The sequence below is a fragment of the Kitasatospora sp. NPDC098663 genome, assembly GCF_044760075.1.
Taxonomy (GTDB): Bacteria; Actinomycetota; Actinomycetes; order Streptomycetales; family Streptomycetaceae; genus Kitasatospora.
In genome coordinates, this window is record NZ_JBIWAP010000020.1 from 57,672 (window position 1) to 115,342 (window position 57,671).

Genomic DNA, 57,671 nt, shown 5'->3' on the forward strand with positions numbered 1-57,671 from the left:
GACGCCCTCCCGCGCGACCTCGCCCTCGCCGGGCGCGGCGTGCGCCAGCGCACCCTCTACCAGCACACCGTGCGCGCGCACGGCCCGACGCTGGCCTACATCGAGCAGGTCACGGCCCAGGGCGCCCGGATACGCACCCTGAACGAGGTGTTCGACCGGGTGATCATCTGCGACCGCTCCACGGCCTTCGTCCCGGCCGCGGCCGACCGCGAGGCCGCCGCGATGCTCATCCAGTTCCCACCGCTGGTCGAGTACCTGCTCAAGATCTACGAGTTGATGTGGGAACGCGCCGAGCCGGTCACCTACCTGGAGGGCCGCCACCGCCCCCAACTGCTCACCGACCGCACCCGCCAGAACGTCCTGCGCCTGATGGTCAACGGCTACACCGACGAGGCCATCGCCTCCCGCCTCGGCATGAGCACCCGTACGGTCTCCAGCCACATCCAGAAGGCCAGCGAACTCCTCGGCAGCCGCAGCCGCGGCCACCTCGGCTACATCATCGCCCGCGAGGGCGTCCTGGACGAACCCCTCGACGACCTGTGACCGGCACCGGGGGCCGTCGCCGTCGCTCGATGGGACGGCGGCGGCCCCCGGTGCCGGTGCTACTCGTAGCGCAGTTCGCTGGGCCGCATCAGGCGCAGGAGCTGTGGCAGGCCGAGCGCGGTCGTGAGGAGGACGGCGCCGGCGGCGATCGCGGACATGGCCAGCATCGAGCCCCAGTCGAGGGCGAAGGGCAGGCCCGCCGCGTACTGGAGGACGGCTCCCATCAGCAGGCCGCCGACGGCGGCCAGCAGCATGCCCAGGGCCATCGGGACGAGGGTCTGCCACAGCACCGACAGGCCCAGGATCCGGCGGCGGGTGCCGACGGCGTTCAGCACGCCGAGGATGCGGCGCTGCTCCCGGAAGCGCTCCAGCTGGCCGACCAGCAGGCTGAGGGCGACCAGCAGCAGGGTGACGGCGGAGCCGGCGGTGAGCAGGCGTTTGACGGCGAGGTAGGTCGGGTCGACGGTGCGGTCGAGCGGGGACCCGGCGAGGCCCTGCGGGTCGATCGCCATGACGTCGGTGGCGAGTTGCTCCTTCGGGTCCGGCAGGCCGGGGGCCATCGCGACCAGGACGGTCGCGGGCTGGCCGCGCAGTGCGGCGGCCGGGGCGGCGCCCGGGGTGAGGAGCAGCAGGCCGGAGCCGAGCCGCCCGTTGGGGTCGGCGCCTTCGACGGGCTCGACGGTGGCCGTCACCGCGGGCAGCGGCCAGGACGGCGGCTCGCCGTCACCGCGGAAGAAGGCGGCGTGGACGCTCGTGCCGGGCTTGGCCGCGGCGGCGGCGTCCTTGCCGGTGTCCGTGCCGCCGCTCGTGCCGGCGTCCGCGCCGGCGATCGTGCCGGCGTCCGGTCGGGTGGTCCGGCCCTGGACGGCGAAGGCGTCACCGTCCTTGCAGTCGGGCAGGGTGGCGAAGCTGCGCAGCACGGCGCAGTCGGCGATCCGGACGGCGGGCAGCTCCCAGAGCTTGGCGGTGGGGGTCTCCAGGGCGAACTCGGTGTAGGCGGCGGTCGCCTGCACCCCGGGGGAGCGCGCCAGCGAGTCGGCGAGCCGGTCGGCCTGCGGGCCGCCGCCCGGGAAGGACACCGACTGCTGGTACGGCCCGACCGCGGCGCGGGGGCCGGGTCGGCCCTCGTAGCTCGCGCTGACACCGAGGAAGAGCGCCTGCAGGGCGATCGCCCCGGCGACGGCGACGACCACGCCGCTGACCGCGGCCGAGGCGGGGCCCGAGCTCAACTGGAGCCTTCGGATGGCGAGTTGCCAGGACACGCCGCCGCCGGAGCGCCGGGTGGCGGCCTCCACCAGCCAGGGCAGCAGGGTGCAGACGCCCACCAGCATCAGCAGCACGCCGACCGCGACCAGCAGTGAACCGCGGCTGTCCTGAACGGAGTTGAAGACGGCGGTGCGCCCCATCCCGGACGGGTTGTACTGCGTGGGCAGCGCCAGCGCGAGCGCCGTCAGGGCGAGGCCGGCCAGCGGCAGCGCCAGCCGCCACCCGATCCGGCGCCGGCCGGGGCCGGACCGGCGGACCACGCCGAGCGGGTCGACGGTGACCCGGCGCATCGCCAGCAGGGTCACGCCGACGCCGAGGAGCGGCACGACCACGGCGATCGCGGCGGCGATGGCGGGGTGCGGCGCGATGTCCTCGGGGTAGAAGCTGAAGCCCGCGAGCCGCAGGTGGCCGGTCAGCCGCCGGCCGAGCAGGAACAGCGCCGCGCCCGCGACCAGGCCCAGCACCGCGCCGACCAGGGACTCCCCGGCGGCGAGCCGGGCGGTCATCCGGCGGTCCGCGCCGACCAGACGCAGCGCGGCGAGCCTGCGGTCGCGCCGTTCGCCGCCGAAGCGGGCGGCGGCGGCGAGGAAGACGCCGACCGGGGCCAGCATCACGGTCAGGCCGACGGCGTTGAGCAGGATCAGCCGGGAGTCCATCGGCTTGGGCGGCGAGAAGTGGCCGTACGAGGTGACGCGGGCGGCTCCGGCGTCCAGCGAGAGCCGGTCGCTGCCGAGCAGGTAGCCGGCCTGGCCGGGGCCGAGCAGGCCGTCCGGGCCGATGCCGCCGACCACCGGGTAGGGGAGGCGGTCGCGCAGCAACTGGTTGGCCGGATCCTTCAGGAGCTCGGCCAGGGCGGGCGAGACGACCATCCGCCCCGGCGGCGGGTATGCGGCCACTCCGGGAGGGAGCGCCGCGTCCGGGCCCTCCGGCTGGACGACCCGCCCACGGATCGCGGTGCCCCGGAACGTGGTGTCGGCGATGGCGATGAGGACCGTCCGGTCGCCGGGCGTGGGCAGGTCCTCGTCGCGGAAGGTGTCGTTCTGCACGTACAGGCGCTCGTTGCGGTGCTGGACGATGCCGGGGAAGGAGGCCGTGAACAGCAGCAGTGCCACCCCCAGGCCGACGCCGCAGGCGGTGAGCAGCAGCCGCCCCCAGCCGTCCCGCCCGTTGGTGAGGGCCAGGCGCACGCCGAGGCCGAGCTGGTCCAGGAACGGCGAGCGGACCCGGTCGGCGGCGGGGGCGCTCGTGGCGGGGCTGCTCGCGCTGGGGCTACCGGTGTCGGGGCGGTTCACGCCGGGGCCGCTCATATGGCGCCCGCCAGGTCGCGGGTGCGGCCGTCGCGGACGACGATCTCGCGGTCGGCGTAGGCAGCGACCCTGACCTCGTGGGTGACCAGGACGACGGCGGCGCCGCTCTCCCGGGCGGCCTGGGTGAGCAGCTTCATCACCCGCTCGCCGTTGAGGGAGTCGAGCGCGCCGGTCGGCTCGTCGGCGAAGACCGCTCTGGGCCCGGTGATCAGGGCCCGCGCGGCGCCGACCCGCTGCCCCTGGCCGCCGGACACCTCGCCGGGGCGCTTGGCGGCCACGTCGTCCACCTCCAGACGCTCCAGCCATTCGCGGGCCCGGGCCTCGGCGGCCCGGCGGCGCAGTCCGTTGAGACGCAGCGGGAGCGCGACGTTCTCCAGGCAGGAGAGTTCCGGGACGAGCTGGCCGAACTGGAACAGGAAGCCGAACTCGGTGCGCCGCAGGGCGCTCAGCTCGGCGTCGGAACAGGCGGTGAGGTCGCGTTCCCGGTAGCGGAGGTGGCCGCTGTCGGGTCGGGTGATCCCGGCGAGGCAGTGCAGCAGGGTGGACTTGCCGGAGCCCGACGGGCCCATCACGGCGACGAGTTCGCCGGCCGCGACGGTGAGCGAGGCCCCGCCGAGCGCCGGGGTGAGCCCGAAGTTCTTGTGCAGGTCGTGGGCGGCGAGCAGGGGTTCGGACATGGTCAACGCTGGGACTCCGTGATGCGGGCGGCGAGTTCGTCCAGGCGGGCGGCGGTGAGCTCCAGCCAGCGCAGGTCGGCTTCCAGGTGGAACAGGGCGTGGTCGCAGATCAGCTGGTCGGTGAGGTCACCGGTGAGCTTGCGGCGGGTCAGCACCCGCATCTCCTTGAGGTGTTCGGCCCGCTGCGCGTCCAGGACGTCGGCGCCGGAGCGGCCGGTCAGGAGGGCGAGCACGACCTTCTGGTAGAGCGTGCTCTGCAGGTACGGCTGCGGGCTCTCCGGCTGCGCGAGCCAGTTGGCGAGGTCGGTGACCCCGGCCTCGGTGATCGCGTACCGCTTCCGCTCCGGGCCGTCGCCGGCCTCGACGCCGTCGACCACCACCAGCCCGTTCTTCAACAGCCGGGAGAGCGTCGCGTACACCTGCCCGTAGTGCAGGCCGCGGTCGCGCCCGAAGTGCTCGTCATGGAGGCGTTTGATGTCGTATCCGTGGCGGGGCTGGGTCTCCAGCAGGCCGAGGAACAGCTGTCCGAGTGACATGCTCCGGGACTATACAGGCCATGTATACACACAGGTGTATAGCGGGCCCCCTCGGGGCCTGGCCGGCGCCGCCGCTACGGCCGCGGCCTCCCCGAGCAGGACTCGGGGAGGCCGGAGAGGTTCGGTGCCCGGGTCAGTTCAGACCGTGGGCCCGGCGGTCAGGACGCCTGGGCGCGCACCAGCCAACGCTGGTTGGCATTGGCGGTGCAGGACCAGACCCCGAGCGCGGTGCCGTTCGCGTCTGCCCAGCCGGGCAGTTCGAGGCACTTGTCGGAGATTGGGTTGTAGAGCGTGCCGTCGTAGCGACGGACCCAGGTCTGCGCGTCGTCGGCGGCGCAGGTCTGGAAGGACACCTGGAATACCGGCCGACCAAGTCCACCGTGTCGATCCCCGGCAGCGAGATCGGCAAGACCGGGCAGGCGACCTACGAGTACGAGACCGTCTACGACCCGATCACCGGTGCCGTGACCACCGAGTACCGGGCCGCCGTCGGCAACCTCGCCTACGAGTCGATCGGCTACAACTACGAGATCTACGGCCTGCTGCACGACCTGGGCGGGGCCGACGACACCTACCTCCGTCAGTCCGACTGGGACGCCTACGGACGCAACATCCGCTCCACCGTCAACCCGTTCGGCTGGCAGATCGTCGCCACCAACACCTACGACGAGTCCACCGGGCGTCCGCTGACGCAGTACGTCGACAAGCAGACCTCCACCGACGGCACGGTCCAGAACACGACCTACGCCTACAACCAGGCCGGCCGGATCACGGCGATCCGGAGCATCCCGAACAACACCCCGGCCGCCACCGACCTGCAGTGCTTCTCCTACGACTACCTGGGCCGCCTCACCACCGCGTGGAGCGACACCGGGCGGCTCGACCAGCCCACCCCGTCCCTGGCAGGCCAGGGGGCGTGCGCCAACTCCACTCCCACCAGCGGGGCTTCGGCGCCTTCGAAGACGACGGTGGGCGGCAACGCCGCCTACTGGCAGGACTACACCTACGACCTGACCGGCAACCGCACCAAGCTCGTCGACCACAACCCGGCCGGTGACCAGTCCAAGGACGTGAAGGTCGACCAGACCTTCCCGACCCCCGGTACCCGCAACACGCCGACCACCGCGGCCGGCACGGGCGGCGGCACGGGCGGCCCGCACGCACTCGCCAGCGGCACGTACACCTACGGCTCGGCCACCGCCCCCCAGGGCACCGACGAGTACGACGCGGCCGGCAACACCACGAAGATCAACAACCCCAACGGCATCAAGATCCTCAACGCCGGGTCCGTCCTCAAAGCCGGTGAGAGCGTGCGCTCCAACAGCGTCCGACTCGCCATGCAGGACGACGGCAACCTGGTGCTCAGCTCGCTGCGCACCGGCCAGGTCCTCTGGTCCACCAACACCCAGAACCACCCGGGAGCCTGGGCCACCATGCAGGACGACGGCAACTTCGTCGTCTACGACTCGCAGCGCGTCGCGCTCTGGTCCTCGCAGACCTGGGCGGGCAACGCCAGCGGCTACTTCGCGACCGTCCAGGACGACGGCAAGTTCATCGTCTACGCGCCCGGTTGGAACTCCAAGTGGGCCACCTCCACCTGGAACGCCGCCGACTCGGCCAATGCCTCCACGCTGACCTGGGACGTCGAGGGCAAGCTCGCCTCGCTCGCCCAGGGTTCGGCCGTCACGACGTACGTCTACGACGCCGACGGCAACCAGCTGATCCGCCGCAACCCCGGCAAGGTCACCGTCAACCTCGGCGGCGGCGACGAACTCACCTACGACACCGGCACCAAGACCAGCAGCGGCACCCGCTACTACAGCATCCCCGGCGGCATCACCCTGGTCCGCGAGAGTCCGACCAAGCTCACCTACCAGTTCGCCGACCACCACGGCACCAACACCCTGTCCATCGGCCGCGACAGCCTCGCCGAGACCCGCCGCCCCACCGACCCCTTCGGCGCCCCGCGCGGCACCACCTCCAGCACCACCGCCTGGGCCGGCGACAAGGGCTACGTGGGAGGCCTCAAGGACGACGCCACCGGCTTCACCAACCTCGGCGCACGCCAGTACCAGCCCACCACCGGCCGCTTCCTCAGCGCGGACCCGCTGCTCCTGCCCAACGACCCGCAGCAGTGGAACGCCTACGTGTACAGCAACAACGACCCAGTCAACAAGACGGACCCCACCGGCATGGCCCTGGAGGAATGCGCCAGCGGGATGGCCAAGTGCTCCAACATGGGCACCAAGGTGGAGGGCGAGGGGCCGAACTACCAGAGGATCGTCGAGGAGAACAAGAAGGTCGACGACAAGTATGATCAGGCCAAGGAGGCTGGCTGGGGTTCGATTCCGAACGGGGCGAAGCGCAAACCTCTCAAGGTGAACCCCGGCGCGGATAACGGCATTATCATGGCCCGCTTCTACATCCACACCAAGCTGGCTCTTATGGACGCGCTGCTCGGCGACAATAGGGGGCCCACCTTGAAGCCGGATGCCAGCTATCGGATGGCTCTTTTCTGGGACACGGAGTCCGGGAATATGACCTTCACCGTATCTGCCTCTCACGAGTCCCCGCCGTCTAATTACCAGATTGCAAGGGGGCTGGCCAGGCCTGGGATTAAGTTGAAACCTGCGATGGATATCGTGGAAGCCGAACCAGACGTTTGGCACAGTTTGAAGTGGCAGAACGCCATTCACGTCGAGGGAACAAAGTCGGGTGCGAAGGTGAAGATCCACGGGATCAACAGCGAGCTCCCAATTTTCGCCGTTGACGATGAATTGGACATCGACTTCAGGGGTAGCGGTGACGTTTCCGTGCGGCGGCGCGGCGATTCGTACCCCGACATGGAAGTGGTCCAGTATAAGCGCGGGCAGCATGCGTCGATGCTCGCCTTTGACCCAATGTCATCGGAGACGGGTCTCCCCGCGGCTCCATTCTGGCCCAAGATGGACAGCACTTGGGTCTCCGGAAAGTGCACGGAAGGTTGCTAGCTATGACTGAGGCAAACTGTCGATCGGTTAGCGGGTCCACCTTCCGGTGGATTTCTACCTGCGCCGTTCGCTATGCCGTGGTCTTCATGGTTGGCTGGATGGCGATATCGCTGACGGCTCCCAGGATGTCGGACCGGGCTGGAGGTTACGGTGCCCGGAAGACTTTGTGGGGATCTTTTCTGGGATACATGGAAGGGGCTCCAGGGATGTTCCTGATGATCGGAGTCCCATCCCTGATATTGCTGGCGCTGATTTCCAGGAGAAGAGGAACCTCTGCGCCTGATGAGTTCAGGGCATTTGTCGCGGCGCTCCTTGTCATCCCTGCGCTGGTGCTCTTCCTGGTCGGCACATGGGTGATGGTCGCCATCCAGGTGGCGGTGCAGATCCTCTTTGCAGCGATCATCATGCCGGTTGCCAGGGAAAAGGAAAGCTTCTAGGATCGTTGAAGCACGTGGCCGGTTAAATTAGGTCACGATCAGTTTATGTGGGCGCTCGGCTGGATTTCCCAGCCGAGCGCCTCGCAGAATCCAGCGCTTGTTGGGCCGAAGGGATCGTCTGAGGCGGCAGTGAATGTGGATGCTTCGGGGGCGCAACTCAAATAAGTGGTTCTCTGCGAGGCGAGGAGGTGTGTTGCCTCGGACGGCTTCGCCCGCCCGGGTGACTTCGAGTAGTGCGCGTTGAGACGTTTAGAACGCAGGTATCGGGTGATCGAGACTCTGGGGTCAGGCTGGGAACGAGCCCAGGGCCTATTGCGTGTCCTTGCTGTCTCCCTGACTGGCATCTTGCCGCTGGCGGCTTCGTGCGCGGTGGCGAAGGAGGCTGTCCCAGCTGTTATCGGGTCCTGGAAGGCGCCCGTCGCTTCGATCCAGTTCCTGGAGGGCGGCAAGCTTGGCGAGGTAAGCCTGCTCCCCGCCATGTGTCGTGGAAAGAAGTCCCCGACTGCGGTGAAGTTCACCGGTACCTGGAAGTACGGGGCGCGTTCCGATGCTGGACCTGGCGCGGTCGCCCAATTGGTCTCCGTCGACGGCGATCTGAGGTGCGAGCGGTTCTTCCAGTACGGCAAGGACCAAGGTGAGGAGTGGTTGCAACTGACCGATGCGGACGACGGCGGCGTGCCGTTCGCCGCGTTCCTTCGGCAGTAGGTCCGTTTCGGGAGCCGCCCCATCCGATGTGTCGGATGGGGCGGCTCCCGTAATGGAGGATGGGCGACGCGGGGTCGGGGGTCTTCGTGGTGCTGCGGGGCTGCTACTCCGGGGGTGACTGGGAGATCTATCTACGGGAGGAGCGGAGAGGAGCGGTGGCCAGGCTGGGCGGACAGTCGCCGGGGGAGCGCGCAGCGGGGCTTCTCCGGGGTGCAGGGACTCGGAGAGCGATGGCTTCAGCGCCGGGTTGCAATTCAAAGTGGGGCGCCTCCACCTGGAGCGCCGCCGACTCGGCCAACGCCTCCACGCTGACCTGGGACGTCGAGGGCAAGCTCGCCTCACTCGCCCAGGGTTCGGCCGTCACGACGTACGTCTACGACGCCGACGGCAACCAGCTGATCCGCCGCAACCCCGGCAAGGTCACCGTCAACCTCGGTGGCGGCGACGAACTCACCTACGACACCGGCACCAAGACCAGTACCGGCACCCGCTACTACAGCATCCCCGGCGGCATCACCCTGGTCCGCGAGAGCCCGACCAAGCTCACCTACCAGTTCGCCGACCACCACGGCACCAACACCCTGTCCATCGGCCGCGACAGCCTCGCCGAGACCCGCCGCCCCACCGACCCCTTCGGCGCCCCGCGCGGCACCACCTCCAGCACCACTGCCTGGGCCGGCGACAAGGGCTACGTGGGAGGCCTCAAGGACGACGCCACCGGCTTCACCAACCTCGGCGCACGCCAGTACCAGCCCACCACCGGCCGCTTCCTCAGCGCGGACCCGCTGCTCCTGCCTGCGGACCCGCAGCAGTGGAACGCGTACGTGTACAGCAACAATGACCCGGTCAACAAGACGGACCCCACCGGCATGGCCCTGGAGGAGTGCGCCAGCGGGATGGCCAAGTGCTCCAACATGGGCACCAAGATCGAGGGCGAGGGCGAGAACTACCAGAAGATCGTCGCGCAGATCCAGGCGCAGGCTGGCGCACGGCGGGATGGGTACGAGCGCTTTCTGCAGCACCAGTCGATGGCAAAGACTTCGAAGTGGGTTGGCGCGGCGCCCAGCACGGAGGAGATGGAGAAAAGCATGCGGCAGATGCGGCGTGCTACGGGACTGGAGCTGGAGAAGGACTACCTTGCGAAGTCGCCCTACCCGACCTCGCTGCAGGAAGGACAGTCCACGATCAAGATTGGCAAAGTCAACACCGCCGAGGTGGATGTCTGCGCTGCCCTCAACGCCATCACTTGCCTCGACGCCTGGGGCATCAAGGATTGGTCAGAGGAGATGGTGGCTAAGGAGTATCCGGGAATCGGGGATAGGGACGACCGTGTCAACTCCTTTCGGCACCTCATGTGGCAGGCGCGACTCTCCTACGAGCAAGGTGCGGAGAATGCCGAACACTGGGCAATCGCACATGAGGCCTTTGGGCCCCAACCGGACCTGTCCGACTACAACTACCGCGACCATCTCTCGGACCTGGTGAACAATGCCCGCGGCCGGAACATCGGCGTCGAGGCCAGCAGGTACGGGAATGGGCATAGTCGAGACCAGGCCATGCAGTACATCCTTGAAGCTGTCAGGGCGGATATCAGGAACGGGCTCTATGCCCGAAGAGATGACTTCCTGCCGCAGTAGGACTCAATACCGCAAGCAAGTAAGCGAGACCGGGCTGGTATAGCGTCAGCCCGGTCTCGCACCACCTGTGAAAGGCTGGAGAGCTGTGGCTGGTCGATGGAAGCACTTGAAGTCCCGGGAGGGCGTTGTCCTGCTCGTGGGTGTTCTGCTGATCGCGGGTCTGGCAGGGTATCTGAAGGTCCGGTCGGGCGGGCCGGATCCGAAGGACTACGTGGGGCGTTGGGCGTCGCGGGACGAGGTGATCGAGTTGCGGGAGGGGGGCCGGCTCGGTGAGGTGCGGCTCGACGGGTACTTCTGCGCGAAGGATCCCGTCGGGCAGGGGGCGGCGTTGGGGGAGTACCAGGGGAGTTGGCGGACGGGGAGTGTGGACGACGCGGGGTCGGGAGTCTTTGTGGTGCTGCGGGACTACTACTCCGGGGGTGACTGCGAGATCTATCTGCAGGAGGAACGAAAAGGTGCGGTGGCCAGTCTGGGCGGTCAGCCGCGGGGGAGCGCGGAGCGGGTCTTCTCCAGGGTGTAAAGGCTCGAAGAACGATGGCTCCAGCACTGGGTGTCAGGGGGTGTCGGGATTCCGGCGGCGATTGTTGGATGTTGTCAGGGTGGGTGTCGACATCTTCCGCCGCCTGATGCGCCTGGTGTCACTGTGGTTACCGCGATGCGTCGACCGGGGTGCCGCCGTGCGGCGGGCCGGCGGTGCCGGCGGTGCCAGCTCTGGACGCGGCGCTGGTGGTCGACTTCGCGCTGGTCGGCAAGGTCGGGGTGGATACAGGACCGTCCTGTTTGCGCTCCGGTTGCGTCACTCTTCCTCCCTCCTTCGGGCTGTACCTACCAGAATGGCGGGTGTGTATCAGGGTGTTGATTGACGGATTGAATCGAGTCGGCCGGTGGTTCGGTCGAGCGCTGCTGAGATATCTTGTGGCGTGCGTGGCTCCCGTGTGCGTTGTCGTGCTCGTTCTTTCAGCATTTGCGCCCGGCGGGCATGATGCGAATGGATTCTCTCGAGCCGACTCCCTGGACAGTCTCAAGCTGCTGGCGCTTATCTCGCTCATAATAACTGTCCCGACACTGTTCTTTCTCTTCCTGGTCTCTTTTTGGGCGGCCAGGGGGAGGAGCGTTCGGGGGATGGCTGCCGTGTTGTTTGCTCTGCCTCCACTGCTCTATCTCTTTGCGGGTGCCTGGCCCTTCCTATCGATGAGCGCACTCGGTGTGATCTACGCAATGGTGGTGATGCCCGCGCCTGCGCCCAGATCCTGATTTTGCGACATTCGGGTCCCAGGACGCGTGATGCGTGTCGGGGGCCCAGATATTTATTCCGGGTACTTGCATTAACTGTCTGTCCAATCCCTGGTGGGGCTCACCGAGGGGAGGTGTTTCCATTCAGGGCCCACCGTTGATCGGATTCAAATCCGACTTCAATTCGAAGGGGGGGGGATTACTTTCACCTCGGAGCAGGATGACTAGGGTCCGGGTGAGTCGATGGATTGTCGTTTCTGACTGGGCGGTGCTACCGTATGCTGTCCTTGTCCTGCGAGATCAGGAGCATTGATGGTCGTTCTTGGCATGCTAATTCCGGTCGTCCTAGGATTGGCTGTGGTCACGAATTTTCGCGGGATTCGTGACTTCTTCGCGTTGTCCGAAAGTGGGGAAACTAAGAAGTCGGCCCCGGTGATCTTGTTGCTCATCAGCTGGTTCTTTATGCTGGTTCCCGGGGCTGCTGTTCTCGACATGGCCATCACGGCACTCCTGCACTGACCTGTTCGGACTGCCGCAGACGGTGGCGCACGACGTCTGTGGCGGCGGGGCGGTCTTCGAGACGGCCCCGCCGCCGGTCGTTTCAGAGATCCTTTGATGGAGGGCGCGTGAAGGGGCGGCGAATCGTCCTGTGGAGTGTGCTCGGTGGGTTGCTGGGCGTCCTCGGGGTGGGCTGGGCCGTGTGGATGATGGTCCGACTTCCGGGCCCTGACGTGCCGGATCCGGTCGGACGGTGGAGCGGTGGAACGGCGACTGTCGAGCTTCTCCCGGAAGGGCGGGTCGGATCGGCACGAGTGCCGGCCCGCGTGTGCGGCGTTGCCTCGGCGGATCGCGAACGGCCGACGGAGATCGAGGGGCGCTGGAAGAAGTCGATCCTCGATGACGTGGGGCCGGGGGTCTACGTGGACGCGACTCGGAAGGACGGGAGCGGTAGTTGTCGGTTCTGGCTGACGGCTGAGGAGAACGGGAAGGACCTGTGGGTCCTGGTCCGCCAGGGGTTCGTCATGAAGAAGGGCTTCTCCGGGGTGTAGGGGCTCGGAGGGTGCCGGCTTCGGTGCCGGGTGTCAGGGGGGCGTCAGGAGTGGGGCGGTGATCGTTGGGATGTCGTCAAGAGTGGTCGAGGTCCGGGGTGGGGTCGGGTGAGGTGGGTGGGTGCCGACTCCTCCGTTGCCTGATGTGCCTGGTCCCACTGGTGGTTACCGCAATGCGCCTACCGGGGTGCCGCCGTACGGCGGGTCGGCGGTGCCGCCGGTGCCGTCGCTGGACGGGACGCTGGTGGTCGACTTCGCGTTGGTGGGCAAGGCCGGGGCGGCTGCGGGCAAGGCGGCCGAGGGCATGGCTGCTGCCTGGACGGCGCTGAGTTCGGCGGCCCTGTTCGGTGCGGCGCCCTGGGGGGATGATCCGGCGCTCGGGCAGGGCTTCGACCAGGTCTTCGCCCAGCCGCGGGACGATCTGCTGAAGGCGGTGCAGGCGTTGCCGGACACCTTGCGCAAGCTGGCCGACGCCCTCGGCGCCACGCGCAGCACGTTCGAGAGGGCCGACGAGCACGCCACGGAACTCGCCTGGACGTTCCCGGGGCCCGGTAGCGGCGGCGCGTGATGGCGGTCGACGCCCCCAACGCCTCGCTGCCGGACGGGTTGCAGAACCTGCTGATGATCCTGGTGGGCAACAAGTGGCCCACCGGGAACGAGAGCGCGCTGCGGGCCGAGGCGGATGCCTGGGCCGAGGCGGCGAAGTCGATCCGTGCCTGCGTCCTGGACCTGACGGACGCCAAGTCCCAGCTCGACCAGGGTCTGAGCGGTGCCACCAGGGACGCGTTCGACGCCTATCTGGCCAGGCTGGCCGTCGCCGACGACGCCGCGCTTCCGCTCATCGCCCAGTGCTGCGACGCCGCCGCCGACGCGCTGCGCAACCTGGCGAACCAGATCGAGACCCTGCGCATCGAGATCATCGGTGCGCTGGTGGTCCTGGCCGTTCAACTGGCCATCGACGCGGCGTTCTTCCTCTTCGGTGGGGCCGAGGCGGCGCCCGTGGAGATCGCCTTCACCAGGGCCCTGGTGTGGGCCTTCCTGCGCAAGGCGCTGATCAGCGCGGTGACCCGGGTCGCCGAGTCGGTGCTGGCCCAGGTGGGCTTCGACCTGCTGGCCCAGGTGATCGAGCTGGGCCAGGGCCACCGCACGTCGATCGACGGCGGCGAGCTGGGCACGGCCGCCATCAACGGGGCGGTGGGCGGCGCGGTCGGTGTCGGTGCCGGGTGGCTCGGCAAGGGGCTGGGCAAGGGTCTGGGAAAGGGGCTCGGGAAGGGCTTCACCTCGCTGACCGGCAAGGAGGCCGGCGCGTTCGCCAAGGGTGCGGCCGGCCTGGTCTGGAACACCGGCTACGGGGCGCTGACCGGGATGGCCGAAGGCGCGGCGCAGGATGCGGTGTTCGGGTTGTCGGGTGACTACGTGTCGGGCGCGGCCAACGGCGCGTTCGCCGGGGCGTGGGGGTGGCGGCACGGGGCGATGAATCCCGGGAACAAGTTCTCCATCTCGCCGGGCGACCACATCGAGGGCTGGCTGAACGGCAGGCTGGAGGGCCCGCGCCCACCGCGCGGCGGCACGACGGGGGACGGTACGGCGGGGGATGGTACGCCAGGGGGCGGCCCGTCGGAGATCGAGCTCGTCCCGGTCGGGAACCTGCCCCATGAGCTGCCGCCGCTGCCGCCGCAGGACACGGACCTCTCGGGCCTGTTCCACGAGATGGGCCACTTCCCGGCCCCCGTCGGCGACTTCAGGTCGACGCACGGCGGCACCCCGGCTCCGCAGCACCCGCGGCCGCGGACTGTCTCCGACGCCATCCTGGAGGAGCTCGATCCGGGCGTGCACCAGCCCTCCTGATGGGGAGTCGGGAGGGCTGGTGTCGGCGCGGGGGGCGGGGTGTTATCGGCTGCCCGCCGGGGCGAGGGGGGCCAGGGTGCCGGGGTAGAGGTATTCCTTCGCCGGGATCGTGGTGCTGTGGGCCCAGGCGTCGAAGAAGCCCTTGAGGTCCTTGCCCGAGACCTTGGCGGCGAGGGCCTCGAACTGGGGGAAGGTGGCGTTGCCGTAGGCGTGGTCGGCGGTCCAGCGCTTGAGGGTGGCGAAGAACGTGTCGTCTCCGACGGTGCGCCGCAGGGCGTGCATCATCAGGGAGCCCTTGAAGTAGAGGGCCGTGGCGAGTTCCTTGCCCTGACCGGGGTCGTACAGCTTGGTGGACCAGTACTCCGGGTTGTTCCTGTTCCCCTCGATGCCGGGGGCGTAGAAGCCGGTGTCGAGGTTGCTGCCCTGGTGCTCGTCCCACAGCTGGTTGGCGTACTGGGCGACGCATTCGGCGATGCAGCCGTCGCGCCAGTCGGTGAACGAGACGCTGTCGCCGAACCACTGGTGGGTGATCTCGTGGACGGCCGCGGAGTCCCAGAAGTAGTTGGTGTAGGTGGGCCGGCTCTGGGTCTCCAGGTCCGGCGCGCCGGTGCCCGTTTCCTTGGTCCAGCTGCGGACGATGGCGCCCGCGGAGGAGAACGGGTACGGGCCGAACTTGGAGGCCAGGAAGGCGATGATCTCGGGCTGCTGGGCCTCGGTCGCCTTGGCCATGTCGTCGATCGGCACGTCCGGGCCGTAGGCGGTGATGACGGGTGTCCCGTCGGGCAGCGCCGAGCGGTGGACGGTGAACTTGTCGATGGCGACGGTGCTGAGGTAGGTCGCCATCGGCTTGTCCTCGCGCCAGCGGAAGGTGGTCGAGCCGTCCTTGCTGGTGGTCTGGCCGGGCCGGCCGTTGCCGATGGCGGTCCAGCCGTCGGGGACGGTCGCGGCGAGCGAGAAGGTGGCCTTGTCGGACGGGTGGTCGTTGGACGGGAACCAGGAGGTCGCCGAGTGCGGCTCGCCCATCGCGTTGACACCGCCGGACACCAGCTGGTGCCAGCCCTCGGGGTCGGGCTTGCCCGCGTACACGACGCGTACGGCGAAGGTGGCGCCGCCGGCGAGTCGGCGGGCGGGCACGATGTCCAGCTTGTGTTCGCCCGAGCGGGAGAACGACTTGGCCGGGGTGCCGTTCACGGTGACGGAGGTGACCTGGAAGCCCTTGAGGTCCAGGGAGAGGCGGTCCAGCGACTGCAGGGCCCGGGCGGTGACGGTCGTGTCGCCGTTCAGCTGGTCGGGGTGCGCCGGGTCGTAGGCGATCCGGACGTCGTAGTTCGACACGTCGTAGCCGACGTTGCCGTCTTCGGGGAAGTACGGGTCCCCGATGCCGGCCGCTCCTGCGGGGGCGGCGGTCAGGGCGACGCCGAGGGCGGTGGCGGCGGCCACCAGGGTGGCGGCCCTGCGGCGGTGGCGGCTCAGTGGTGTGCGCATCTGGGGCTCCTGGGGGCGGGCGGTCAGGACCGGTCGGCGGCGGGGGCGGTGGCCGGGGCGGCGGGCTTGGCGGCTGCGGGCTTGGCGGTGGCGAACTGCCAGACCACGCCGATCATGGCGTTGGTGCTGGTCGCCTGTGTCGCGGGGTCGACGTTGGCGAGGTTGTCGCACGCGCTGTGGAGGCAGTCCGAGACGCCGCTGCTGAAGCCGGACGACGGGATGCCCGCGTCCCCGAACGGCTGGCTGTCGGAGCTGTCCAGCGGGATGTCGAAGGTCGCCAGGCCCCGGTCGGTGAACCACTTCTCGAAGGCCTGGAAGGCCGCGGTCTCGTTGTTCTTCGCGTCCTTCACCAGGAGGTACACCTGGAGGTTCTTGCTGCCCGCCTGGTCGAGGTTGAGGTACAGGTCGATGGCCTTGCGGTCACCGGCGGACAGGTTCTTGACGTAGTCCGCCGAGCCGACCATCCCCAGCTCCTCCGCCCCCCACCAGGCGAAGCGCAGGTGCCGCTCGGGCTTCAGCTTGGCCTTGGCCACCTGGAGGGCGGTGGTCAGGACGGCCGCCGAGCCGGAGCCGTTGTCGTTGATCCCCGGGCCCATCGGGACGCTGTCCAGGTGGGCGCCGGTGAGCAGCACATGGCCGGGGTCGCCGCCCGGCCAGTCGGCGATCAGGTTGTAGCCGTCCTTGCCGTCGTGGGAGAAGCGGCGCAGCTGCGTCTGGAAGCCGGCCCGGTCCAGCGCGTGCTTCACGTACGCCACCGACTCCGCGTACCCCTTGGTGCCGTGCGCGCGGTTGCCGCCGTTGCGGTCCGCGATCCGCTGCAGGGCCTGGAGGTGCGGCATCACCTCGGCCGCCTCGACGGTGGGCGCGGCCGGGGCGGGCCTGTGCTCGGCGGCCGTCGCCGCGGCGGCGGGGACGGTGGACAGCAGCAGGGCGGCCCCGAGGACGTGGGCGGCGAGGGACACCAGGCGGCGGGAGGGCATCACGCGGGAGCCTTTCGGAGGCGGGGCCGGGGGCTTCCCCCGGCGGACTCCGCCCACCCTGGTCCGTCGATGTCAGGAACTTGTCGAGAGGCTGTCGGGAACCGGTAGGGGTGCTTCCGGAGGGCGACTTACGATCATCCTCATGTGCGCACATGTCGTGGTCGCCGAGGACGATCCCAAGCAGGCCGACCTGGCCCGCCTGTACCTGGAGCGGGAAGGGCACCGCGTGGTCGTCGTCCACGACGGCCGGGCCGCGCTGGAGCAGGCCCGGCGCGGCCCGGCGGACCTCCTGGTCCTCGACGTGATGATGCCCGTCATGGACGGGCTCGACGTCTGCCGTGCCCTGCGTGCCGAATCCGCCCTGCCGGTGCTGATGCTGACGGCCCGCACCGCCGAGGAGGACCTGCTGCTCGGCCTCGACCTCGGCGCCGACGACTACCTCACCAAGCCGTACAGTCCGCGCGAGCTCGTGGCCCGGGTCCGGGCCCTGCTGCGCCGCGGGTCCCGGCCGCTGCCCCAGCAGGCGGCGACCCCCGCCGCCGCGCCCCCGGCGGTGCTGACCGCCGGGGCCCTCACCGTGGACCCCCTGCGCCACGAGGTCACCGCCGACGGGCGGCCCGTCAGCTGCACGCCCGGCGAGTTCCGGCTGTTGCAGGTGCTGGCCGCCCAGCCCGGCCGGGTCTTCACCCGGGCCCAGCTGCTGGAGCACCTGCACGGCATCGACCGGTACATCACCACCCGGACCGTCGACACCCACGTGATGAACCTGCGCCGCAAGATCGAGCCCCAACCACGCCGCCCCACCCGCCTGCTGACGGTCTACGGCATCGGCTACAAGCTCGCGGAGGGGCCGCGCGGTGCGTCGTGACGCCCCGCCGCGCCGCAGCCTGCTGCTCCGGCTGCTCGCCCTCTCCGCCCTGGTCTCGCTCTGTTCGATCGCCGCGACGGCCTGGCTGACCGCCCGCACCACGACGGGCGCGATCAGGCAGGAGCAGCGCCAGGTCCTCGCGGACCAGGCCCGGATCTACCACGAACTGCTCGGCTACGCCGCGACCCACCCCGACTGGACGGGGGTGGAGAGCACCGTGCGGCGGCTCGCCGCCGACACCGGGCAGCGCATCCTGCTGACCACGCCGCGCTTCGAGCCCGTCGTCGACTCCGCGGCCGCCGCACCCGGGCCGAGCCAGGCCGCCACCTCCGGGACCCCCGCCACCGCCCCCGGGTCACCGACCCCGGGCGCCGCCGACCGGACGGTGCTGCCCAGGACGCCCACCACCACCGTCGACCCGCTCTCCGTCGACCTCGCCATGCTGCCCGACGCCCCGGCCGACCGGATCGACGCCCGCGCCGTGGGCCCGTTCCGGCTGACGACCGCCGAGCGCGCGGCCATGGAGGAGGCCGCGCGGGACCGGGCCGGCTGCCTGCGGTCGGAACTGGGCGTCGAGGCGACCGTCACCGACGACGCCGCCGGCCGCCCCGTGGTGAGCGTCCCCGGCGGCCGGCCGCCCGGCGTGCGCTGCGCGCCCCCGCTGGTGCTGGACGCCCCGACCCGCACCGAGAGTGCCGCCCTCGCCGACCTCACCGCGCTCGTCAACGCCTGCCTGGAGCGCCAGCGGATCCGGCCCGTGACGCTGTCCCTGGGGCTGCAGTGGGCTCCGGCCCGCGACCGGGAGCAGGAGCAGGTGATCTCCGCCTGCCTCGCCAACTCCCGCCGGCAGCAGCTCGTCCGGTACGTGGCGCCGCCGGTGCTGCTGTTCGTCGGCGCGCCCGCCGGCGCGGCGGACCAGGCCCCCGTGCTGTCCGCCCCGCACCGGGGGCGGGTCGCCGAGGTCGCCGCGCTGGTGCTGGCGGTCACCGTGGCGATCACCACGGTGGTCGGGCTGCGGCTCTCCCGGCCGCTGAACGCGCTCACCCGCGCCGCCCGGCGGATGACCGACGGGGACCTCTCCGCCCGGGTGACCGCGACCGGCCGCGACGAGATCGCCGGACTCGCCGCCGCCTTCAACGCCATGGCGCAGCGCCGGGAGCAGCTGGAGGAGCTACGGCGGGCGATGGTCGGCGACATCGCGCACGAGCTGCGCACCCCGCTCAGCAACATCCGGGGCTGGCTGGAGGCCGTCGAGGACGGCGTCGTCACCGCCGACGGCGCCCTGACGGGTTCGCTGCTGGAGGAGGCCCTGCAACTCCAGCACCTGATCGACGACCTGCGGGACCTCGCCGATGCCGACGCGGGTGAACTGGCCCTGCACCGCGAGCCCGTGGACGTCGAGGACCTGCTGGCCCAGGTCGCCACCGCGCACGGCGCCCGGGCGCAGGCGTCGGGCGTGGCCCTGGTCGTCGAGACCGCCGACGCCCCGGCCGGGTACGAGGTGTTCGCCGATCCGGTGCGCCTGCGCCAGCTGGTGGGCAACCTGGTCGCCAACGCCGTCCGGCACACCCCGGGGGGCGGCACGGTCACCCTGCGGGCCCGGACGGAGTCCGACGCCCTGCTGATCGAGGTCGCCGACACCGGCGGCGGCATCGCCGAGGCGGACCTGCCGTTGGTGTTCGAGCGCTTCTGGCGGGCCGACAAGTCCCGCAACCGGCAGAGCGGCGGCAGCGGTCTGGGCCTCGCCATCGTCCGCAAGCTCGCCGAGCTCCACGGCGGCGGCGTCCACGCGGCCAGCACCCCCGGCGCGGGCTCGGTGTTCACCGTGCGCCTGCCCGCTCCGACGGCCGCCGGGTGCGGGGGTGGAGCGGGCCGATAGCTAAATCATCGACATATGTTTGCCATTGATCTATGCTCACGGCCATGGCTAACCGTCAACTACAGGAGCCGACGCGGCTCGTGCTCACCGCGCTCGCCGATGCCCCGCGGCACGGCTACGCGATCGTCCAGGAAGTCCTGGCCATCTCCGACGGCCGGACCAAGCTGCTCACCGGCACCCTCTACACCGCGTTGGACCGGCTCCTCCAGCAGGGGCTGATCCGGATCGACCACGAGGAGGTCGTCGGTGGCCGGATGCGGCGCACCTTCGCCCTCACCGAGGACGGCCGGGACGTCCTGGGCGCGGAGACGGCACGGCTGCGGGCCGGAGTCGTCGAGGCCGAGCGCAGGCTCGCGCTCGGGCGGGGGCCGCGCCTGGGGGCGCTCCGGCTGAGCGGCGGTGCGGCATGACCGCGCAGCAGGCCGGGGCGCTGCCCGGCAGGCTCCCCCTGATCGGCATCTACCCCGCCGCCTACCGGGCCTCGCACGGCGAGGAGATCGCCGCCGTCTTCGCCGAGTCCGTCGAGGGCGCCGACCGGCGCACCGTGCTGCGCGAGTGGGTCACCCTGGCCGCGCACGCCGCCCGGCTGCGGACCCGGCTCAGCTCCGGCGACCCCGCGGGCCGGGCGCTCGCCGGCGCCGCGCCGTACCTGCTGGCCGGCGGGGCGGCGCTGGCCTTCGTCCAGCTGTTGATGGGTCTCTTCGTGCGGGAGCCGCACTCCGAACTGATGGGCCTGCACACCACGGCCGCGACCGTGGTGGGCGTGGTGCAGACCGTTCCCTGGCTCCTCGCGCTGCTCGGCGCCGGCCTCGGGCACTGGGGCGCCGCGCGCCTCCTGGTGCTGGTCGGCGTCCTCGCCCGGATCGGCGCCGCGGTCGGCTACTCCGTCCACCCGGCCGGGGTGCTCTTCCTGTCCCTCTACCAGCTGCCCCTCTGGCTCCTGCTCGGGGCGCCGCTGCTCATCGCCCCGCCCGACGGCGTCGACCAGCGCGTCCGCGCCCGGGTCGGGACGGTCGTCGCGGCGGCCGTCATCGCGCTGCCGATGAGCGCGCTCGTCCTCGCCTGGCCCTGGCGCGAGTTGGAGGACTACTCCGAGGTCGTCTTCCCGCGCAGCACCCAGATGCTGCTCGACGCGTCGTCGGCCTGGCCCGCCGTGGTGATGGCGACCGCCTTCCTCGTCCACTTCGCCGCCCGCCGGCCCGACCGGCCGCGCGCCGTCGGTGTGGCGCTGGCCGCGCTCCCCTGGGCGGTCATGCTCCCCGCGCCCTACTACTGGGCGCTGCCGCGCGACCTCGCCGACCTCGGGCGCAACCTCGCGGTCGTGGCCGGCCTGCTGGCCGTCGCCGCCGTCCTCGCCGCGCTCGGCCGCACCCTGGCCGCCTCCCGGGACCCGGAGCCGGTCGAGCCGGCCTGACGGCGGAGCCGGCGCCCCGAACCGACCGCCGGTGTCGGGCCGGCCGGTCCGAGGATCCCCGAGTCCCTTCTTCCGGAAGGGGCTCGGGGATCTTTCGCCGATGGTGCGGCGGTCCGGCGCGGTGTGGCGTGGATCACGGCAACGGGTGGCGGCGGCGGGACAGGAGCTGGTGTGGAGAATTCGATACGCGCCCGGGTGCGCGCTGGGGACGCGGCGGCGTTCGGGCTGGTCTTCGAGGACCACGCCCAGGCGGTGTACCGGCACGCCGTGCGGATGACCGGGGACTGGGCCGTCGCCGAGGACGTGGTCTCGCTGACGTTCCTGGAGGCGTGGCGGCTGCGCGCGCGGGTCGATCCCGAGGGGGAGAGCCTGCGGCCGTGGCTGCTGGGGATCGCGGGCAACGTCATCCGCAACACCCGTCGGGCCGCGCGGCGGCACCAGCGGGGGCTGGCCAAACTGCCGCCGCGCGAGGCGGTGCCGGACTTCGCCGGGGAGCTGGCGGGTCGGATCGCCGACGCCGAGGAGCTGGCCGCCGCGAAGGCCGCGCTGGAACGGCTGCGGCCGGCGGAGCGCGAGGTGTTCGCGCTGTGCGTGTGGGAGGGCCTGGACCACGCGGCCGTCGCCGAGGCGCTGGGCCGGCCGGTGGGGACGATCCGCTCGCGGTTGTCGCGGGCCCGGTCCAGGCTGCGGGAGTTGACGGCGAAGGAGCTCACCGCGTCGCGGTCCGCGCGCTCGGGAAGAGGTGCGCAACGCCCGGGCGCCGGCGGACAGGTAGCAGGTGACCGCGACCTCGCGGTCCGGCCGTACAAGGAGACGACCCGATGAACGCCACCCCCCGGGACCGGTCCGAGCAGACCGAGCGGGAGGAACTGGTCCGGCTGCTGCCGGCCCCGGCGGCCCCGGAGCTCCCCCCGGGCCGCCACCTCCTGCTGAAGGAACACCTGATGGACACCGTCACCGACAACTCCCGGCGCACGGCCCGGCGGCGCAGCCTGGCGTTGCGCCTGGCCCTCCCGGCGGGCCTGGCCGCCGCCCTGGTCGGCGCCCTCCTCGCCACGGGCCCCGGCCGCCCCGCCCCGGCCGCCCGGCACCAGGACACCGAGCACTCGGACGCCCAGCACCAGGACGCCCAGCACCCGGCCGACGGCACCGGCCACACGCTGGGCCGCGTCGACAACGCCGCGTACACCCTCGAAGGCGGCGACGACCTCGTCAAACTCACCATCCTGGAGCAGTACAAGCCGGTGGACCCGGACCAACTGCAGCGCGACCTGGACCGGTTCGGGATCCCCGCCCGGGTCTACGCCGGCCAGCCCGGCTGCCGCGCCTCCGAGCCGGAGCCCCTGGACAACCAGGAGGGCCAGGACAGTTGGGACATGCGGACGGAGGGCGCCGGTCCGATCGTCCTCACCGTCCGCCCCCGCGCCGTCCCGGCCGGCCTCAAGCTCTTCATCTACCTGCCCTTCGCCGGGACCGACCCCGCCCACAGCTCGCGCGAGATGCACACCGGCCTCATGCGGAGCCCGGGCCCGGCCTGCATGCCGTCCCAGGTCTACGTCAACCCCCTGGCGAGCCTGATCCCGACCCCGCCGCACTGAGCGGCTGACGGCTGACGGCTGACGGCCGGCGGGTGCGCGGCGGCAGCGGTAGCCGGCGGAGGCAGGCGATGGCAGGGGTGTCCGCCCGGGGCCTGCCGGGGGGGGTGTCGCCGGGCGGGCCGGCGGGTGCGGGGCGGCGGTCCGGTTTGCGCCGGCGCGGTGCGCCGTAGGACGCACGGGGCGCGGGGGCCGAGGCTGGGGAAGCGCTGTGCACCGCTTGACCGGGGGGCGCCGGGGAGGGCGAGGGGCGCCGGGGAAGGGGCGCCGGGGGCGCCCTGGGAGAGGGGCGCCGGGGAAGGCGGGGCGGATCAGGTGGTCGAGCCTCTTCGGAGGTGCTGGAGGCAGTCGGCGATCTCGGCGGGGGTGGAGGGTCCGAGGGCGTCGGCGAGGCGGCCGTGGTGGAGGAAGACGACGCTGTCCGCGCAGGCGGCGGCTTCCGGGTCGGTGGTGACGAGGACCGCCGTGAGGTCGAGGGCGCGGACCGCGCGGCGGAGTGAGGCGCCGATGGCGCGGGCGAGTTCGGGCGAGTCGTCGTGGCCGGGGGTGTCGACCAGCAGCAGGCGCGGGGAGCCGGCCAGCAGCCGGGCCAGCATGGCGTTGTGCTGCTGGACCCGGCCCAGCCTCCGCAGCGGCCGCCGCCAGAGCCACAGTCGGGTGACCCGACTGATCTGCCAGGCCTGGCGGCGGCCGAGTGCGGAAACGCCCGGATCGACGAATTCACGAACCGTCACATTCGGGTGGACGGGCTCGTGTTGGCCCCAGAGTGCACCGACGGAACCCCGTTCACCGTCGGCCCAGTGGACCGTTCCGGTGGACGGGGTGGTGACGCCGGCCATGCACTCCAGGAGTGCCGTGGTGCTGGCGCGTTCGTCTCCCATGACGGCGCAGAAGCGGCCTTTTCGTACGCCGAGTGAGAACTCGCGCAGGACCGCTGTGGGACCGTTCGTGCCCGGGTGGATTTTCGACACGTTTTCCAGCGTGACGGCACAGTCTGGGGCGGCTTCCCGCTCAGCTGGTCCACCTCCCATCATGAATCCGCTCCCGGGCTTCCGTAAATGATGCGTGCGGCGACAAGGCATCGTGCTTGCATGCCCAGAACCTACTCGGTCGTAATGGGTTTAGGCCATGCTGCCCGCATCCGTATGTATGGTGCACTTTCCTAGACCATCCGTGTCAGATCCAGATCACTCCTCGGGGCGTGTTGCGGGTTCGTTACTTCGGGAATCGTCGGTATAGGGCGAATTGTCAGACCAGCGGATCCCCGCGAAGAAGAGCCCCGCCCAGGGGGGTCAGGGTGTGGTGCACTTTGTTGAGCGAGCGCAGGGTGGTGATAAGTCCGGCCGCCCGTAGGACGGCGGTGTGCTGGCTCGCGGCGGCGGTGGAGATACCCACCAGCTCGCCGACCTCGGTGGTGGTGCAGGTGGTCGTCAACACCTGGAGGACGGCCGCCCGGGTGCGCCCCAGCAGGGCGCCCAGGGCCTGGTCGCCGTCGGGCGCCGGGTCCCACAGGTTCTCCCGGTCACGCGGGACGGGGATCGGGTAGAGCAGCAGCAGGGGCCGGTCGCCCTGCTGTTCGACCAGGATCGGCGACCGGGAGAACAGGAACAGCGACGGCGCTATCTCCAGGCCGGTCGACTCCAGTTTGATGTCGTGCCCCGTCCCGGGGACCTCCAGCACCGGGGGGCGCCAGCGGATCGCCGGGTGCAGGGTGCTGAGCAACTGGTCGACGCCGCCGCTCATCATGATCTGGGCCCGGGCGTTCCGGTCGACTTCGAGCAGGGTCGACACCTGGCCCCAGTACGGTTCCACGGCGATCCGGTGGAACGTCTCCAGATCACGCAGGACCCGCGGTCGGAATTCGTTCCCGGAGCCGGCCGCGGAGGAGTTTTCGAGAATTCGGTAGAGATCCGGAAAAGGTCGTACGGTGCGGGCGAGTTCGGCCAGCGCCCGGCCGTCCCGTTCCCCCGCGACCCGTCGTCGCCAGGAATGGAAGACGGGGCCTCCGCCGCCCGTCGCGAAGGTTTCGAGGGCGCACAGCGCCTCTCTCATCGGATCCAGATGGGCGGCCGACGATACTTTGGCCAGGCTCGCCGGACTGAAGAATATGCGTCGCATTGCTGTTTTCCCCCTTGAAGTTCCGATGCTGTCGCGATCGGAGGTCATCGGTCTCAGGCCGGCATCGCTGCCGCTTCGATCACGCCCTCGGTCGCACAGTTCGGTCCGTCGGGGAGAATGATGGGGTAGAAGAGCGTCGGTCCGTCGGCAATGGTGTGGTCGTCCACCAGGACCGGGGAATCGGGTGCCAGGAAGTAGGACGGCGCGATGGTCAGCCCGACCTCCTCCAGTTGCACGTCCTCGTTCTGTCCGGGTATCTCCAGCGAGCAGGTGGAGAGCCGGACGGTCGGGTGAAGGGTGCTCAGCAGGCTGCGCGCGCCGCAGTCCTGGAGGATTTCCAGTCGCTTCTTCCGGTCGCTCTGGACGGTGAGGGAGATCACGTCCCAGTGCGGGGCGACCATGATGCGGTAGAAGGACTCCAGGTCCCGGAGCAGGCGCAGGTCGGCGCCGTTCCCGGAGTGCCGGGCGCGCCGGACCATGGTGTCCAGGTCGGGGAACGGGCGGATGGTCCGGGCGAGTTCGACGAGCCGCTGGGTGGACCCGAGCCGGTGGGTGGGACCCAGTCGGCGGGCCGGCCCCACGGGGCGGGTCTTATGCCATCGGAGCCGGCGTTTCGCCTGGCGGTGCCGGGAAGCGAGCAGGTCCAGGGCGAAGAGTGATTCGCTGACCCAGTCCGGGGTCGGCATGATACGCGTTCTCAACAGGCTTGCCGACGTGAAGTGCAGACGTGGCACGAGTCCCCCATGAATGCCGTTGATGTAGGCGGGTCGGGAGCCGGGATCCACGGTGAGGTGGATGGTCGATCGTGCGTGACCGCACGTTCGACATGGCCATGCCCGTTCCCGTACCGACTACGCTACGTGGCGCTTCAGGGGGGTGACAGTCGAGTCTTCGCCAGTTCGAAGGTGCAGTTCTCTGCACCTGATCCGGATAGCGGACTCGACTCGGTTCGACCGCCCTCTGACAGGTCGTGTAACCCTTGGGGCGGGTGGGATAAGAGGGATCTGTGGGGCCGGAGTCGCGCCGGACGTGGGTCCGCGCTCTCGGCCTACCTGCCAAGAGCGCGGAAGTTCCTCAGGCGCGGATTCGATCTGCTCGTCAGATCGTGATAAGCACGTTGATCAGAACACCAACGGCGACCACCGCGAGGACGACCCAGGGCCACATCGGACGTTCCTTAGTGGGCTTCCAGCCACTCGAATCGGGCATGACTGCTCCTGGCTTGTATTGGTACGGGGAGATTTACGGCCGGGCCCCCCGGAAGACGGGGGACCCAACGAGGGGCCCGGCCAAGGGAATCGGTGGGGGAACTGTTAGTGCCCTGTTCACCGATTCCGGTCTGTGGTCACCGTGCGCTCTCTGGGAGCCTCAACGGTGACGCTGGTTCGGAAGCCCAGTCATCACGGGTAGTCGTGGTGGTCGAGGCAGGTCTGGCGCAGTTCCTTGATGCGGTCGTTCTGCTCACCGATGTAACCGACCACGGTGCGCACCGCACCCTTCTCGCGGATGTCGGCGTTGCGCATCTTGTCGGCGGTCGACTGGATCGCATTGCGGAGCTTGTCGTCCCCGGCCTGCTTGGCCAGCCCGTCGAGCTCGTCGGCCCGGTCGCGCATCTTCTTGCGGGCCTCCTCCACGTTGTCCGGGAACGGATCGGTGAAGGTCTTGCCGAAGATCTTCGCGCACAGCTCGATCCGGTCGGCGGCCTTGGTACTGACCTGGCAGGCGGACGTTCCGGCGCCGACCAGGAGGACGGCGGCCAGGGTCAGCACGACCGTCCTGCTCCGCCGGTGTCCGGGTTCGGCCCCGTGGCTCCTGCGCATCGGGTACATGCTTCCTCCCTGGGTCCCGTGGGATCCGATGATCTGCTGCCCGTCGTCCCGGCGTTGCTTCCGCCTTCGATGACTCCATCCTGAACCCGGGCGCCGACGATTTCATGGGGGCTTACTTCCGATCCGAGGTGCAGTTCTCTGCACCTTTCTTCGTGCACGTGATCGCCTGTGCTGGGCGTTTTCGCACCGGCTTAAAGACGTGGTGGGCGGTGGGTGGCGCCATGGAGGCTGAGGTCCGTACGGCCGGACGGCATGCGGTGGCCGGGGTTCCGCCCCAGGGCCGTAGCGCACGGACAGCGCAGGGGAGAGAGGGACGACGATGGGCCCAGCACGGACACTCGCGGAGAAGCTGTGGGAGCGCCACGTCGTGGCGTCCCGGCCCGGCGGACCGGACCTCCTCTACATCGACCTCCACCTCACCCACGAGGCCACCTCCCCGCAGGCCTTCGACGGGCTGCGGCTGGCCGGCCGCAGTGTCCGGCGGCCGGGGCTGACCCTGGCGCTGGAGGACCACAACGTCGCCACCACGGCGACCGCGGTGCTCGACCCGGTCAGCCTGGTCCAGCTGGACACGCTGCGCCGCAACTGCGCCGAGCAGGGCGTCGAGCTCTACTCGGTCGGCCACCGGCGGCAGGGGATCGTGCACGTCGTCGGGCCCGAACTCGGCCTGGTGCAGCCCGGCATGACGATCGTCTGCGGGGACAGCCACACCGCCACGCACGGCGCGTTCGGCGCGCTCGCCTTCGGCATCGGCACCAGCGACGTGGAGCACGTCCTGGCCACCCAGTGCCTGGAGATCGGCCGGCCGCGCACCCTGGCCGTCGAGTTCACCGGCCAACTCCCCCCGGAGGTCGGGGCGAAGGAGATGATCCTCGCGCTGATCGCCCGGATCGGGGCCAACGGGGCGCAGGGCCACCTCATCGAGTACCGGGGCGACGCGGTGCGCGGGCTCTCCATGGAGGCCCGGATGACGCTCTGCAACATGAGCATCGAGGCCGGCGCCCGGGCCGGGATCGTCGCCCCCGACGAGACCACCCTGGAGTACCTGCGCGGCCGCCCGCACGCCCCCGCCGGGGCGGACTGGGACGCCGCCGTCGCCGACTGGTCCACCCTGGCCACCGACCCCGGCGCCGTGTTCGACCGGACGGTCGTGCTCGACGTGGACGGGCTCACCCCGCTCGTCACCTGGGGCACCAACCCCGCCCAGACCGTGCCGCTCGCCGCCGCCGTGCCCGACCCGCAGACCTTCACCGACCCGCTCGAACGCGCCTCGGCGCAGAAGGCGCTGACCTACATGGGCCTGCGGCCCGGGACGTCGATGCGGGACCTCGCGATCGACGTCGTCTTCGTCGGCTCCTGCACCAACGGCCGGATCGAGGACCTCCGTTCCGCGGCCGGGGTGCTGCGCGGGCGCACCGTCGCCGGCGGCACCCGGATGCTGGTCGTCCCCGGCTCGATGCAGGTGCGGGCCGAGGCCGAGGCGGAGGGGCTGCACGAGGTCTTCCTGGCCGCCGGCGCCGAGTGGCGGCTGCCCGGCTGCTCGATGTGCCTGGGGATGAACACCGACCGTCTCGAGGGTGTCGAGCGCTGCGCCTCCACCTCGAACCGTAACTTCGAAGGCCGCCAGGGGGCGCGGGCCCGCACCCACCTGGTGTCGCCCGCGGTCGCCGCCGCGACGGCGGTGGCCGGGCGGCTCGCGGCCCCGGCCGACCTGGCCTGACAGCGCCGGCCCGGCCGGAGAGAGGACAGCTGAGTATGGAACCCTTCGTCGAACACCACGGTCGCGCGGTCGCCCTGCGCCGCGACGACGTCGACACCGACCAGATCCTGCCCGCGGAGTACTGCAAGCGGGTCACCAAGAGCGGCTACGAGGACGCGCTGTTCGCCCGCTGGCGCGCCGAGGACGGCTTCGTCCTGGAGCAGCCGCGCCACGCGGGCGCGACGGTCCTGCTGGCCGGCCGGGACTTCGGCATCGGCAGCTCCCGCGAGCACGCCGTCTGGGCGCTGCGCGACTGGGGGTTCCGCGCCGTCGTCGCCACCGGCTTCGGCGACATCTTCCGCCGCAACGCCCTCAACAACGGCCTCGTCCCGGTCGACCTGCCGACTCCCGTGGTCGAGGAGCTGATGGACCTCGCGGAGTCCGCCGAGGGCCTGCGGCTCACCGTGGACCTGCGGGCCGGCCTGCTGCGCCGGCCGGGCGGCGAGCACCCGTTCACGGTCGACGCGCGGGCCCGGGCCCGGCTGCTCGAAGGACAGGACGTGATCGCGGAGACCCTGCTCAGGAGCGGGGACATCGAGGCGTACGAGGCGGGCCGCCCGTCCTGGCTGCCCGAGATCCCGCGCGGCGCGTTCGACCGGGCCGAACAGCGGCTCCAGGACGAAGCGCCGCTCCAGACCGAACAGCGGCTGCGGACCGACGCCGCGGGAGTGAGCCGATGAGCGCCACCACGCACCATGACACCCCGGCCCGCCGCGCCCTGGGCGCCGAGCGGGTCGCCGGACTGCCCGGCGGGGGGCTGGCCGCACTGCTGCTGGAGGGGCTGCCGCCGAACACCGTCGACCTCGCCGTCGGCACTCCGGCCTACCCCGACACGCCGCCCGGCCTGGTCGAGGCGGCGGTGACGGCGCTGCGCGCCGGCGTCCACCAGTACCAGGACCCGGCCGGGCTGGCGCTGCTGCGCGAGCGGATCGCCGCGGCCCTGCCCGGCGCCCCGGACCCGGGCTCCGAGATCACCGTCACCGTCGGCGGCAGCGAGGGGCTGGCCGTCGCCCTGCTCTCGTTCGTCGACCCCGGCGACGAGGTGATCGTGTTCGAGCCCTTCTACGAGAACTTCCTCAGCGCCATCGCCCTCACCGGCGCCCGCCCGCGCCCGGTCCGGCTGCGCGAGCCCGACTGGAGCGTCGACCCGGACGAGCTCGCCGCGGCCTTCGGACCGCGCACCCGCGCCGTCATCGTGAACAGCCCGGCCAACCCGACCGGCGTCGTCCTGGAGCGCGGAACCCTCGACCTGCTCGCCGAACTGTGCCGGCGCTGGGGCGCCGTGGTGATCTCGGACGAGGTGTACGCCGGGTACGTCTACGAGTCGGCCGGCTACCGCTCGGTCGCCGAGATCGAGGGCCTGGCCGACCGGTCCGTGGTGGTCGGCAGCCTCTCCAAGAGCCATGCGATCAGCGGCTGGCGGCTCGGCTTCCTGCGTGCGGCGCCGGAGCTCACCGCCCTGCTGCGCAAGGTGCACGTGGCCACCACCGGCGGTGCGGCGGCCGCGCTCCAGCACGCCGCGGCCAACGCGGACCTGCTGCTGCCGGAGCGCTGGGACCACGCGGCGGGGATGCGCGAGCGGCGCGACCGGACGGTGGCCCTGCTGCGGGACGCCGGCTTCGACTTCACGCCCCCGGCCGGCGGCTGCTACGTGCTGGCCCGGATCGACGGGCTGACCGACGAGCCCAGCCCGCGGTTCGTCCGCACGCTGCTCGCCGAGACCGGTGTGCTGGTGGCGCCGGGCACCTCGTTCTTCGTCGATCCGGCCGATGGCGAGCGCTACGTCCGGATCGCCTTCAACCGTCCACTCCAGACCCTCGACACCGCTGCCGAGCGGCTTCGCGCCCGCAGCCCGCAGAAGGGAGTCACTCCGTGACAACCGCTATCAGCATCTCGACCGAAGCGCGGCACGACGGACTGGTCCTCGGGATCACCGCCGAGACCGCGGGGAACCGGCTGGTCGACCTCGGCAAGGAGCAGGGGGAGTTCATCCGCCAGCGGATCACTGAGCACGGCGCGGTCGTGCTCAGCGGCTTCGACTGGCAGGAGTGGCCGGAGCTGGACACCTTCGTGAACGCCGTCGTCGGCCGGCCGCTCGACTACACCGAGCGCTCCTCGCCGCGCACCGAGCTGCACCCCGGGGTGTTCACGGCCACCGACCACCCGGCGACCGAGGAGATCTTCCTCCACACCGAGCAGTCGTACAACCTGAACGTCCCGCGCTACCTGTTCTTCTTCTGCCGCCAGGAGTCGCCGGACGGCGGCGCCAGCCTGCTGGCCGACTGCCGCGCCCTGCACGCCGGGCTGCCGCGGGAGACCGCCGAGCGGTTCGAGCGCGAGGGCTACCTGCTCGTCCGCAACTTCCGTCCCGGCCTGGGCCTCTCCTGGCAGGAGGCGTTCGGCACCAGCGACCCGGACGAGGTCAAGGCCTACTGCGACGCCAACAGCATCGAGCTGGAGTGGCTGGAGCGCAACCACCTGAGGACCCGCCAGCTCCGCTGGGCCGTCGCCACCCACCCGGAGACCGGCGTCCGCTCCTGGTTCAACCACCTGACCTTCTTCCACGCCCGCACCCTGCGCGAGGACGTCGCCGACTTCCTGCTGGAGGAGTACGGCCCGTGGGGGATGCCCACCAACACCTTCTACGCGGACGGCAGCGAGATCCCGGACGAGGTCGTCCGGCAGCTCCAGGCCGCCTACCGGGCGCAGCAGATCGACGTCAACGTGCACACCGGTGAGGTCCTGATCGTGGACAACATCAGCGTGGCGCACGGGCGGGCCCCCTTCGTGCCGCCGCGCGACCTGTTCGTCAGCATGGCCGGCGCGCACGCGTGGTCCGAACTCCGCCCGGTGGAGCGGACGTCGGCGCCCGCGGTGGCGCTGCCGACCCCGCCGCAGTGACCTCGGGCAGTACGACGGCCGATGCCGCCGTGGCCGCCGAGCCGGGCCCGCCGCCGCTGTCCCGCAACCGCGAGTACAACGTGCTGTGGACCGCGAACATGGTCTCCCAGCTGGGGGCGCAGGGCACGCTGATCGCGTACCCGCTGCTGGTGCTCGGGCTCGGCGGCTCCGCCTTCGAGGCCTCGCTGGCCGAGTTCGCGATCGCCGGGTCGCGGGCGCTCTCGGCGCTTCCCTCGGGGGCGCTGGCGGACCGGGTCAGCCGCAAGACGCTGATGCTGGTCTCGGAGTTCGGGCGGGCCGTGGCGCTGGGCCTGCTCGCGCTGCTGGTGGCGGTCGGGCACGCGCCGCTGGCGGCCATCGTGGTGGTGGCGGTGGTCGAGGGGGTGTGCACCTCGCTGTTCGGCACCGCCGACCAGGCGCTGCTGCCGAGCGTCGTGCCGTCCTCGCAACTCGCCGACGCCGTCACCCGCAACACCGCCCGCTACTACCTCGCGACCATCGTCGGTCCGGGGATCGGCGGATTCCTGTACGGCGTCCAGCGGTTGCTGCCGTTCGTCGCCCAGGCGGTGACCTCGGCGATCGCCTTCGTCACGTTGCTGTTCCTGCGGCTGCCGGCGCCGGCGCCCGCACCGGCGTCGTCGCCCGAGGACAAGGGCGAGGGCGGGGGCGCGGACCGGGCCGAGAGCGCGTTGCAGGCGATGGCGTCGGGGCTGCGCTGGCTGCGCGGCAACCCGGCGGTGCGGGCCACCGTGCTGTTCGGCACCGCCTTCAACCTGGTGTTCAGCGGCCTGCTGATCGCCGTGGTGGTGATGGCCCAGCAGGCCGGGCGGTCGGGTGCCGAGGTCGGCGCCATCGGCGCCCTGGTCGGCGCGGGTGGCGTGTCGGGTGCGCTGGCGGCCGGGCGGCTGCGCCGCTCGCTCTCGCCGTTCACGGCGCTCATGGTGCTGACCTGGGCCACCGCGGTGCTGGTGCCGCTGCTCGCGGTGGTGCCGACCGGCTGGCCGGCCGGGCTGGTGCTGGGGGCCGCCGCGTTCCTCGCGCCCACCGCCACCGCCCTGGTGGCGGGTCATCAGATGATGGTCACTCCCGACGAGATGCGCGGCCGGCTGGCCGGTCTGATCGGGGTCTCGATGGGCGCGGGCGCGGCGCTCGGCCCGCTGCTGTGCGGGCTGCTGCTGGAGACCGTGCACGCCGTGCCCACCGTGCTGAGCTGTGCGGCGGCGTTCCTGCTGATCGCACTCGGCGTGGCTGTCACCCCCGCGGTCCGCGCCTTCCCCGCCCTGCCCGACAACCGGTAGCAACCGTCCGTGAGTTGAGGAGGGGTAAGTGGAGAGGGGCGGCGCCCGACCGGCGCCGCCCCTCTCCGCGTGTCGTCCTCCGGGTGTTCAGGCCCGCAGGTAGGTGAGCACGGCGAGCACCCGGCGGTGGCCGCTGTCCGGCGTGGGCATGTTGAGCTTGGCGAAGATGTTGCCGATGTGCTTGTTCACCGAACTCTCCGCGATGAACAGCATCTCGGCGATGGTGCCGTTGTTGCGGCCCTCCGCCATCAGCGCCAGGACCTCGCGCTCGCGCTGGGTCAGCGAGGACAGCGGGTCGTCGCCGGCCCGGCGGACCATCAGCTGCGAGATGACCTCCGGGTCCATCGCGGTGCCGCCGTCGGCGACCCGCTCCAGCGCGAGCAGGAACTCCTCGGCGCGCCCCACCCGGTCCTTCAGCAGGTAGCCGACCCCGGAGGCGCTCTGCGCCAGCAGCTCCGTCGCGTACGCCCGTTCGACGTACTGCGAGAGCACCAGGACGGGCAGGTTGGGCAGTTGCTTGCGCGCCTCGACGACGGCGCGCAGGCCCTCGTCCCGGAACGTCGGCGGCAGCCGGACGTCCACCACGGCGACGTCCGGGCGGTGTGCGAGCAGCGCGGGCAGCAGGTCGTCCCCGTTGTCCACGGTGGCGCACACCTCGTGCCCCTCGCTGTTCAGCAGCAGGACCAGCCCCTCACGGAGCAGGGCGTTGTCCTCGGCGATCAGGATCCGCATGGAATCTCCACCTTCAGTACGGTCGGGCCCCCGGGCGGGCTGAACAGGTCGGTGGTGCCGTCGAAGGCGGCGACCCGGCGCCGGAGTCCGAGGATCCCGCTCCCCGCGCCCTCGGTGGCGCCGCCCTTGCCGTCGTCCTCGACCCTGATCGAGATGGCGTCCGACGCGATCCGCAGCCACACCAGCGCGCTCTGCGCCCCGCTGTGCTTCGTGATGTTGGTGAGCGCCTCGGAGATCACGAAGTAGGCCGCGGCCTCGGCGGCGGCGGGCGCGCGGGGCGCCGCGCCGGCCGACTCGTCGATGTCTATCCGCGTCGGGACCCCGCACAGCGCGGTGAGCGCCCGGACGGCGTCGGTCAGCCCGCGGTCGGCGAGCACCGGCGGGTAGATGCCGCGGACGAGGTGGCGCAGCGACTCCAGCGCCTGCTCGGCGAGGTTCTGGGCCGCGTCCACCATCTCCGGGACCTGCTCGGGCCGTTGGCCGAGCGCGCGCTTGATCATGCCGAGGCGCAGCGAGACGGCGACGATGCCGGCCTGCGCCCCGTCGTGCAGGTCGCGTTCGATCCGGCGCAGTTCGGCGTCGTGCGCGTCGAGCGCCTCGGCGCGGGTCACCGAGAGTTCGCGGACCCGCTGCGCGAGCGCGACCCGGGGGCGGGCGGTCAGCAGCCGGCGGGACATCCGGGCGTGTACGAGGGCCAGCCCGCGCATCGCGGCCATCGCCACCACGGCGTAGCCGATGCCGATGAACACCGCGACGAAGGACTTCAGCCAGGAGTCGACGTTCATCAGGATGATGGAGTTGCGCTCGCCCGACGCGAGCTTCCACCACACCGGTGCGGACAGCCAGTTGAAGGCGTTGCCGCAGATGCTCAGGGCGAAGATGCACAGGGCCGAGCCGACGACGCCGTGGGTGACCACCCAGACCAGGTCCTTGCGGACGGCCGGGTCGCGCAGGGAGGGCTTGCGGGGGCCGGTGCGGCCGGGCTCCAGGTCGCGGTAGGGCGTGCGGACCTCGGTCTCCAGCAGCCGGCCGACCCACCGGCGGTGGACCTCGGCGTACCTGCGCAGCACCCGCAGTGTCCTGGGCAGCAGCAGGAAGCCCGTTCCGACCAGGCAGAGCGCGAAGATGACGGCGATCAGGTAGAACAGCAGCAGCCCGGCGAGTCCGGTCATCAGGCAGAGCAGGACGTAGCCCGCGGCCGGAGGGAAACGGATCACCGTCTGGCGGACCCACTGCTCGGGCTGTAAGCGTCGCAACTCGGCAATGCTGGGGGCGCGCACGGCTCCTAAAACCCTCCGAGTCGTCATCCCGATCACCCTACCACCGTCCCAAATGCGGCGGTGGGTGGCACTTTTCTGCACCATCGACTCTCCAGTTCGTGCCCTGGTTCCGCACCTGTTCCAGGACTTACCTTCGTGAACGTCAAGTAGTGCGTGCGAGTGGTGGAGGCCGGAAGTGAGCAGAAAGGGACGCGGAGCGCGGACGGAGGAGTCCCAGGGCGCGGCCGCGGAGGAGGAGTACGCGGCGCCGCCGCGACCGGACGGCAGTGCCGCGCTGGACGCTCACTGGGTCGTCCGCCTCGACGGGGTCCGGAAGACGTACGGCAAGGGCGCCGGGGCCGTGCACGCGCTGCGCGACCTGTCCCTCGCCTTCGCCCGGGGCACCTTCACCGCGGTGATGGGCCCGTCCGGGGCGGGCAAGAGCACCTTCCTGCACTGCGCCGCCGGGCTGGACCGCCCGGACGCCGGCTCGGTGGTGCTCGGTGGTACCGAGCTGGCGCAGCTCAGCGAGGTCGACCTGACCATCATGCGCCGGGAGCGGGTCGGCTTCATCTTCCAGGCGTACAACCTGATGGCGGCGTTGACCGTCGCGGACAACATCACCCTGCCGCTGATGCTGGCCGGCCGCCAGCCGGACCACCAGTGGTTGCAGCAGGTCGTGACGCAGGTGGGTCTCGCCGACCGGATGAGCCACCGGCCCTCGGAGCTGTCCGGCGGCCAGCAGCAGCGGGTGGCCATCGCCCGGGCGCTGGCGGCGCGGCCCGAGGTGGTCTTCGCGGACGAGCCGACCGGCGCGCTGGACACCCGCACCGCCAAGCAGGTGCTGACGCTGCTGCGCGAGGTCGTGGACACCCTCGGGCAGACGGTGATCATGGTGACCCACGACCCGATCGCCGCCTCCTACGCGCACCGCGTGGTGTTCCTCGCGGACGGGAGCTACGCGGAGGAGATGACGCACCCCACTCCGGACCGGGTGGCCGAGCGCATGACCCGGCTGGGGGAGTGGTGAGACGTGTTCAGGCTCGTCGTACAGACCGTCAAGGAGCGTAAGGCCGGGTTCGTCGGGGCGTTCGTCGCCCTGTTCGGCGCGTCCGTGCTCGTCACGGCCTTCGGAATCATCCTGCAGTCCGGCATCGGCAACGGGGTGCCGGTCCAGCGCTACTCCGGCGCTGCGGTCGTGGTCGGCGGTCAGAAGCACTTCACGGTCCACGAGGCCAAGAAGAGCAAGTCCAAGGACCTCAAGGACGCCGTCGGCGTCCCGATCGACCTGGTCGACAAGGTCGCCAGGACCGAGGGCGTCGACAAGGCCGTCCCGGTGCTCACCTTCCCCGCGCAGGTCGTCTCCAACGACGGCGAGGAGCTGGTCAAGGGCGCCGACGACCGGACGTCCAACGGCACCAACTGGGGCGCGGCCGCGCTCGGCCCGTACGACCGCAACGGCGACGAGCCGAAGCGGGCCGGCGAGGTCGTGCTGGAGAAGTCCGTCGCCGACCACCGCAAGGTGAAGGTGGGCGACAGCGTCAAGATCGCCTCCACCCGGGACGCCAGCTCGTACAAGATCGTCGGCATCGTCACCTACAAGGGCGGCGGCGGGGCGCTGCGCACCCCGCCGGTGTTCTTCTCCGACGACGAGGCGCGCACCCTGTTCGGCCGCACCGACCAGGTCAGCGCCATCGGCGTGCTGGCGCCCAAGGACACCAACGCCGGCAAGCTCGGCGACCGGATCGACAAGGCGCTCAAGGGCTCCGCGATCGACGTCTACACCGGTGACGGGCGCAGCAGCGTCGAGAACCCGGACGTCGCCTCGGCCCGGGGCAGCCTGAAGGAGCTTGCGGGCTCGCTCGGCGGCACCGTCGTGCTGATCACCATGATGGTGGTGGGCAGCACGCTGGCGCTCAGCGTGCACCAGCGCCGGCGCGAGCTGGCGCTGCTGCGCGCGGTCGGCGCGACGCCCAAGCAGATCCACAAGATGATCTCGGGCGAGGCCCTGGTGATCTCGCTGGTGGCCTCGATCCTGGGCTGCTTCCCCGGCATGCTGGCCGCCGGGGTGCTGCGCGGGGCGCTCGGTGCGATCGGCATCCTGCCGGACGACTTCGAGTTCTCCTACGGCCCGATCCCGGCGATCGCCGCGGTCGGCATCGGCGTGATCGCCGCGCAGGTGGCGGCGTTCGCGGTGGCCCGCCGGGTGGTGTCGATCCGGCCGGTGGAGGCGCTCAGCGAGGCCCAGACCGAGCAGCCGGGCATCGGCGGCGCCCGGGTGGCGATCGGGATCCTGCTGTTCGTCCTCGGCTTCTGCGCGTCGCTGCTGCCGCTGTTCTTCGGCAGTATCTTCGCGGTGGCCGCGGCCGGCAGCGGCGGCCTGATCATGGTGATCGCGATCCTCATGCTGGCCCCGCCGGTGGTGGCGAAGGCGACCAGACTGATGGCCGCGCCGTTCCAGCGGCGGTTCGGGACCCTCGGGTTCCTGGCCGTGGCCAACACCCGGGCCAACGCCCGGCGGCTGGCGGCCGGCATCGGACCGCTGATCCTGGCGATCGGCTTCGCCTCGGTGCAGCTGTTCATCCCGACCACCACGTCGGGTGCGGCCGAGGCGCAGGCCCAGGCGGGCGTCGTCGCCGACTACACGGTGACCAGCGATTCCGGCGGCCTGCCGGTCACCGCGCCGAAGTTCATCGCCGGCCTGGACGGGGTGGACGCCGCGGCCGGGACGGTGCGGGTGGACCTGTTCGCCTCGACGAAGATGCTCGGCTCGCCGGAGATCTTCGACTACAAGGCGCAGGGGCTGACCCCGGGCAACCTGAGCCGGGTCGTCGACCTGGACGTCTCCGAGGGCTCCCTGGACAACCTGTCCACGGACACGGTGGCGATCAGCAGCGGGGCTTCGGCCACGCTCGGCGCGGGCGTCGGCGGCCAGATCAAGGTGCACATGCCCGACGGGCAGACGCTGGAGCCGAAGGTGATCGCCGTGTACAAGCGCGGCCTGGGCTTCGGCGACATCACCCTGTCCTACGACACCGTGCTCCAGCACAGTTCGCGCCGGATGTACGACTCGGTGCTGGTGCGGGCCAAGGACGGCGCCGACAAGAAGAAGGTGATCGGCGAGCTCACCGGGCTCAACGACCGCTACCCCGGGGTGCACGTCCAGGACAAGGGCGGCCTGTCCGCCGCCCAGGAGAAGGCCGGCACGGCCAACCTGTTCGGCAGCGCGCTGCCGCTGGTCCTGGTCTTCGGGTACATCGCGGTGGCCGTCGCCAACACCCTGGTGATGACCACGCTGTCCAGAGCACGGGAGTTCGCGCTGCTGCGGCTGGTGGGCGCGACCCCCGAACAGGTCATGCGGATGATGCGCACCGAGACGCTGATGCTGATCCTGATCGCGGTGGTGGTCGGCAGTCTGGTGCCCATCGTGCCGTTGATGACGGTGAGCATGGGCCTGACCGGGTCGCTGGTTCCGCACATTCCCCCGCTGCTCTACCTGGCGATCGTGGCGGCGACCTCGGCCCTGGCCGCGGCGGCCGTTCTGGTGCCGACCAAGCTCGCCCTGCGCGCCCGCCCGGTGGAGGCCATCGGACTGCGCGAGTAGCTCCGCCCGCACCATTGCCACACCGACCCGCCGATGGGGTCCGCGACCGCGGACCCCATCGGCGTTTTCGGGTTTCCGGGCAGGTCGAACGGCGTTTCGCAGTGCGGCAACCAGGGTCATTCGGCTGCCGCTTAACGACCCTGACCGGCCCCGCCGCCCGGTGTTAGCCTGCATTCACCAGAGCGAATTCCCCTTTTGCGTAATCCCCGTACCGACGAGCCGTGGACGGAACACGGCCGAACGGGGCTGTTGTGCTGCGCCTTTTTCGGATTCCGGTGAATGCGGTGGGTGGGTTTTAGTGAATTCACAGTCATGGCGTGAAAAGGCCGGACGGCTCGCGCGCGAACACGGTGTGCGCTCCCTCCGGTGCGCCTTCTACGGCGCCGGCGAACTCCACGTCGCCGAGGCGGGTGCGGAGCCCGGACCGGCGCCCGCCGCGCCGTTCGCCTCGCTCACCAAGCTCTTCACCGCGACGCTGGCCATGCAGCTGGCCTTCGACGGCGACCTCGACCTGGACCTGCCGGTCGGCGAGTACCTGACCGAACCGCCCTTCGCCGAGCTGGAACTGACGACCCGCCACCTGCTCAGCCACTCCTCCGGGATGGTCTGCGACGGCCCCGGCGGCGGCGGGCTGCGGGCCGCCGTCGCGGCCGGCCCGCTGTTCGCCCCCGGCACCGCGTTCTCGTACTCCAACGCCGGGTTCGCCCTGGCCGGAAAGGTCATCGAGGCCGCCGCCGGGGTGAGTTGGCGCAACGCCGTGACGGACTTCCTGCTCCGGCCGCTGGACATCGAGCCGGCCTTCCTGGCGGCCGGCGAGATCCCCCGCGACCTCGCCCCCGCCGCCGCGATCGCCGGCACCGTCACCGACCTGGTCGCGTTCGGCCGGCTCCACCTGGACGACCGCGACGCCTCGCACGCCGCCCTGCTCGACCAGGAGGCCGTCCGGGAGCTGGCCGAACCGCCCTTCGACACCCTGCCGTTCGGCCTGGCCGACGGCTGGGGCCACGGCTGGGCCCGGTACGGCAACGGCGCCGACCGCTGGCTCGGCCTCGACGGCGTGGGCGCGGGCGCCACCTGCCACCTGCGGATCCAGCCGGAACGCGGCACCGTGATCGCCCTCCAGGCCGACTCCGCGGCCGGCCTCGGCGCCTGGCAGGACCTGCTGGCCCAGCTCCGGGCCGAGGGCGTGGACGTCGCCGACTACGCGCCGGGCCCCGCCGCCGGCGCCGCGCAGGACCTGTCGGACCGCGTCGGGCAGTGGGCCAACGGCGAGACCGTGTACCGGATCCGCCCCGGCGCCGACGCGGCGGACGGCACGCACCCCGGCGCCACCGTCCTGGTCGACGACGACGGGATGGAGTACGACCTGACCGGCCGAGGCGAGCGCTTCTTCGCCGCCCGGCACCCGCGGCTGCCCGAGGTGGAACACCTCGGCCGCTTCCTGCTCGACCCGGAGACCGGGCGCGCGGACCACATGCAGTTCGGCGGCCGCGTCCTGCGACGCGTCGCCTGAACAGGCTGGAGAGCGAACGTGACGATCACCAACGACAGTGTCCTGTCGCCGGCGCAGCAGCGCCTGTGGTTCCTGAACCGCTTCCAGGAGGGCGCCGCCGGCCACACCCACACGGTGGCGCTGCGGCTGGCCGGCGGCCTGGGTCCGGAGCAGCTGCGCGCCGCGCTGGACGCCCTGGTCCGGCGGCACCCGCTGCTGGGCACCGTGCACCGCGAGGCCGAGGGCCGCTGCCGCCCCGAACCCGCCCCCGACGGCGGGGCGTTCACCGGGCTGCGGCCCGAGCCGGTCGCCCCCGACGAGCTCGACGAGGCGCTGACCCGGGCGGCCGGCCAGGGCCTGGACCTCACCCGGGAGCCCCCGCTGCGGGCCCGGCTGCTGGCCACCGGTCCGGACGCCCACGTGCTGGTCCTGACGGTGCACGAGATCGCGGCCGACGAACGCTCGCTCGCCGTGATCGTCGACGACCTGGCCCGGGCGTACGCGGCGGCCACCGCCACGGCCGCCCCCGGCGCGCCCGGGCCCGCCCCGCAGTACGCCGCGGCCGCCGCCGCCGACCGGGAGCTGAACGGCGCCCCCGAGCGGCCCACCGAGCACGCCGCGGCCGAACTCGCCCACTGGCGCGCGGCCCTGGACGGCGCGCCGGCGCAGCTCGACCTGCCCGTCGACCGGCCGCGCCCGGCCGTCACCCGCTACGCCGCCGACGAGTACCGCGGCGAGCTGGACGGCCCGCTGACCGCGGCCCTCGCCGACCTGGCCGCCGACTGCGGCGCAGGCGTCGAGGCGGTGCTGCACGCCGCCGTCGTGGCGCTGCTCGGCCGCTTCGGCGCCGGCGCCGACGTCCCGCTGGTCGGCAGCCTGCCCGGCCGCGACGGCGGGCGGCGCGCCGCCGTGGTCGGCCCGCTGGCCAACCCGGTGGTGCTGCGGGTCGTCCGCCGCCCCGGCGCCTCCTTCCGCGAGCTGGTCGGCGACTGCGCGGCGGTCGCCGACACGGCCCGGCGCCACGGCGGCATCCCGTTCGAGACCGTGGTCGGGGAGCTGCGGCCCGAGCGCGCGCTCAACCGCCACCCGCTGGCCCAGGTGGCCTTCGACCTCGCCGAGGACCTGCCCGCCCGGCTCGACCTCGGCCCGCTCGACGCCCGGGTGGAGCAACTTCCCCGCCAGCACTCCCCGTTCGACCTCCAGCTGCGCTTCCGCAGCGCGCCCGACGGTTCCGGGCTGCGGCTGGCCGCGACCTTCAGCACCGAGCTGTTCGACCCGGCGACCGTCCGGCGGCTCACCGACGCGCTGCCGCGCCTGCTGGCCGCCGCCGTCGCCGCGCCGGACGCCGACCCCGACGGCTACGAGGTGCTGGACCCGGCCGAGCGGCACGCCCTGCTGACCACGTGGAACGCCACCGACCGGCCGGTGCCCGACGCCGACGTCTCCGCGCTGTTCCGGGCCCGGGCCGCCGCCCAGCCCGCGCGGACCGCCCTGATCGCCGGCGACACCGTGCTCAGCTACGCCGAACTCGACGACCGGGCCGAGCGGCTGGCCGGCGAGCTGCGCCGCCACGGCGCCGCCCCGGGCCGGCTCGTCGCGCTGGCGCTGCCGCGCTCCGCCGACCTCGTCGTCGCCCTGCTCGCGGTGGCCCGCACCGGCGCCGCCTACGTGCCGCTCGACCCCGACTACCCGGCCGACCGGATCGGCTACATCCTCGACCACGCCGCCCCCTCGGCGCTGGTCACCGACAGCGCGACGGCCGGGCGGCTGCCCGCCACCGCCGCCCACCGGGTGCTGCTGGACGACGAGGAGGTGCGCGCCAGGCTGGCGACGGAGCCCGCCGGGCCGCAGGGCCCGGCCGCGACCGCCGCCGACCCGGCCTACGTCATCTACACCTCCGGCTCCACCGGCCGGCCCAAGGGCGTCGTCATCAGCCGCCACGCGCTGACCAACTTCCTGGTCTCGATGGCCGACCTCTTCCCGCTCGCGGCCGAGGACGTCTGGACCTCCGTCACCACGATCGCCTTCGACATCGCCGCCCTGGAGCTCTACCTGCCGCTGGTCGGCGGCGCCACCGTGGTCCTCGCCGACCGCGCGACCGTCACCGACCCCGCCGGGCTGGGCGCCCTGGTGGGCCGCACCGGCACCACGATCATGCAGGCCACCCCCAGCCTCTGGCAGGCCCTGTGCGACGAAGTCCCGCAGGCGCTGAGCGGCCTGCGGATGCTGGTCGGCGGGGAGGCCCTGCCGGCCGCCCTCGCCGAGCGGATGCGCGCGCTCGGCAGCGAGGTCACCAACCTGTACGGGCCCACCGAGACCACCATCTGGTCCACCGCCGCCCGCCTGGACGACCGCCCCGGCGCGCCGACCATCGGCCGGCCGATCGGCAACACCCGGGTCCGGGTCCTCGACGAGGCGCTGCGCCTGGTGCCGATCGGCGCCGCCGGCGAGCTGTACATCGCCGGGGACGGCGTCGGCACCGGCTACCTGCACCGCGAGGACCTCACCCGGGACCGCTTCCTGCCCGACCCGTACGGCGCCGAGGGCGAGCGCATGTACCGCACCGGCGACATCGTCCGCTGGGCCGCCGACGGCAACCTGGAGTACGTCGGCCGCGCCGACTTCCAGCTGAAGGTCCGCGGCTTCCGGATCGAGCCCGGCGAGATCGACGCCGTCCTGGAGCGGCACCCCGCGGTGGCCCGCGCCGTCACCGTCGCCCGCGAGTACGCGGCCGGCGACACCCGGCTGGTCTCCTACGTGGTGCCGGCCGGCGAGGGCGGCGCCGACCCGGCCGAACTGCGCGCGCACGCCGCCGCCACGCTGCCCGGCTACATGGTCCCGGCCGTGGTGGTGCCGATCCCCGAGATCCCGCTGACCCCCAACGGCAAGACCGACCGGGCCGCGCTCCCGGATCCGGGCACCGCCGCCGCCGGCAGCGGGCACGGGCCGCGCAGCGCCCGCGAGGAGCAGCTCTGCGACCTGTTCTGCGAGGTGCTCGGCGTCGCCTCGATCGGCGTCGACGACAGCTTCTTCGACCTCGGCGGCCACTCCCTGCTCGCCACCCGGCTGATCGGGCGCATCCGCTCGGTGCTGGACGTCGAGGTGCCGATCCGCACCCTGTTCGAGTCGCCCACCGTCGCCGGGCTGGCCGGCCGGCTGGGCAGCGAGCCCGCCCGCCGGGCCGGGCTGGTGCCGGTCGACCGAGACCGGCCGCTGCCGCTCTCCTACGGCCAGCAGCGGCTCTGGTTCCTGTACGACTACGAGTCCCAGGGCACCGAGTACAACTCGCCGCTCGGCCTGCGGCTGACCGGGCCGCTCGACCGGGACGCCCTCGGGCGCGCCGTCGACGCCCTGGTGGCCCGGCACGAGGCGCTGCGCACCACCTTCGCCACCGAGGGCGGCCAGGGCGTGCAGGTCGTCCACGCCCCGGCCCACCGGCCGGTGCGCTTCACCGACCTCGCGGCCGAGGGGCGCGTCGACGACCTCGACCAGCTGCTGCGCACCGAGCTGAGCCGCTCCTTCGACCTGCGCGGCGGCCCGCTGCTGCGCCCCTGGCTGATCCGGCTGGCCGATGCCGAGCACCTGCTCGTCCTCGACATGCACCACGTCGTCACCGACGGCTGGTCCAAGGAGGTGATGGCCCGCGAGCTCGTCGCCCTGCTCGGCCAGGAGGCCACCGGCCGGCCCGCCGCGCTGAGCGAACTGCCCCTGCAGTACGCCGACTTCGCGGTGCACCAGCACGGCGAGCGGGGCGCCCGGGAGGCCGCCGACCTCGCCTACTGGAAGCGCCGGCTGGACGGCGTGGTGCCGCTGGAGCTGCCGACCGACCGGCCCCGGCCCGCCACCCGCGCCACCCGGGGCGCCGGCCACTCCTTCGAGCTGAGCCCCGAGCTGGTGGCCGCCCTCACCCGGCTCTGCCGCCGGGAGGGCGTCACCCTGTTCACCGTCCTCACGGCGGGCGTCCAACTGCTGCTGTCCCGGTACGCGCGCCAGCGCGACGTCGCGGTCGGCACCATCGTCTCCGGCCGCGAGCACAGCGAACTGGAGGACGTGCTCGGCTTCTTCGTCAACACGCTGGTGCTGCGCGCCCGGACCACCCCCGACACGACCGTCGGGGCCTTCCTGGCCGACGTCCGGCAGGGCGTGCTGGAGGCCTTCACCCACCAGCACCTGCCGTACGACCGGCTGATCGACGAGCTCAAGCCGGACCGCGACCCCAGCCGCACCCCGCTGATCCAGGCCGCGCTGATGCTCAAGCGGGCCCAGGACGCGCTGCCCGGCCCGGACGGCCTGCGGGTCGAGGAGAGCGCCCTGCCGCGGATGCACGCGCTGTTCGACATCGGCTTCGAGTTCGAGGAGCGCGACGGGCGGCTCGGCGGCCTGGTCGAGTACAGCACGGCGCTCTTCGACCCGGTGACCGTCGCCCGGATCGCCCGCCACCTCACCGTGCTGCTGGAGGGCATGGCGGCGGCCGACCCGGACCGCCTGGTCGACGAGCTGCCGCTGATGGACGAGCAGGAACGCCGGCTGGTCACCACCGGCTGGAACGCCACCGCGACCGGCGCCCGGTTCCACACGGCGACCATCCACGGGCTGGTCGCCGACCAGGCCCGGCGCACCCCGGACGCCGCGGCCGTCACCACCGAGGACCGCAGCCTGACCTTCGCCGAACTCGACGCGCTGACGGACGCGCTGGCCCACCGGCTGGCCGACCGCGGCGTCGGCCCGGGCACCGTCGTCGGCGTCCGCACCCGGCGCGCCGCCGAGATGACGATCGCCCAGCTCGCCGTGCTCAAGGCCGGCGGCGCCTACCTGCCGCTCGACCCCGAACTGCCCGACGACCGGACGGTCTACGTGCTCCAGGACGCCGGGGTGCCGGTGCTCCTCACCCAGCGCGACCTGCCCGGCCCCGAGGCGCCGGACGGCGTCGAGGTGCTGTACGTCGAGGACACCGGGCCCGGCACGCACGACGGGCCGCCCGAGGTCGCCGTCGGCCCGTCCGACCTCGCGTACGTGATCTACACCTCGGGCTCCACCGGCAAGGCCAAGGGCGTGCTGATCGAGCACCGCGGCGTGGTCAACCTGTGCGACTGGTACCGGGACTTCTTCGACGCCGGGCCCGGCGACCGGGCCACCCAGATGGTGCCGCCCGGCTTCGACCCGACGGTGCTGGAGCAGTGGGGCGCCCTCGCCTGCGGCGTGGAGATCCGGTTCGCCTCCGACCGCGTCCTGGAGGACCCGCACCTGCTCGCCGGCTGGATCGTCGAGCAGGGGATCACCCTGATCCTCATCCCGGCGCCGCGCCTGGAGGCCCTGCTCGACCAGCCCGCGCTGCACCAGGGCCGGGTGCGCCACATCCTCACCGGCGCCGACGTGGTGCGCCGCCGGCTGCCGCGCGGCTCCGCGATGGCGCTGTCCAACCTGTACGGCCCGACCGAGACCACCGTGCTCACCACCGGCACGGTGCTGGAGGCGGAGGAGGACGCCCCGGTCGGGCGGCTGCCCTCGATCGGCCGGCCCATCGCCAACACCACCGGCTACGTGCTCGACGAGCACCGCGAGCCCGTCCCGGTGGGCGTGCCCGGCGAACTGTACGTCGGCGGCGCCGGGGTGGCCCGCGGCTACCTGGGCCGCCCGGAGCTCACCGAGGAGCGGTTCGTCCCGGACCACCTCGCCGCCACCGCCGGCGCGCGGCTCTACCGCACCGGCGACCTGGTCCGCTGGCTGCCCGACGGCACGCTCGAGTTCCTCGGGCGGATCGACAACCAGGTCAAGGTGCGCGGCTACCGGATCGAGCTGGGCGAGATCGAGACCGCGCTGCTCGACGACGAGAGCGTCGAGCAGACCGCGGTGGTCGCCCGGACCAAGCCGTCCGGGCAGACCGCGCTGACCGGCTACGTGGTGCCCGCGGACGGCACCGCCGACCCGGAGAAGATCCGGGCCCGGCTCGCCGAGCGGCTGCCCGGCTACATGGTCCCGCCGGTGGTCATCGTCCTGGACGCGTTCCCGATGACCACGAGCGGCAAGATCGACCGGCGGGCCCTGCCGGAGCCGGAGGAGCAGCGGCCGGCCGCCGAGCCCACCGCGCCCCGGGACGAGACCGAGGCGGCGCTGGCCGGGATCTGGGCCGAGGTGCTGGGCGTGCCCGTCGTGGGGGCCGAGGACAACGTCTTCGACCACGGCGCCAACTCGGTGCTCACCCTCCAGGTCACCGCCCGGATCCGGGAGGTGTTCGGCGTCGGGGTCTCGGCCCGGCACGTGTTCGCCGCCCGCACCGTGGCGGCCCTCGCGGACCAGGTCCGCAAGCAAGTACTCGAAGACGTGCGCCGGACACCGGCGGACCGGACGACGACGCGCGGTGGCGCGCGGGGGAGCAACCGATGACAGACCAGCGACACAGCGAGGGCCAGGACGCCGACGAGATCCTGCGGCAGCGGCTGGCGGCCGCCGGCGGCGGCGACCGCGACGCGATCCGGCCCGGCGGCGACGGCCCGGCCCCGCTCTCCTTCGGCCAGGAACGGCTCTGGTTCCTCCAGGAGTTCGAGACCGACGCGGTCGAGTACACCACCTCCTTCGGCCTCCGGCTGCGCGGCGGCCTCGACCTGGCCGCGCTGCGCACCGCGCTGACCGGCCTGGTCGAGCGGCACGAGCCGCTGCGCACCGTCTTCACCACCGAGGACGGCGTGGCCCGCCAGGAGGTCCGGCCCGCCTACGCCCCGGACATCGAGCCGGTGGACCTGAGCGCGCTGGGCACCGAGGAGCGGGAGGCCGAGTTCGCCGCGCTGCTGCGCCGCGAACTCGCCACCCCCTTCGACCTCGCCAGCGGCCCGCTGCTGCGCTCCACGGTCGTGCGGCACGGCCCGGACGACCACGCGCTCTTCCTCAACCTGCACCACATCGCCGCCGACGGCTGGTCCAAGGGCCTGCTGACCGGCGAGCTCGGCGAGCTCTACCGGGCCGCGGTCGAGGGCCGCCCGCACACCCTCGCCCCGCTGCCGGTCAGCTACCGCGACTACTCCCGTTGGCAGCGCGAGCGCTGCACCGAAGACCGCCTGGCCGGGCAGCTGGACTACTGGCGCGACGAGTTGGCGGACATCCAGCCGCTGGAGCTGCCCACCGACCGGCCCCGCCCGGCGGTGCGCACCACCGTCGGCGCCCTGCACACCTTCCAGGTCGACGCCGAGGTCGCCACCGGGCTCGACACGCTCGGCGCCGAACGCGGCACCACGCTCTTCGCCGTGCTCGCCGCCGCCACCCAGGTCCTGCTGGCCCGGCACACCGGCCAGCGCACCGTGGGCCTGGGCACCGTGTCGGTCGGCCGCGACCGCACCGAGCTGGAGCCGCTGGTCGGCTTCTTCGTCAACACCCTGGTCCTGCACGGCCGGATCGACCTGGACGAGGACTTCGGCGACCTGCTGGAGCGCACCACCGACCAGCTCTGGGACGCCCTCAGCAACCAGGACGTCCCCTTCCACCGGCTGGTGGACGAGATCCAGCCCGAGCGCGACCCGAGCCGCACCCCGCTGGTGCAGGCCGCCCTCGTGCTCCAGAACGACCCCGGCGCCCTGCCCGACTTCGGCGGCCCGGCCGTCGAGGAGTTCCGCGCGCCCTCGGTGTCCTCCATCTTCGACCTGACGCTGGAGTTCACCCCGGCCGCCGACGGCACGCTGGGCGGGACGGTGGAGTACAACACCGACCTGTTCGACGCCTCGACCGTCGACGCGCTCTGCACCCGGCTGCTGCTCCTGCTGGCGGGCGTCGCCGCCGACGCCGACCGCCCGGTCGGCGACCTGCCGCTGCTCACCGCCGCCGAACTCGACACCGTCACCCGCGACTGGGCCGAGAACCGGGTGCCCTACCCGGCCGACCGGACCGTCCACTCGCTGGTCGCCGAGCAGGCCGCGGCCACCCCCGGCGCCATCGCCGTCACCGCCGCCGAAGGCGAGCTGACGTATCGTCAGCTCGACGAGCGGGCCGACCGGTTGGCCCGGCTGCTGCTCGACCGCGGCGCCCGCCCCGGCCAGCACGTCGCGGTCTGCCTGCCCCGCGGCACCGGCCTGGTCGTCGCCCTGCTGGCCGTGCTCAAGGCCGGCTGCGCCTACGTCCCGCTGGACCCGGACTACCCGGCCGACCGGCTGGAGTTCATGCTCGCGGACACCGGGGCCGCGCTCTGTGTCACCGACCGGGAGCTGCTCGAACGGCTGCCCGACCTGGCCGTCCCGGCCCTGCTGCCCGCCGAGCGCACCGCCGAGCTGGCCGCCCTCCCGGCCGGGCCGCCGGCCGCCGACGCGGGGCCGCAGAGCGCCGCCTACGTCATCTACACCTCCGGCTCCACCGGCCGGCCCAAGGGCGTCGTGGTCGAGCACCGCTCCATCGTCCGGCTGGTCCGCGGCGCCGACTACGCCCCGCTGGCGGCCGACGACGTGGTGGCGCAGGTCGCCGACGCCACCTTCGACGCGGCGACCTTCGAGTTCTGGGGCCCGCTGGTGGCCGGGGCGCGGATCGCCGTCATCACCAAGGACGTCCTGCTCGACCCGCCGGCCTTCGCGGCCGCACTGCGCTCGACCGGCGCCACCGCGATGTTCCTCACCGCCGGCGTCTTCAACCAGGTCGTCGGCCTGGAGCCCACCGCCTTCGGCGGCATGCGCCACCTGGTGGTCGGCGGCGAGGCGCTCAACCCGCGCCGGATCGCCGAACTGCTGGCCGGCGGCGCCCCGCCGCAGCGGCTGGTCAACGGCTACGGCCCGACCGAGACCACCACCTTCGCCGTCTCCCACCTGATCCGCGAGACCGACGGCGTGCGCGCCATCCCGATCGGACGCCCGATCTCCAACACGGCGGTGTACGTCCTCGACGAGCGTCGCCGCCCCGTCCCGCCCGGCACGCCCGGCGAGCTCTGGATCGCCGGCCCCGGCGTCGCCCGCGGCTACCTGGGCCGCCCGGAGCTGACCGAGGAGCGCTTCCAGCCCTCGCCGTTCGCGGCGGAGCCCGGCGAGCGGATGTACCGCACCGGGGACGTGGTGCGCTGGGCCGACGGCCTGGTCGAGTACCTCGGCCGCGCCGACACCCAGGTCAAGGTCCGCGGCTACCGGATCGAGCCCGGCGAGGTCGAGGCCGTCCTGGAGGCCCACCCCGCGGTGGCCGAGGCCCTGGTGGTCGCCCTCGCGGACGGCGACCACAAGCGGCTGGTCGGCTACCTGCGCGCCGAGCCCGGCGCCGTCATCGCGCCGCAGGACCTGCGCGCCTTCGCCGAGCAGCGGTTGCCCTCCTACAGCGTCCCGACCGCCTTCGCCACCCTCGACGCCTTCCCGCTCACCCCCAACGGCAAGGTCGACGTCCGGGCCCTGCCGGCACCGGACGCCCCCCTGGAGCGGGAGGACTACCGGGCCCCCGAGGACCCGGCCGAGCAGGCGCTCGCCGAGGTCTGGTCGGAGGTGCTCGGCATCGGCAAGGTCGGCGTCGACGACAACTTCTTCGAACTCGGCGGCGACTCCATCCTGAGCATCCAGGTGGTCGCCCGGGCCCGCCGGGCCGGACTCGTCATCACCTCGAAGGACATCTTCTCCCGGCAGTCGCTCGCCGACCTCGCCCGCGCCGCCCGCCCGGTCGAGGAGGCCCCGGTCGTCCTGGCCGACGCCGACGACCACGAGCCGGCCCCGCTCGGCCCCGTCCAGGAGTGGTTCTTCGCCCACCACACCCGCGGCGCCCACCACTTCAACCAGTCCGTGCTGATCACCCTGGACGGCGCGGTCGACGAGCCCGCGCTGGCCCGCGCCCTGGCCGGCCTCGTCGGCCGGCACGAGGCCCTGCGCACCCGCTTCGCCACCGGCCCCGACGGCCGGCGGGTCCAGACCGTCACCGCCCCGGACGCCGACGCCGCGCCGGCCGAGGTCCGGATCGAGCGGATCACCCTGGACCAGGCCGCCCCCGGCGAGCGCGTCGCCGCCATGCGCACCCTCGCCGAGGCCGCGCAGGCCTCGCTGGACCCGGCCGAAGGGCCGCTGGTGCGCACCCTGCTGTTCGACCACGGCGCCGGCGAGCCCGCGCGGCTGCTGCTCACCGTGCACCACCTGGCCGTGGACGGCGTCTCCTGGCGGATCCTCCTGGAGGACCTGGAGAGCGCCTACCGGCAGGCCGTCCGCGGCGAGGACGTCGACCTCGGCCCGGCCGGCACCTCGTACCGCGGCTGGGCGCGCCGCCTCGCCGCCTTCACCCGGGACGGCGGCCTGGACGACGAGCTGGCGCACTGGGCCCGCCCGGTGCCGGCCGGCTCCGCCGACCTGCCCACCGACCGGGAGGGCCGCAACAGCGTCGGCGACACCCGCGCCGTCTCCGCCGGCCTCGACGCCGAGCGCACCCGGCAACTGCTCCAGGACGTGCCCGCCGTCTACCGCACCCAGGTCAACGACGTCCTGCTGACCGCGCTCGGCCGCGCGCTCGCCCGCTTCACCGGCCGGGCCCGCACCCTGATCACCCTGGAGGGCCACGGCCGCGAGGAGATCCTGGAGGGCACCGACGTCTCCCGGACGGTCGGCTGGTTCACCTCGATCTTCCCGGTGCTGCTGGAGTCCCCGGCCGACCGCCCGCTCGGCCGGCTCATCCGCGACACCAAGGAACTGCTGCGCGCCGTGCCCGGCCGCGGCGCCGGCTACGGCCCGCTGCGCTACCTGCGCGGCGACCAGCCGCAGGCCGCCGCCCTGGCCGCGGCGCCGCAGCCCCAGGTCAGCTTCAACTACCTCGGCCAGTGGAGCGACGCCGCGGCCGGGAGCGAGCTGTTCCGCGCCGTCGAACCCGACTACGGCCTGGACCACCACCCGGACGAGGAGCGGCCGCACCTGCTGGACATCGTCGGCGAGGTCCGGCACGGCGTGCTGACCTTCGACTTCCACTACGCGCCGCAGCGCCACGACCAGGCCACCGTGCAGCGGCTCGCCGACGACTTCGCGGCGGCCCTGACCGAACTCGTCGAGCACTGCCTGACCCCCGGTGCCGGCGGCGCCACCCCCGGCGACTTCCCGCTGCTCACCCTCGACCAGGCGACCGTCGACCGGCTGGTGCCGGCCGGCTCCGCCGTCGAGGACATCCACCCGCTGACCCCGATGCAGAGCGGGATGCTCTTCCACACCCTCAACCAGGACGGCGTCGGCGCCTACTCCGACCACGTCGCCTTCCGGCTGGAGGGCGTCCGCGACGTCGACGCGCTGGCCGCCGCCTGGCAGCACGTGGTCGACCGCACCCCCGCGCTGCGCACCCGGCTGGTCTGGGACGGCGTCCCCGAGCCCGTCCAGGTGGTCGAGCGCTCCGCCCGGCTGACGGTCCGCCGCCTCGACTGGACCGGCCTGCCCGCCGCCGAACTGGACCGCCGGCTCAAGGCGCTGATCGACGAGGAGCGCGCCACCGGGATCGAGCTGTCCCGGGCGCCGCTGATGCGCCTCGCCCTGGCCCGCGAGGACGAGCGGACCGTCCGCGTCGTGTGGACCTTCCACCACGCCGTCCTGGACGGCTGGAGCACCTCGCACCTGTTCGCCGACCTCTTCGCCGCCTACCAGGCGCTCACCGACGGCAGGGGCAAGGCCCCGGCGCTGCCCGAGCGCCGGCCGTTCCGCGACTACGTCGCCTGGCTGGCCCGGCAGGACAAGGACGCGGCCGCCGCCCACTGGAGCGCCCTGCTGGGCGACCTGGACGCGCCGACCCAGCTGCCGTTCGGCCGCTCGGTGCCCCAGGGCCACGAGTCCCAGTCCGCCGGGCAGGTCCGGGTGGGCCTGTCCGGCGCCGAGACCGACGCGCTGGTCGCGATGGTCCGCCGCCACCGGCTCACCCTCAACACCGCCGTCCAGGGCGCCTGGGCGATCCTGCTGGCCCGCCACTCCGGGCAGCGCGACGTCTGCTTCGGCACCACCGTGGCCGGCCGCCCGACCGAGCTGCCCGGCGCCGACACCATGGTCGGCAACCTGCTCAACACCCTGCCGCTGCGCACCGAGGTCGACCAGGACGCCCCGCTGGTGGAGTGGCTGGCGGCCCTCCAGGCCGAGCAGGCCGAATCCCGGCGCTTCGAGTACTCCTCGATCGCCGAGATCCAGCGCAGCAGCAAGGTCCCGCGCGGCAGCGCGCTGTTCCAGACCCTGGTGGTGTTCGAGAACTACCCGGGCAACGGGGCCGCCGCCGAACGCCACGGACTGCGGCTCAGCGACGTCCGCGCCGTCGACACCACCAGCTTCACGCTGGACCTCACCGCCTACGACGACGACGGCTCGCTGACCCTGCTGCTCTCCTACGACCCGGCGCTCTACGACCGCGCCCAGGCCGAGGTGCTGGCCGACCAGCTCGCCGTCCTGCTCGGCAGCATGCCCACCGCCCCCGGCCAGCGCGTCGGCGACGTCCCGATGCTGTCGCTGCGCGCCCGCGACCGCGTCCTGTACGAGTGGAACGACACCGGCACCCCGGGCGCCGACGCCTGCCTGCACGAGCTGATCGCCGAGCAGGCGCAGCAGACCCCGGACGCCGAGGCGGTGGTCTTCGAGGAGACCGTGCTGACCTACGCGGAACTGGAGGCCCGGGCCAACCGGCTCGCCCAGCACCTCGTCGGCCAGGGCATCGGCCCGGAGACCGTCGTCGCCATCTGCCTGGACCGCGGCCCGGACACCGTCGTCGCCGCCCTCGGCGTCCTCAAGGCCGGCGCCGCCTACCTGCCGCTGGACCCCACCCACCCCGCCGAGCGGCTGCGCCTGGTGCTGGACGACAGCGCCGCCGCGATGCTCGTCACCCAGCGGGACCTCGTCGAACGGCTCCCGCTGTGCGACGCGACCGTGCTCTGCCTGGACACCGACCGCGAGGAGATCGACAGCTGGCCCGCCGAGGCGCCCAGCACCGAGGTGACCCCGGACAACCTCGCCTACGTCATCTACACCTCCGGCTCCACCGGCAAGCCCAAGGGCGTCACGGTCGAGCACCGCAGCGTCGCCCGGGCCGCCGCGGCCTGGCGCGAGGCCTACCGGCTCGACCGCGGCCCCGTCCGCCAGCTCAACCTCGCCAGCATGGCCTTCGACGTCTTCGTCTCCGACCTGACGCACGCGCTGACCGCCGGCGGCGCCCTGGTGCTCTGCCCGAAGGACGCCACCACCGACCCGGCGCGCCTGCTCGACCTGATGGAGCGCCAGCGCGTCACCCACGTCGAGACGGTGCCCTCGCTGGCCAACGCGCTGGCCGACGAGGCCGCCCGCAGCGGCCGGGCCTTCCCGCCGCTGCGCTACCTGGCCGTCGGCTCGGACAACTGGCGCACCGACGACTGCCGGCGGCTGCTGAAGAGCGTCGCCCCCGGCACCGTCGTGCTCAACTCCTACGGCGTCACCGAGGCCACCGTCGAGTCCTCGTACTTCACCGTCACCCCGCAGAGCCTGCCGGACGTCGCGTCCGTGCCGATCGGCCGGCCCATCCCGGGCACCCGGATGTACGTCCTGGACGCGGACCTGGAGCCGCTGCCGGTCGGCGTCGTCGGCGAGCTCTTCCTCGGCGGCACCGGCGTCACCCGGGGCTACCTGGGCCGCCCCGACCTCACCGAGGAGCGCTTCTCCACCGACCCGTTCACGCCCCACCCCGACGGCCGGCTCTACCGCACCGGCGACCAGGCCCGCTTCCTGCCCACCGGCGACGTCGAGTTCCTCGGCCGCGGCGACGACCAGGTCAAGATCCGCGGGTTCCGGGTGGAACTCGCCGAGATCGAGGCCGTCCTGCGCCGCCACCCCGACGTCCTGGAGGCCGTCGCGGCGCTGCGCTCCGAGCCGGGCGCCGTCCTGACCGGGTACGTCGTGCCCCGGCCCGGCACCGCACCGGAGAGCGCCGAACTGCGCCGCTACCTGGAGGGCTCGCTGCCCCGCCACATGGTGCCGCAGGCCTTCGTCCGGCTCGACCGGCTGCCGCTGAACGCCAACGGCAAGGTGGACCGGCGGGCGCTGCCGGCCGCGGCCGCCGACGACCGCCCGGTCACCACCAGGACGGCCCCCCGCAACCCCGCCGAGCAGGCGCTCGCCGGGCTCTGGGCGGAGGTCTTCCGGGTGCCCGAGGTCGGCGTCGACGACAACTTCTTCGACCTGGGCGGTGACTCGATCCTGAGCATCCAGGTCGTCTCCCGGGCGCGGCAGTTGGGACTGCGCCTCAGCTCGCAGGACATCTTCAGCCACCAGACCATCGCCGGGATCGCCGCCGCGATCTCGACCCACGAACCCGAGGAGCCGGCCGGCGTGAACACCGAACCCGTCACCGGAAGGGCGCCGCTGACCCCGATCCAGCGCGCCTTCTTCCACCACCACACCGAGGCCCCCCAGCACAGCACCATGTCCGTGCTGGCCGAGCTGCGCGAACTCCCCGACGAGGCGCACCTGCGCACCGCGCTCGACGCCCTCCTCACCCACCACGACGCCCTGCGCACCCGCTTCCGCACCGTCTACGGCCGCTGGCAGCAGGAGATCGCCGCCCCCGGCGACGGCTGGCCGCTGGAGCGGCTGGACCTCACCCTGGAGGCCGACCCGGAGGGCGCGCTGCTGGCCGCCGCCACCGCCGCCCAGTCCGGCTTCGACCTGGCCGAGGGCCCGCTGGTGCGGGCCGTGCTGGCCGACCTCGGCGGCACCGCCGGCGCCCGGCTCTTCCTCACCGCCCACCACCTGGTGGTCGACGCGGTCTCCTGGCAGACCCTGCTCGGCGACCTGGAGACGGCCTACCGGCAGGCCGCCGAAGGCCGGCCGGTCGACCTCGGCTCGCGCGGCACCTCCTTCCTCGACTGGTCCCGCCGGCTCTCCGAGCACACCGCGGTCGGCGGCTTCGACGAGGAGCTGGACCACTGGTTCGCGGCCGGCCGCGCCGGCGGCGAGCCGCTGCCCGCCGACCTCACCGGCACCCCGACCGTCGCCACCGCCGCCGCCGTCCGGGTCGGCCTGGACGCGGAGAGCACCGACGCGCTGCTGCGCGAGGTCCCCGCGGTCTACCGCACCCAGGTCAACGACGTCCTGCTGACCGCGCTCGCCCGGGTGCTCGCCGACTGGACCGGCCGCTCCGCCGTCCTGGTGGACCTGGAGGGCCACGGCCGCGAGGAGATCTTCGACGACGTCGACCTGAGCCGCACCACCGGCTGGTTCACCACCTCCTTCCCGGTCGCCCTGGACACCGCCGACGGCGCCGACTGGGGCGCCCGGCTCCGCTCCGTCAAGGAGCAGCTGCGGGCCGTCCCCCAGCGTGGCATCGGCTACGGCGCGCTGCGCCACCTCAGCCCGGCCGGGGCGCCCGGCGAGCTGCTCGCCGAAGGCCCCCGCGCCCAGGTCGGCTTCAACTACCTCGGCCGGGTCGTCGACGGCCACGACGGCGGCCTGCTGCACGACGTGCGGCTCGGCTACGGCACCGAGCAGGCGCCCGGGGAACTGCTGGAGTACCCGCTCGACATCGTGGCGTACGTGCGCGACGGCAAGCTCGGCTTCGAGCTGTTCCACTCCACCGCGACCCACACCACCGAGACCGTCCAGCGGGTCGGCGACCAGCTCGTCGAGGCCCTGCGCGGGATCGTCGCGCACTGCCGCGAGGCCGGCGCCGCCGCCTCCGGGGCCACCCCCTCGGACTTCCCGCTCGCGCGCGTCGACCAGCCGCTGCTGGACGAGCTGACCGCGCTGGGCCGGATCGCCGACCTCTACCCGGCCACGCCGATGCAGCACGGCCTGCTGTTCCACAGCCTCACCGAGGAGGGCGAGGGCGTCTACCTCGGCCAGCTGTCCTTCCTGCTGGAGGGCGGCGTGGACGCGGACGCCTTCGCCGAGGCCTGGCAGCGCCTCGCCGACCGGACCCCGATGCTGCGCACCGCCTTCGCCCGGGTCGACACCGACCAGCCGCTCCAGGTGGTCCGCGAGCACGTCACCGTGCCCGTCGAGCGGCTGGACTGGAGCGCCCTGCCGGCGGCCGAGCGCGAGCAGCGGTTCGCCGCGTACCTCGCCGAGGACCGCACCCGCGGCATCGACCTGGCCGTGGCGCCGCTGATGCGCCTGGCCCTGATCGACGAGCCGGACGGCGCCCTGCGGGTCGTCTGGACCTCGCACCACCTGCTGCTGGACGGCTGGAGCAGCGCCGAACTCGTCTCCGAGGTGGTCGACGACTACCTCCGGCTCACCGGCCACGACCGGCCCGGCCCGGCCGCCCGCCGCCCGTTCCGCGACTACGTCGCCTGGCTCGGCGAGCAGGACCTGGCCGACGCCGAGCGCTACTGGCGCGAGCTGCTGGACGGCTTCACCGCTCCGACCGCGCTGCCGGCCGACCGGGCCGGCGAGGAGGCGGCCCGCCAGGGCAGCGAGGCGACCAGCGTCTTCCAGCTGGAGCCCGAGGTCAGCGAGCGGCTCGCCGAGGTCGCCCGGCGCCACCGGCTCACCACCAACACGCTCGCCCAGGGCGCCTGGGCGCTGACGCTCTCGCGCTACGCGGGGGAGCGGGAGGTCTGCTTCGGCTCGGCCGTCTCCGGCCGCCCCGCCGACCTGCCCGACGTCGAGTCGATGATCGGCCTGTTCATCAACAACCTGCCGGTGCGGGTCGAGGTCCGCCCCGAGCAGCCCGTCCTCGACTGGCTGGGCGACCTCCAGCGCGACCAGGTCCAGGCCCGCAGCTACGAGTACGTGTCGCTGGCCCAGATCCGCGGCTGGACCGGGCTGCCCGCCGGGGTCGACCTGTTCGACAGCTACGTGGTCGTCGAGAACTACCCCTTCGACGGCGAACTGGGCTCCGACCAGGGCATCCGGATCCGCGACGTGCGCTCCCAGGAGCCCACCAGCTACGCCATGGTGCTCGCGGTCTTCGCCGGCGAGCAGCTGTCCTTCCGGCTCGCCTACGACCCCGGGCTCTTCGACGCCGACACCGCCGACCGGGTCACCGGCGACCTGCGCGCCCTGCTGGAGGAGATCGCGGCCGAGCCCGAGCGCACCCTCGCCGAGCTGCGCGCGCTGGCCCCCGCCCACCGGGAGCGGCTGCTCACCGGCCACAACGAGACCGCCACCGCGCTCACCACCGACGCCCTGGTGCCCGAGCGGTTCGCCCGCCAGGCCGCCGCCACCCCGCAGGCCGTCGCCCTGGTCCACGGCGGCGAGCGGATCACCTTCGCCGAGCTGGACGAGCGGGCCAACCGGCTCGCCCACCACCTCGCCGACCGGGGCGTCGGCCCCGAGGTGCCGGTCGCGGTCTGCCTGCGGCGCGGCCCCGGCCTGATCACCGCGCTGCTCGCGGTGCTCAAGGCGGGCGGCGTCTACACCCCGCTGGACCCGGCCGCCCCGGCCGAGCGCCTGCGGCTGCTGGTCGAGGACGTCAAGCCCCGGGTGGTGATCGCCGACGAGGCCGCGAGCACCACGCTGGCGCTGCCCGCCGACGTCCCCCTGGTCGTCCCGGAGCGCGAGCGGGACGCGATCGCGGCCCGGCCCGCGACCGCCCCCGACCCGGACCTCGCCCCGGAGCACGCCGCCTACGTCATCCACACCTCCGGCTCCACCGGCAAGCCCAAGGGCGTGCTGGTCGAGCACGGCAGCCTGGCGAACCTGCTCGACAGCCACCTGCGGACCGTCTTCGAGCCGCTGCGCGAGGCCTGCGGCGACCGGCAGGTCCGGGTCGCCCACCTGGCGCCCGCGTCCTTCGACGCCTCCTGGAACCCGGTGCTGTGGATGGTCGCCGGCCACGAACTGCACCTGGTCGACGACGAGGTGCGGCGCGACGCGCACGCCCTGGTCGCCTACCGCGCCGAGCAGCGGATCGACTTCCTGCAGACCACCCCGTCCTGGTTCCGCCAGCTCGACGACGCCGGACTGCTCGCCCCCGGTAGCCACCCGCTGCGCGGTGCGGCGCTCGGCGGCGAGGCGATCGGCCAGGCCCAGTGGGACCGGCTGCGCGCCCAGTCCGACCTGATCGCCTACAACTTCTACGGGCCCACCGAGGCCACCGTGGACGCGCTGGTCTGCCGGGTCGCCGACAGCCCCCGGCCCGTCCTCGGCCTGCCCGTCCAGAACGTCCGGGCCTACGTCCTGGACCCGGAGCGCAACCTCGCCCCGGTCGGCGCGCCCGGCGAGCTGTACCTGGCCGGCGACGGCCTCGCCCGCGGCTACCTGGGCCGCCCCGACCTGACCGAACAGGCCTTCCTGGCCGCGCCGTTCGACCCCAAGGAGCGGCTGTACCGCACCGGCGACCGGGTCCGCCGGCTGTCCGACGGCCGGCTGGAGTTCCTC

Annotated in this window: 39 protein-coding genes (2 of these 39 cut by a window edge); 27 read left to right on the forward strand and 12 right to left on the reverse strand. The window is 72.6% G+C overall.

Going from position 1 to position 57,671, the window contains the following annotated elements; all coding sequences use genetic code 11:
- Positions 1–543, forward strand: partial view of a helix-turn-helix transcriptional regulator gene (locus ACIQVZ_RS22155; protein ID WP_350881053.1) — the 3' portion only. The gene continues 441 nt to the left of window position 1, outside the view; only the last 543 of its 984 coding nucleotides appear in the window; its start codon lies off the left edge, out of view; its stop codon occupies positions 541–543.
- A gap of 59 nt (positions 544–602) precedes the next feature.
- Here the strand turns inward: ACIQVZ_RS22155 and ACIQVZ_RS22160 are convergent, their stop codons facing one another.
- The 4 genes from ACIQVZ_RS22160 to ACIQVZ_RS22175 all read right to left on the reverse strand — a co-directional run bounded on the left by ACIQVZ_RS22160 (position 603) and on the right by ACIQVZ_RS22175 (position 4,682).
- Positions 603–3,101, reverse strand: coding sequence for an ABC transporter permease (locus tag ACIQVZ_RS22160; RefSeq protein ID WP_402452326.1), 2,499 nt, complete (start codon positions 3,099–3,101; stop codon positions 603–605).
- Positions 3,102–3,112: 11 nt separating this feature from the next.
- On the reverse strand, positions 3,113–3,793 hold the full coding sequence (locus tag ACIQVZ_RS22165) for an ABC transporter ATP-binding protein (RefSeq protein ID WP_402452327.1): 681 nt from the start codon (positions 3,791–3,793) through the stop codon (positions 3,113–3,115).
- Between the two features lie 2 nt (positions 3,794–3,795).
- On the reverse strand, positions 3,796–4,329 hold the full coding sequence (locus ACIQVZ_RS22170; protein ID WP_350881047.1) for a PadR family transcriptional regulator: 534 nt from the start codon (positions 4,327–4,329) through the stop codon (positions 3,796–3,798).
- Between the two features lie 158 nt (positions 4,330–4,487).
- Positions 4,488–4,682: a ricin-type beta-trefoil lectin domain protein gene (locus tag ACIQVZ_RS22175; protein WP_402452330.1), complete on the reverse strand. Its 195-nt coding sequence runs from the start codon at positions 4,680–4,682 to the stop codon at positions 4,488–4,490.
- A gap of 27 nt (positions 4,683–4,709) precedes the next feature.
- Between ACIQVZ_RS22175 and ACIQVZ_RS22180 the strand changes: the two genes are divergently transcribed.
- From ACIQVZ_RS22180 to ACIQVZ_RS22225, 10 genes are all read left to right on the forward strand, one after another.
- Positions 4,710–7,319 (forward strand): RHS repeat-associated core domain-containing protein, encoded by a 2,610-nt coding sequence (locus ACIQVZ_RS22180; RefSeq protein WP_402452332.1) that lies wholly within the window; start codon positions 4,710–4,712, stop codon positions 7,317–7,319.
- Between the two features lie 206 nt (positions 7,320–7,525).
- A complete protein-coding gene (locus tag ACIQVZ_RS22185) occupies positions 7,526–7,756 on the forward strand; it encodes a hypothetical protein (RefSeq protein WP_402452334.1) in 231 nt (76 codons plus the stop codon).
- Positions 7,757–8,023: 267 nt separating this feature from the next.
- Positions 8,024–8,461 (forward strand): hypothetical protein, encoded by a 438-nt coding sequence (locus tag ACIQVZ_RS22190; RefSeq protein WP_402452336.1) that lies wholly within the window; start codon positions 8,024–8,026, stop codon positions 8,459–8,461.
- Positions 8,462–8,691: 230 nt separating this feature from the next.
- On the forward strand, positions 8,692–10,098 hold the full coding sequence (locus ACIQVZ_RS22195) for an RHS repeat-associated core domain-containing protein (RefSeq protein ID WP_402452338.1): 1,407 nt from the start codon (positions 8,692–8,694) through the stop codon (positions 10,096–10,098).
- Positions 10,099–10,204: 106 nt separating this feature from the next.
- On the forward strand, positions 10,205–10,618 hold the full coding sequence (locus tag ACIQVZ_RS22200; RefSeq protein ID WP_402452341.1) for a hypothetical protein: 414 nt from the start codon (positions 10,205–10,207) through the stop codon (positions 10,616–10,618).
- Positions 10,619–10,800: 182 nt separating this feature from the next.
- Positions 10,801–11,352: a hypothetical protein gene (locus ACIQVZ_RS22205; protein ID WP_402452343.1), complete on the forward strand. Its 552-nt coding sequence runs from the start codon at positions 10,801–10,803 to the stop codon at positions 11,350–11,352.
- A gap of 291 nt (positions 11,353–11,643) precedes the next feature.
- The gene (locus ACIQVZ_RS22210) at positions 11,644–11,850 is read left to right on the forward strand and encodes a hypothetical protein (RefSeq protein WP_402452345.1); all 207 of its coding nucleotides are present in this window, start codon (positions 11,644–11,646) and stop codon (positions 11,848–11,850) included.
- Positions 11,851–11,957: 107 nt separating this feature from the next.
- Positions 11,958–12,380: a hypothetical protein gene (locus ACIQVZ_RS22215; RefSeq protein WP_402452347.1), complete on the forward strand. Its 423-nt coding sequence runs from the start codon at positions 11,958–11,960 to the stop codon at positions 12,378–12,380.
- A 220-nt stretch (positions 12,381–12,600) separates the two neighbouring features.
- On the forward strand, positions 12,601–12,948 hold the full coding sequence (locus ACIQVZ_RS22220) for a hypothetical protein (RefSeq protein ID WP_402452348.1): 348 nt from the start codon (positions 12,601–12,603) through the stop codon (positions 12,946–12,948).
- Positions 12,945–14,228: a hypothetical protein gene (locus tag ACIQVZ_RS22225; protein WP_402452349.1), complete on the forward strand. Its 1,284-nt coding sequence runs from the start codon at positions 12,945–12,947 to the stop codon at positions 14,226–14,228. Before ACIQVZ_RS22220 ends, ACIQVZ_RS22225 begins: the two co-directional genes overlap by 4 nt.
- A 42-nt stretch (positions 14,229–14,270) precedes the next feature.
- On the opposite strand, the gene ACIQVZ_RS22230 is transcribed toward ACIQVZ_RS22225, so the two are convergent.
- Both ACIQVZ_RS22230 and ACIQVZ_RS22235 read right to left on the reverse strand, forming a co-directional pair.
- Positions 14,271–15,713, reverse strand: a complete 1,443-nt coding sequence (locus tag ACIQVZ_RS22230; protein ID WP_402452350.1) for a M1 family metallopeptidase — start codon at positions 15,711–15,713, stop codon at positions 14,271–14,273.
- A gap of 23 nt (positions 15,714–15,736) precedes the next feature.
- Positions 15,737–16,693 (reverse strand): M20/M25/M40 family metallo-hydrolase, encoded by a 957-nt coding sequence (locus ACIQVZ_RS22235; RefSeq protein ID WP_402452352.1) that lies wholly within the window; start codon positions 16,691–16,693, stop codon positions 15,737–15,739.
- A 142-nt stretch (positions 16,694–16,835) separates the two neighbouring features.
- On the opposite strand from ACIQVZ_RS22235, the gene ACIQVZ_RS22240 reads away from it, so the two are divergent.
- The 6 genes from ACIQVZ_RS22240 (at position 16,836) to ACIQVZ_RS22265 (ending at position 22,452) form a co-directional block, all read left to right on the forward strand.
- Positions 16,836–17,561, forward strand: a complete 726-nt coding sequence (locus tag ACIQVZ_RS22240; RefSeq protein ID WP_350881019.1) for a response regulator transcription factor — start codon at positions 16,836–16,838, stop codon at positions 17,559–17,561.
- Positions 17,551–19,440, forward strand: coding sequence for a sensor histidine kinase (locus ACIQVZ_RS22245; RefSeq protein ID WP_402452353.1), 1,890 nt, complete (start codon positions 17,551–17,553; stop codon positions 19,438–19,440). The genes ACIQVZ_RS22240 and ACIQVZ_RS22245 overlap by 11 nt, the downstream gene beginning before the upstream one ends.
- Before the next feature lie 44 nt (positions 19,441–19,484).
- Positions 19,485–19,850, forward strand: coding sequence for a PadR family transcriptional regulator (locus ACIQVZ_RS22250; protein WP_063351477.1), 366 nt, complete (start codon positions 19,485–19,487; stop codon positions 19,848–19,850).
- On the forward strand, positions 19,847–20,854 hold the full coding sequence (locus ACIQVZ_RS22255) for a hypothetical protein (protein WP_402452355.1): 1,008 nt from the start codon (positions 19,847–19,849) through the stop codon (positions 20,852–20,854). Before ACIQVZ_RS22250 ends, ACIQVZ_RS22255 begins: the two co-directional genes overlap by 4 nt.
- Before the next feature lie 171 nt (positions 20,855–21,025).
- The gene (locus ACIQVZ_RS22260; RefSeq protein WP_402452357.1) at positions 21,026–21,679 is read left to right on the forward strand and encodes an RNA polymerase sigma factor; all 654 of its coding nucleotides are present in this window, start codon (positions 21,026–21,028) and stop codon (positions 21,677–21,679) included.
- Positions 21,676–22,452: a hypothetical protein gene (locus tag ACIQVZ_RS22265; protein WP_350881011.1), complete on the forward strand. Its 777-nt coding sequence runs from the start codon at positions 21,676–21,678 to the stop codon at positions 22,450–22,452. The genes ACIQVZ_RS22260 and ACIQVZ_RS22265 overlap by 4 nt, the downstream gene beginning before the upstream one ends.
- 308 nt (positions 22,453–22,760) lie before the next feature.
- Here the strand turns inward: ACIQVZ_RS22265 and ACIQVZ_RS22270 are convergent, their stop codons facing one another.
- The 4 genes from ACIQVZ_RS22270 to ACIQVZ_RS22285 form a co-directional block, all read right to left on the reverse strand.
- Complete coding sequence (locus ACIQVZ_RS22270; protein WP_402452358.1) at positions 22,761–23,531, reverse strand: ATP-binding cassette domain-containing protein; 771 nt, start codon at positions 23,529–23,531, stop codon at positions 22,761–22,763.
- A 166-nt stretch (positions 23,532–23,697) separates the two neighbouring features.
- Complete coding sequence (locus ACIQVZ_RS22275; RefSeq protein ID WP_402452359.1) at positions 23,698–24,501, reverse strand: ArsR/SmtB family transcription factor; 804 nt, start codon at positions 24,499–24,501, stop codon at positions 23,698–23,700.
- Between the two features lie 119 nt (positions 24,502–24,620).
- On the reverse strand, positions 24,621–25,253 hold the full coding sequence (locus tag ACIQVZ_RS22280) for a hypothetical protein (protein ID WP_350881007.1): 633 nt from the start codon (positions 25,251–25,253) through the stop codon (positions 24,621–24,623).
- 714 nt (positions 25,254–25,967) lie between these two features.
- Entirely contained in the window at positions 25,968–26,387 is a 420-nt protein-coding gene (locus ACIQVZ_RS22285) for a hypothetical protein (RefSeq protein ID WP_350881005.1), read from the reverse strand.
- A gap of 328 nt (positions 26,388–26,715) precedes the next feature.
- On the opposite strand from ACIQVZ_RS22285, the gene leuC reads away from it, so the two are divergent.
- Genes leuC through ACIQVZ_RS22310 form a run of 5 tightly spaced genes read left to right on the forward strand, consistent with a single transcriptional unit; the run spans position 26,716 to position 32,354 of the window.
- Positions 26,716–28,116 carry a 3-isopropylmalate dehydratase large subunit gene (gene leuC / locus ACIQVZ_RS22290; protein WP_350881003.1) on the forward strand — a complete coding sequence of 467 codons (1,401 nt, stop codon included), beginning with the start codon at positions 26,716–26,718 and terminating at the stop codon, positions 28,114–28,116.
- A gap of 35 nt (positions 28,117–28,151) precedes the next feature.
- Positions 28,152–28,835 (forward strand): 3-isopropylmalate dehydratase small subunit, encoded by a 684-nt coding sequence (gene leuD, locus ACIQVZ_RS22295; protein ID WP_350881001.1) that lies wholly within the window; start codon positions 28,152–28,154, stop codon positions 28,833–28,835.
- A complete protein-coding gene (locus ACIQVZ_RS22300) occupies positions 28,832–30,031 on the forward strand; it encodes a pyridoxal phosphate-dependent aminotransferase (protein WP_402452360.1) in 1,200 nt (399 codons plus the stop codon). The genes leuD and ACIQVZ_RS22300 overlap by 4 nt, the downstream gene beginning before the upstream one ends.
- The gene (locus tag ACIQVZ_RS22305) at positions 30,028–31,056 is read left to right on the forward strand and encodes a TauD/TfdA family dioxygenase (RefSeq protein WP_402452361.1); all 1,029 of its coding nucleotides are present in this window, start codon (positions 30,028–30,030) and stop codon (positions 31,054–31,056) included. Before ACIQVZ_RS22300 ends, ACIQVZ_RS22305 begins: the two co-directional genes overlap by 4 nt.
- Entirely contained in the window at positions 31,053–32,354 is a 1,302-nt protein-coding gene (locus ACIQVZ_RS22310; protein ID WP_350880995.1) for an MFS transporter, read from the forward strand. Before ACIQVZ_RS22305 ends, ACIQVZ_RS22310 begins: the two co-directional genes overlap by 4 nt.
- An 87-nt stretch (positions 32,355–32,441) precedes the next feature.
- Here the strand turns inward: ACIQVZ_RS22310 and ACIQVZ_RS22315 are convergent, their stop codons facing one another.
- Positions 32,442–33,086 (reverse strand): response regulator transcription factor, encoded by a 645-nt coding sequence (locus tag ACIQVZ_RS22315; protein ID WP_350880992.1) that lies wholly within the window; start codon positions 33,084–33,086, stop codon positions 32,442–32,444.
- Complete coding sequence (locus tag ACIQVZ_RS22320) at positions 33,074–34,342, reverse strand: sensor histidine kinase (protein ID WP_402452362.1); 1,269 nt, start codon at positions 34,340–34,342, stop codon at positions 33,074–33,076. The genes ACIQVZ_RS22315 and ACIQVZ_RS22320 overlap by 13 nt, the downstream gene beginning before the upstream one ends.
- A gap of 298 nt (positions 34,343–34,640) precedes the next feature.
- Between ACIQVZ_RS22320 and ACIQVZ_RS22325 the strand changes: the two genes are divergently transcribed.
- The 5 genes from ACIQVZ_RS22325 to ACIQVZ_RS22345 form a co-directional block, all read left to right on the forward strand.
- Positions 34,641–35,375 carry an ABC transporter ATP-binding protein gene (locus tag ACIQVZ_RS22325; RefSeq protein ID WP_350881065.1) on the forward strand — a complete coding sequence of 245 codons (735 nt, stop codon included), beginning with the start codon at positions 34,641–34,643 and terminating at the stop codon, positions 35,373–35,375.
- Positions 35,376–35,378: 3 nt separating this feature from the next.
- Positions 35,379–37,949: an FtsX-like permease family protein gene (locus ACIQVZ_RS22330; RefSeq protein WP_063349709.1), complete on the forward strand. Its 2,571-nt coding sequence runs from the start codon at positions 35,379–35,381 to the stop codon at positions 37,947–37,949.
- 352 nt (positions 37,950–38,301) lie between these two features.
- On the forward strand, positions 38,302–39,462 hold the full coding sequence (locus ACIQVZ_RS22335; protein ID WP_402452364.1) for a serine hydrolase domain-containing protein: 1,161 nt from the start codon (positions 38,302–38,304) through the stop codon (positions 39,460–39,462).
- An 18-nt stretch (positions 39,463–39,480) separates the two neighbouring features.
- Positions 39,481–45,825 carry an amino acid adenylation domain-containing protein gene (locus ACIQVZ_RS22340; RefSeq protein WP_402452366.1) on the forward strand — a complete coding sequence of 2,115 codons (6,345 nt, stop codon included), beginning with the start codon at positions 39,481–39,483 and terminating at the stop codon, positions 45,823–45,825.
- Positions 45,822–57,671, forward strand: the 5' portion of a protein-coding gene (locus ACIQVZ_RS22345) for an amino acid adenylation domain-containing protein (RefSeq protein WP_402452367.1). 621 nt of this gene lie beyond the right edge of the window; only the first 11,850 of its 12,471 coding nucleotides appear in the window; the start codon lies at positions 45,822–45,824; its stop codon lies off the right edge, out of view. The genes ACIQVZ_RS22340 and ACIQVZ_RS22345 overlap by 4 nt, the downstream gene beginning before the upstream one ends.

Bases quoted from the DNA above. Each gene is read 5' to 3' on its own strand.
- ACIQVZ_RS22165 (WP_402452327.1), bottom strand. From the start codon at position 3,793: ATGTCCGAACCCCTGCTCGCCGCCCACGACCTGCACAAGAACTTCGGG.
- ACIQVZ_RS22170 (WP_350881047.1), bottom strand. From the start codon at position 4,329: ATGTCACTCGGACAGCTGTTCCTCGGCCTGCTGGAGACCCAGCCCCGC.
- ACIQVZ_RS22185 (WP_402452334.1), top strand. From the start codon at position 7,526: ATGTTCCTGATGATCGGAGTCCCATCCCTGATATTGCTGGCGCTGATT.
- ACIQVZ_RS22195 (WP_402452338.1), top strand. From the start codon at position 8,692: ATGGCTTCAGCGCCGGGTTGCAATTCAAAGTGGGGCGCCTCCACCTGG.
- ACIQVZ_RS22210 (WP_402452345.1), top strand. From the start codon at position 11,644: ATGGTCGTTCTTGGCATGCTAATTCCGGTCGTCCTAGGATTGGCTGTG.
- ACIQVZ_RS22230 (WP_402452350.1), bottom strand. From the start codon at position 15,713: ATGCGCACACCACTGAGCCGCCACCGCCGCAGGGCCGCCACCCTGGTG.
- ACIQVZ_RS22235 (WP_402452352.1), bottom strand. From the start codon at position 16,693: ATGCCCTCCCGCCGCCTGGTGTCCCTCGCCGCCCACGTCCTCGGGGCC.
- ACIQVZ_RS22240 (WP_350881019.1), top strand. From the start codon at position 16,836: ATGTGCGCACATGTCGTGGTCGCCGAGGACGATCCCAAGCAGGCCGAC.
- ACIQVZ_RS22250 (WP_063351477.1), top strand. From the start codon at position 19,485: ATGGCTAACCGTCAACTACAGGAGCCGACGCGGCTCGTGCTCACCGCG.
- ACIQVZ_RS22255 (WP_402452355.1), top strand. From the start codon at position 19,847: ATGACCGCGCAGCAGGCCGGGGCGCTGCCCGGCAGGCTCCCCCTGATC.
- ACIQVZ_RS22265 (WP_350881011.1), top strand. From the start codon at position 21,676: ATGAACGCCACCCCCCGGGACCGGTCCGAGCAGACCGAGCGGGAGGAA.
- ACIQVZ_RS22270 (WP_402452358.1), bottom strand. From the start codon at position 23,531: ATGCCTTGTCGCCGCACGCATCATTTACGGAAGCCCGGGAGCGGATTC.
- ACIQVZ_RS22275 (WP_402452359.1), bottom strand. From the start codon at position 24,501: ATGAGAGAGGCGCTGTGCGCCCTCGAAACCTTCGCGACGGGCGGCGGA.
- ACIQVZ_RS22280 (WP_350881007.1), bottom strand. From the start codon at position 25,253: ATGCCGACCCCGGACTGGGTCAGCGAATCACTCTTCGCCCTGGACCTG.
- ACIQVZ_RS22285 (WP_350881005.1), bottom strand. From the start codon at position 26,387: ATGCGCAGGAGCCACGGGGCCGAACCCGGACACCGGCGGAGCAGGACG.
- leuC (WP_350881003.1), top strand. From the start codon at position 26,716: ATGGGCCCAGCACGGACACTCGCGGAGAAGCTGTGGGAGCGCCACGTC.
- leuD (WP_350881001.1), top strand. From the start codon at position 28,152: ATGGAACCCTTCGTCGAACACCACGGTCGCGCGGTCGCCCTGCGCCGC.
- ACIQVZ_RS22300 (WP_402452360.1), top strand. From the start codon at position 28,832: ATGAGCGCCACCACGCACCATGACACCCCGGCCCGCCGCGCCCTGGGC.
- ACIQVZ_RS22315 (WP_350880992.1), bottom strand. From the start codon at position 33,086: ATGCGGATCCTGATCGCCGAGGACAACGCCCTGCTCCGTGAGGGGCTG.